This is a genomic window from Cupriavidus ulmosensis, assembly GCF_977008105.1.
Genome location: NZ_CDRMWP010000001.1, coordinates 562,879 through 619,551, shown reverse-complemented (window position 1 = coordinate 619,551; position 56,673 = coordinate 562,879). Strand labels below are relative to the sequence as shown.

The 56,673-nt window shown below is 70.0% G+C and carries 49 protein-coding genes (2 of these 49 cut by a window edge); 19 read left to right on the top strand and 30 right to left on the bottom strand.

The genetic code is table 11. From position 1 onward, the window contains the following. The 3 genes in view from ACWTPI_RS02755 to ACWTPI_RS02745 are tightly spaced (each overlapping or abutting the next) and all read right to left on the bottom strand, a layout consistent with a single transcriptional unit that may run on beyond the window. Positions 1-381 carry the 5' portion of a 3-isopropylmalate dehydratase small subunit gene (locus tag ACWTPI_RS02755; protein ID WP_020203156.1) on the bottom strand. The gene continues 147 nt to the left of window position 1, outside the view, so only the first 381 of its 528 coding nucleotides appear in the window; the start codon lies at positions 379-381; its stop codon lies off the left edge, out of view. Next, entirely contained in the window at positions 378-1,622 is a 1,245-nt protein-coding gene (locus ACWTPI_RS02750; protein ID WP_020203155.1) for an aconitase family protein, read from the bottom strand. The genes ACWTPI_RS02755 and ACWTPI_RS02750 overlap by 4 nt, the downstream gene beginning before the upstream one ends. Then, positions 1,619-2,521, bottom strand: coding sequence for an isocitrate lyase/PEP mutase family protein (locus ACWTPI_RS02745; protein WP_059410469.1), 903 nt, complete (start codon positions 2,519-2,521; stop codon positions 1,619-1,621). The genes ACWTPI_RS02750 and ACWTPI_RS02745 overlap by 4 nt, the downstream gene beginning before the upstream one ends. A 171-nt stretch (positions 2,522-2,692) precedes the next feature. On the opposite strand from ACWTPI_RS02745, the gene ACWTPI_RS02740 reads away from it, so the two are divergent. Continuing rightward, positions 2,693-3,418, top strand: coding sequence for an IclR family transcriptional regulator (locus ACWTPI_RS02740; RefSeq protein WP_020203153.1), 726 nt, complete (start codon positions 2,693-2,695; stop codon positions 3,416-3,418). Between the two features lie 13 nt (positions 3,419-3,431). Here the strand turns inward: ACWTPI_RS02740 and ACWTPI_RS02735 are convergent, their stop codons facing one another. The 18 genes from ACWTPI_RS02735 to ACWTPI_RS02650 all read right to left on the bottom strand — a co-directional run bounded on the left by ACWTPI_RS02735 (position 3,432) and on the right by ACWTPI_RS02650 (position 24,723). After that, positions 3,432-4,418 (bottom strand): Bug family tripartite tricarboxylate transporter substrate binding protein, encoded by a 987-nt coding sequence (locus ACWTPI_RS02735; RefSeq protein WP_020203152.1) that lies wholly within the window; start codon positions 4,416-4,418, stop codon positions 3,432-3,434. 27 nt (positions 4,419-4,445) lie between these two features. Then, positions 4,446-5,306 (bottom strand): HpcH/HpaI aldolase family protein, encoded by an 861-nt coding sequence (locus tag ACWTPI_RS02730; RefSeq protein ID WP_454730911.1) that lies wholly within the window; start codon positions 5,304-5,306, stop codon positions 4,446-4,448. A 13-nt stretch (positions 5,307-5,319) separates the two neighbouring features. Then, positions 5,320-6,186, bottom strand: coding sequence for a TauD/TfdA dioxygenase family protein (locus ACWTPI_RS02725; RefSeq protein ID WP_020203150.1), 867 nt, complete (start codon positions 6,184-6,186; stop codon positions 5,320-5,322). Between the two features lie 349 nt (positions 6,187-6,535). Then, the gene (aspS, locus tag ACWTPI_RS02720) at positions 6,536-8,341 is read right to left on the bottom strand and encodes an aspartate--tRNA ligase (protein ID WP_454730910.1); all 1,806 of its coding nucleotides are present in this window, start codon (positions 8,339-8,341) and stop codon (positions 6,536-6,538) included. Positions 8,342-8,384: 43 nt separating this feature from the next. Next, the gene (locus ACWTPI_RS02715; RefSeq protein ID WP_020203148.1) at positions 8,385-9,086 is read right to left on the bottom strand and encodes a DUF502 domain-containing protein; all 702 of its coding nucleotides are present in this window, start codon (positions 9,084-9,086) and stop codon (positions 8,385-8,387) included. A gap of 14 nt (positions 9,087-9,100) precedes the next feature. After that, a complete protein-coding gene (locus ACWTPI_RS02710; RefSeq protein WP_454730909.1) occupies positions 9,101-9,472 on the bottom strand; it encodes an FmdB family zinc ribbon protein in 372 nt (123 codons plus the stop codon). Positions 9,473-9,680: 208 nt separating this feature from the next. Then, the gene (locus ACWTPI_RS02705) at positions 9,681-11,117 is read right to left on the bottom strand and encodes a sodium:solute symporter family protein (RefSeq protein WP_020203146.1); all 1,437 of its coding nucleotides are present in this window, start codon (positions 11,115-11,117) and stop codon (positions 9,681-9,683) included. 286 nt (positions 11,118-11,403) lie between these two features. Beyond that, entirely contained in the window at positions 11,404-12,096 is a 693-nt protein-coding gene (locus tag ACWTPI_RS02700; protein WP_454730908.1) for a methyltransferase domain-containing protein, read from the bottom strand. 52 nt (positions 12,097-12,148) lie between these two features. Further along, positions 12,149-13,726 (bottom strand): ubiquinone biosynthesis regulatory protein kinase UbiB, encoded by a 1,578-nt coding sequence (gene ubiB, locus ACWTPI_RS02695; RefSeq protein ID WP_454730907.1) that lies wholly within the window; start codon positions 13,724-13,726, stop codon positions 12,149-12,151. Positions 13,727-13,796: 70 nt separating this feature from the next. Continuing rightward, positions 13,797-14,483, bottom strand: a complete 687-nt coding sequence (locus ACWTPI_RS02690) for a ubiquinone biosynthesis accessory factor UbiJ (protein WP_020203143.1) — start codon at positions 14,481-14,483, stop codon at positions 13,797-13,799. A 201-nt stretch (positions 14,484-14,684) separates the two neighbouring features. Beyond that, complete coding sequence (locus ACWTPI_RS02685; protein ID WP_454730906.1) at positions 14,685-15,665, bottom strand: Tim44 domain-containing protein; 981 nt, start codon at positions 15,663-15,665, stop codon at positions 14,685-14,687. A 51-nt stretch (positions 15,666-15,716) separates the two neighbouring features. Continuing rightward, positions 15,717-16,448, bottom strand: a complete 732-nt coding sequence (ubiE, locus tag ACWTPI_RS02680; protein ID WP_020205876.1) for a bifunctional demethylmenaquinone methyltransferase/2-methoxy-6-polyprenyl-1,4-benzoquinol methylase UbiE — start codon at positions 16,446-16,448, stop codon at positions 15,717-15,719. 101 nt (positions 16,449-16,549) lie between these two features. Continuing rightward, positions 16,550-16,963, bottom strand: coding sequence for a gamma-butyrobetaine hydroxylase-like domain-containing protein (locus ACWTPI_RS02675; protein ID WP_029044216.1), 414 nt, complete (start codon positions 16,961-16,963; stop codon positions 16,550-16,552). A gap of 53 nt (positions 16,964-17,016) precedes the next feature. Continuing rightward, positions 17,017-18,909 carry an ABC transporter ATP-binding protein/permease gene (locus ACWTPI_RS02670; protein WP_059410460.1) on the bottom strand — a complete coding sequence of 631 codons (1,893 nt, stop codon included), beginning with the start codon at positions 18,907-18,909 and terminating at the stop codon, positions 17,017-17,019. A 136-nt stretch (positions 18,910-19,045) separates the two neighbouring features. Beyond that, positions 19,046-19,480: an HIT family protein gene (locus ACWTPI_RS02665; protein ID WP_020205873.1), complete on the bottom strand. Its 435-nt coding sequence runs from the start codon at positions 19,478-19,480 to the stop codon at positions 19,046-19,048. Positions 19,481-19,580: 100 nt separating this feature from the next. Then, positions 19,581-23,555 (bottom strand): DUF3683 domain-containing protein, encoded by a 3,975-nt coding sequence (locus tag ACWTPI_RS02660; RefSeq protein WP_029044214.1) that lies wholly within the window; start codon positions 23,553-23,555, stop codon positions 19,581-19,583. Positions 23,556-23,723: 168 nt separating this feature from the next. After that, on the bottom strand, positions 23,724-24,302 hold the full coding sequence (locus ACWTPI_RS02655) for a YqaA family protein (protein ID WP_020205871.1): 579 nt from the start codon (positions 24,300-24,302) through the stop codon (positions 23,724-23,726). A 184-nt stretch (positions 24,303-24,486) separates the two neighbouring features. Further along, complete coding sequence (locus ACWTPI_RS02650; RefSeq protein WP_454730905.1) at positions 24,487-24,723, bottom strand: hypothetical protein; 237 nt, start codon at positions 24,721-24,723, stop codon at positions 24,487-24,489. Here ACWTPI_RS02650 and ACWTPI_RS02645 point away from each other — a divergent pair. The 8 genes from ACWTPI_RS02645 (at position 24,722) to ACWTPI_RS02610 (ending at position 33,026) form a co-directional block, all read left to right on the top strand. Beyond that, complete coding sequence (locus ACWTPI_RS02645; protein ID WP_020205869.1) at positions 24,722-25,213, top strand: (2Fe-2S)-binding protein; 492 nt, start codon at positions 24,722-24,724, stop codon at positions 25,211-25,213. The genes ACWTPI_RS02650 and ACWTPI_RS02645 overlap by 2 nt on opposite strands. Before the next feature lie 11 nt (positions 25,214-25,224). Beyond that, positions 25,225-27,618: a xanthine dehydrogenase family protein molybdopterin-binding subunit gene (locus ACWTPI_RS02640; RefSeq protein WP_454730904.1), complete on the top strand. Its 2,394-nt coding sequence runs from the start codon at positions 25,225-25,227 to the stop codon at positions 27,616-27,618. A gap of 14 nt (positions 27,619-27,632) precedes the next feature. Continuing rightward, positions 27,633-28,433, top strand: a complete 801-nt coding sequence (locus tag ACWTPI_RS02635) for an FAD binding domain-containing protein (protein ID WP_059410456.1) — start codon at positions 27,633-27,635, stop codon at positions 28,431-28,433. A gap of 213 nt (positions 28,434-28,646) precedes the next feature. Then, a complete protein-coding gene (locus ACWTPI_RS02630) occupies positions 28,647-29,540 on the top strand; it encodes an AAA family ATPase (protein WP_454730903.1) in 894 nt (297 codons plus the stop codon). Between the two features lie 3 nt (positions 29,541-29,543). Beyond that, the gene (locus ACWTPI_RS02625; RefSeq protein ID WP_454730902.1) at positions 29,544-30,833 is read left to right on the top strand and encodes a vWA domain-containing protein; all 1,290 of its coding nucleotides are present in this window, start codon (positions 29,544-29,546) and stop codon (positions 30,831-30,833) included. After that, a complete protein-coding gene (locus tag ACWTPI_RS02620) occupies positions 30,824-31,429 on the top strand; it encodes a CoxG family protein (RefSeq protein WP_059410454.1) in 606 nt (201 codons plus the stop codon). Before ACWTPI_RS02625 ends, ACWTPI_RS02620 begins: the two co-directional genes overlap by 10 nt. Further along, positions 31,402-32,430 carry an XdhC family protein gene (locus ACWTPI_RS02615; protein WP_454730901.1) on the top strand — a complete coding sequence of 343 codons (1,029 nt, stop codon included), beginning with the start codon at positions 31,402-31,404 and terminating at the stop codon, positions 32,428-32,430. The genes ACWTPI_RS02620 and ACWTPI_RS02615 overlap by 28 nt, the downstream gene beginning before the upstream one ends. After that, positions 32,427-33,026, top strand: coding sequence for a nucleotidyltransferase family protein (locus ACWTPI_RS02610; RefSeq protein WP_454730900.1), 600 nt, complete (start codon positions 32,427-32,429; stop codon positions 33,024-33,026). Before ACWTPI_RS02615 ends, ACWTPI_RS02610 begins: the two co-directional genes overlap by 4 nt. 64 nt (positions 33,027-33,090) lie before the next feature. Here the strand turns inward: ACWTPI_RS02610 and otsA are convergent, their stop codons facing one another. The 3 genes from otsA to otsB form a co-directional block, all read right to left on the bottom strand. After that, positions 33,091-34,482: an alpha,alpha-trehalose-phosphate synthase (UDP-forming) gene (gene otsA, locus ACWTPI_RS02605; protein WP_029044212.1), complete on the bottom strand. Its 1,392-nt coding sequence runs from the start codon at positions 34,480-34,482 to the stop codon at positions 33,091-33,093. Between the two features lie 40 nt (positions 34,483-34,522). Continuing rightward, on the bottom strand, positions 34,523-36,280 hold the full coding sequence (locus ACWTPI_RS02600; RefSeq protein WP_052166018.1) for a glycoside hydrolase family 15 protein: 1,758 nt from the start codon (positions 36,278-36,280) through the stop codon (positions 34,523-34,525). Positions 36,281-36,377: 97 nt separating this feature from the next. Further along, entirely contained in the window at positions 36,378-37,220 is an 843-nt protein-coding gene (otsB, locus tag ACWTPI_RS02595; RefSeq protein ID WP_454730899.1) for a trehalose-phosphatase, read from the bottom strand. A gap of 249 nt (positions 37,221-37,469) precedes the next feature. Here otsB and ilvA point away from each other — a divergent pair, with 249 nt between their 5' ends. Together ilvA and queF are read left to right on the top strand one after the other, a co-directional pair. Next, a complete protein-coding gene (gene ilvA, locus ACWTPI_RS02590) occupies positions 37,470-38,996 on the top strand; it encodes a threonine ammonia-lyase, biosynthetic (protein ID WP_454730898.1) in 1,527 nt (508 codons plus the stop codon). 105 nt (positions 38,997-39,101) lie between these two features. Continuing rightward, positions 39,102-39,935 (top strand): NADPH-dependent 7-cyano-7-deazaguanine reductase QueF, encoded by an 834-nt coding sequence (gene queF, locus ACWTPI_RS02585; protein ID WP_059410450.1) that lies wholly within the window; start codon positions 39,102-39,104, stop codon positions 39,933-39,935. Positions 39,936-40,731: 796 nt separating this feature from the next. On the opposite strand, the gene ACWTPI_RS02580 is transcribed toward queF, so the two are convergent. Continuing rightward, positions 40,732-41,900, bottom strand: a protein-coding gene (locus ACWTPI_RS02580; protein ID WP_454732439.1) for an IS3 family transposase whose coding sequence is annotated in 2 segments (ribosomal slippage) — positions 40,732-41,642 and positions 41,642-41,900 — 1,170 coding nt in all. Because the reading frame shifts where the segments join, the coding sequence is not laid out codon by codon here. A 145-nt stretch (positions 41,901-42,045) separates the two neighbouring features. Further along, on the bottom strand, positions 42,046-43,455 hold the full coding sequence (locus ACWTPI_RS02575; protein ID WP_454730897.1) for a carbohydrate porin: 1,410 nt from the start codon (positions 43,453-43,455) through the stop codon (positions 42,046-42,048). 244 nt (positions 43,456-43,699) lie between these two features. Between ACWTPI_RS02575 and ACWTPI_RS02570 the strand changes: the two genes are divergently transcribed. From ACWTPI_RS02570 to ACWTPI_RS02550, 5 genes are read left to right on the top strand one after another with little or no spacing between them, the layout of a single operon-like run. After that, complete coding sequence (locus tag ACWTPI_RS02570) at positions 43,700-44,389, top strand: TetR/AcrR family transcriptional regulator (RefSeq protein ID WP_454730896.1); 690 nt, start codon at positions 43,700-43,702, stop codon at positions 44,387-44,389. Positions 44,390-44,416: 27 nt separating this feature from the next. Beyond that, on the top strand, positions 44,417-45,409 hold the full coding sequence (locus ACWTPI_RS02565) for an HlyD family secretion protein (protein WP_454730895.1): 993 nt from the start codon (positions 44,417-44,419) through the stop codon (positions 45,407-45,409). Positions 45,410-45,420: 11 nt separating this feature from the next. Next, complete coding sequence (locus tag ACWTPI_RS02560; protein WP_454732438.1) at positions 45,421-46,398, top strand: ABC transporter ATP-binding protein; 978 nt, start codon at positions 45,421-45,423, stop codon at positions 46,396-46,398. Further along, entirely contained in the window at positions 46,395-47,552 is a 1,158-nt protein-coding gene (locus ACWTPI_RS02555; RefSeq protein ID WP_059410435.1) for an ABC transporter permease, read from the top strand. The genes ACWTPI_RS02560 and ACWTPI_RS02555 overlap by 4 nt, the downstream gene beginning before the upstream one ends. 11 nt (positions 47,553-47,563) lie before the next feature. Further along, positions 47,564-49,081 carry an efflux transporter outer membrane subunit gene (locus tag ACWTPI_RS02550; RefSeq protein ID WP_454730894.1) on the top strand — a complete coding sequence of 506 codons (1,518 nt, stop codon included), beginning with the start codon at positions 47,564-47,566 and terminating at the stop codon, positions 49,079-49,081. Here the strand turns inward: ACWTPI_RS02550 and ACWTPI_RS02545 are convergent. Next, a complete protein-coding gene (locus tag ACWTPI_RS02545; protein WP_454730893.1) occupies positions 49,058-50,239 on the bottom strand; it encodes a pyridoxal phosphate-dependent aminotransferase in 1,182 nt (393 codons plus the stop codon). The two genes, ACWTPI_RS02550 and ACWTPI_RS02545, sit on opposite strands and share 24 nt — an antisense overlap. Positions 50,240-50,663: 424 nt before the next feature. On the opposite strand from ACWTPI_RS02545, the gene ACWTPI_RS02540 reads away from it, so the two are divergent. The 3 genes from ACWTPI_RS02540 to ACWTPI_RS02530 all read left to right on the top strand — a co-directional run bounded on the left by ACWTPI_RS02540 (position 50,664) and on the right by ACWTPI_RS02530 (position 53,810). Further along, the gene (locus ACWTPI_RS02540; protein ID WP_020206799.1) at positions 50,664-52,175 is read left to right on the top strand and encodes an NCS1 family nucleobase:cation symporter-1; all 1,512 of its coding nucleotides are present in this window, start codon (positions 50,664-50,666) and stop codon (positions 52,173-52,175) included. Between the two features lie 60 nt (positions 52,176-52,235). Further along, positions 52,236-52,970 carry an aspartate/glutamate racemase family protein gene (locus ACWTPI_RS02535; RefSeq protein ID WP_454730892.1) on the top strand — a complete coding sequence of 245 codons (735 nt, stop codon included), beginning with the start codon at positions 52,236-52,238 and terminating at the stop codon, positions 52,968-52,970. Between the two features lie 84 nt (positions 52,971-53,054). Continuing rightward, positions 53,055-53,810, top strand: coding sequence for a GntR family transcriptional regulator (locus ACWTPI_RS02530; protein WP_454730891.1), 756 nt, complete (start codon positions 53,055-53,057; stop codon positions 53,808-53,810). Positions 53,811-53,823: 13 nt separating this feature from the next. Here ACWTPI_RS02530 and ACWTPI_RS02525 read toward each other — a convergent pair whose 3' ends face one another. The 3 genes from ACWTPI_RS02525 to ACWTPI_RS02515 form a co-directional block, all read right to left on the bottom strand. Further along, the gene (locus tag ACWTPI_RS02525; RefSeq protein WP_156173681.1) at positions 53,824-54,126 is read right to left on the bottom strand and encodes a hypothetical protein; all 303 of its coding nucleotides are present in this window, start codon (positions 54,124-54,126) and stop codon (positions 53,824-53,826) included. A gap of 176 nt (positions 54,127-54,302) precedes the next feature. Next, positions 54,303-55,619: an ArgE/DapE family deacylase gene (locus tag ACWTPI_RS02520; RefSeq protein WP_454730890.1), complete on the bottom strand. Its 1,317-nt coding sequence runs from the start codon at positions 55,617-55,619 to the stop codon at positions 54,303-54,305. A 93-nt stretch (positions 55,620-55,712) separates the two neighbouring features. Then, positions 55,713-56,673: the 3' portion of an MFS transporter gene (locus tag ACWTPI_RS02515; RefSeq protein ID WP_454730889.1), read on the bottom strand. The gene runs 386 nt beyond the window's last position; only the last 961 of its 1,347 coding nucleotides appear in the window; its start codon lies beyond the right edge, outside the window; the stop codon is at positions 55,713-55,715.

Here is a 56,673-nt window from a genome sequence, read left to right as displayed (position 1 = left end):
GTCGCCCTGCCCGGCGAAGGCCGTGATGCCGGCGGCGAACGGCAGCGTTTTCAGGCCCACCGACACGGCCAGCCGGAAGAACGAGCGCGCCATCGACTCGGCCAGCACCGAGACGCCGAGCGCGCCCAGCGCGAGCGGCCCCTGGATGTGCATCGGCCCCTTGCCGAAGTTGCGCCCGGCCACCACGAAATCGCCATGCCGCGCCAGCCCGGCGAAGTCCTTGTCGAGCCCGCACATGGCCAGCGGCGCCAGCCGCGCCGGGTCGTACACCACCTGGCGGGTCATCTCGATGTCCATGATCTGGCCGTCGTTGAGCACGTCGTCGCCGAAGCGCCATACGCGGCCGCGCTGCACCAGCGTGCCGCCGGATGTCGTGGTCATGCTGCCTCCCGGGTCAGTTCGGCCGGCGCCGCGATGCGGCCCATCACGGCGGATGCCGCCACCACCGCGGCGTTGGCGAGGTACACCGGCGCGCGCTCGCTGCCGAGCCGGCCGTGGTCGTTGCGCGTGGCGGTGCAGATGGAAACGTCGTTGTCGCCGAGCGGCGCGTAGGTGCCGTAGCACGGCCCGCAGATGCCGGCGGAGATCTCCGCGCCGGCCGCCGAGAGAATGGCCAGCAGCCCCTCGCGCATGGCCTGCTGGTAGATCGCCTGGGTCGCGGCGATCACGGTCAGCCGCACGCCCGCATGCACGCGCCGCCCGGCCAGCACCGCCGCCGCCGCGCGCAGGTCTTCCATCTTGCCGCCGATGCACGAGCCGATGAAGGCCGAGGTGATCGGCACGCCGGCCGCCCGCGCCAGCGGCACGGTGTGCTGCGGGTCGGGCGGCAGGCACACCTGCAGGTCCAGCCCGGAGACGTCGAAGGCGATGTCCTCGGCGAAACGCGCGCCGGGATCGCTGGCCCAGCGCACGCCGTGCGCGTCGGTGGCCGGGCACACCGCGGCCTTGACGCCGATGTCCACCATCGCGTTGCACAGCGTGTGGCGCTCGTCCTCGCCGAGCGCGTCGACGTAGCTGCCGTGGAACTCGATGCAGCGGTAGTCGCCGCGCTCCGCGCCGATGGCGGCCGCCACCCACTGGCCCACGTCGCGGCTCATCACGCCGGCGCGCACCGGCCCCGACAGGCGCACGCGGATGGTCTCGGGCACGCGCAGCCACACCTTGCCGGTGGCCAGCGCCAGCGTGACGCTCAGCCCCAGCGCCACGCCGAGCGCGCCGGCGCAGCCGAGCGCCGGCGCGCGCGTGTCGGCGGCCACCACCAGCATGCCGGGCCTGACGATGCCGAAGTCCAGCGGCGCGTTGTGGCTGATGCCGTGCCGGCCGGTGTCGAGGAACCAGCCCACGCCCTGCGCGCGCGCATCGCCGCGCATGAAGGCGTGCGCTTCCAGGTGCCCGGGCGCGGCCGAGTTGGTGGTGTGGTCGATGGTGACGAAGACCTTCCCGGGCGCGGCCAGGTTCGCGTAGCCGAGCCCGTCCAGCATCTTGCGGTGGCGGTGGTAGTTGAGGTCGTGGGCGACGATCAGGTCGGGCACCGCCCACACCACGTCGCCGGCGCGCACGGCGCCGAGGCCGGCGGCGCGCGCCAGGATCTTCTCGGCCACGGTCAGCGACGGGCGGCTCATTGCGCGGCGACTCCGTCGCGGGCCTGCGCCACGTACCGCGCGTAGTCCGCATCCACGCGGCTGGCGCGCGGCAGGTCGAGATGGCCGGCGATGTCGCCCAGCGTGACCGCCGCGGCCGCGCTCGCGGCGGTGCTGCCGTCCTCGCGCAGCGCGGCCAGCATGCGAGCCTGCGCGTGCACCTGCCCCTGCAGCAGCGACACCGGATAGACCACCAGCGGATAGCCGATCGCCTGCAGCCGCGCGGCCGGCACCAGCGGGCGCAGGTTCTCCACCATCATGACGATGGTCGGCTTCTTCAGGCTCGCGGTGATGCGCGCCATGTCGGCCTCGGCGGCCACCGACATGATGATGGTGGCGTCGGCGCCGGCCTGCTCGTAGACCTGCGCGCGCGCGATGGCCGCGTCGAGGCCTTCGACCGCGAACGCATCGGTGCGCGCGATGATCATGAAATCGGGGTCGGTGCGCGCTTCCAGCGCCACGCGGATGCGCGCCACCATCTCGGCGGCGCCGACCAGCGTCTTGCCCGGCATCGCCGCGCATTTCTTCGGGAACGGCTGGTCTTCGAGATGGAGCGCCGCCGCGCCGGCCGCCTCGAACGCGCGCGTGGCGCGGAACACGTTGTAGGCGCCGCCGTAGCCGCTGTCGGCGTCGACGATCAGCGGCAGCGAGGTGGACTGCGCGATGATCCGGGCCCGCTCGACCATCGCGTCCACGCTGATCGCGCCGACGTCCGGCTCGCCCAGCGTGGCGGCCACGCACAGGCCGGACATGTAGGCCGCCTCGAACCCGGCCTGCTCGACCAGGCGCGCGGTGAGGCCGTCGTAGCAGCCGGGCGCGACGGCGATGCTGCCGCGCTGGATCAGTGCCCGCAGCCGGGCGCCTGCGCTTGGGTTGGTCATTGCCTGCTCCTTGTTCAGAAATTCACGAAGGGAAATCGCCGTGGCCCCGCGGCGGGGCCGGCGCTGCTACCGGCAGCGGCGCGCTTTGCCAGCGCCGCCGTTGCCCACTAATATGTCCATCCTATGGACACGCCCCCGAATACGTCCCCGGACACGCCCCCCACCGAGCCGATGGAACCCGGCGCCCTGCGCCGCGGCCTGCGCATCCTCCGCGCGCTGCGCGACGCCGCGGCGCTGCGCGCGGCCGAGCTCGCCGCGCTCACCGGCATCCCGCGCCCCACCGTGTACCGCCTGCTCGAGATCCTCGAGGCCGAAGGCTTCGTGGCGCGCGAGGCGGACGGCAAGTCGTTCACGCTGGCGGCCGCCGTCGACAATCCCGACGACCGCTGGGGCGCGTTCGTGCGCCAGATGGAGCCGGTGATGCGCCGCATCGCGCAGCGCACCGGCAACGCCGTGTTCCTGGTGCGCCAGAAGGACAACGACCTGCTCTGCCTGCATCGCGAGATCGGCACCTACCCGATCCAGATCCTGTCGCTGCCGGTCGGCGGGCGCCAGCCGCTGGGCGTCGGCGCGGCCGGCGTGGCCCTGCTTTCCACGATGGGCGCGCGCCAGGTGACGGCGCTGCTCAAGGCCAACACCGAGGCCTACCTGAACTACGGCAACCTCCATGTCTCCACCGTGCGCCGCCTGGTCGAGAACTGCCGCGAGCGCGGCTACGCCGTGGTCGGCAACTACTCGCTCAAGGGCATCCTGGCCGTGGGCGTGCCGATGAAGGCCTCGGGCGGCCTCGGGCAGGCCGCCATGAGCGTGACCGCGCCGCTGGACCGGATGTCGATCCCGCGCCAGCGCGAAGCGGTCGCGATCATGCAGGCCGAGATCAAGGCCGCGGGCCACTGACGCCGCGCCGCGCTCACTCCATGCTGGCGCCGCTGTCCTTGACCAGCACCGCCCAGCGCCGGGTCTCGGCGTTGACGAAGTCGCGGAACTGGCCGCCGGCCTGCGGCGGCGCCGGCACGTAGCCGGCCGCCGCGACCTTGTCGCGGTAGTCGGCGCTGGCCAGCACCTCGCCGACCTGCTTGCGGATCGTCGCCACGATTGGCGCGGGCGTGGCGCGCGGCGCGAACAGCCCGTACCAGCCGCTGATCACCATGTCGGGAAAGCCCTGCTCCGCCACCGTGGGAATCTCCGGAAAGGACGGCACGCGGGTCTCGCTGGTCACGGCGAGCGCCTTGATCTTGCCGGCGCGGATGTACGGCCCGGCGGTGTTCAGCGTGTCGAAGATGACCTGCAGTTGCCCGGCCATCAGGTCGGTGATGACCGGCGCGCTGCCGCGGTACGGCACGTGCGCGATATGCGTGCCGTGGCGCCGGTTGAACATCTCGCCCACGAGATGCCCGCCGCTGCCGACGCCGGCCGTGCCGAAGCTCAGCTTGGTCGGATTGGCGCGCGAGTACTCGATCAGCTCCTTGAGCGAATTCACCGGCACGCTGACGTTGACCGCGATCACGAACGGATACGACGCCACCTTGGCGATCGGCTCGAGGTCGGTCGACGGGTCGTAGGGCATCGACTTGTACAGGCTCGGGTTGATCGACTGCGTGCCGACGTAGGACATCAGCAAGGTGTAGCCGTCCGGCGTGGCGCGCGCGACCTGCGCGGCGCCGATGTTGCCGTTGGCGCCGGTGACGTTGTCGACCACGAACGGCTGGCCGGATTTCTCGCCGATCTTCACGCCGATCAGGCGCGCCAGGAAGTCGGTGCCGCCGCCGGCCGGCGCCGGCGCCACCACGCGCACCGGCTTGGACGGATAGGGCTGCTGCGGCTGCGCGCGCGCCACGCCGCAGGCCAGGGCCGCGGCAATGAGCACGCGCCCCGCGATGGAGGGAATGGAATGCATGATGGTTGTCTCCCGTTTGCGCCGGCGTCAGGCCGGGACGGCAGCGCGGATGGCATCCCGCGCGGCAACGTCGCCAGTGTCCTGCGCAGCGTCTCGGATGGCGTCGTGGATGGCGCCGAAAGCATTGGAAATGGTGCGCCGGTCGCTGCCCGCGATGAGGATGCGGCAGCCGCTGTCCGCGTAGTGGCGCCGGGCCGCCTTCATGTCCGCGATGTCGGCGTCGAACAGCAGCGCCACCACTTCCACGCCGTGCTCGCGCACCATGCCGATCATGCCGTCGAGCCGCGCGGCCACGGCCGGGTGGTGGCGGTCGCCGTCATGGCCCATCGACACCGCGAGGTCGAACGCGCCCAGCACGATGGCGTCGATGCCGGGCACCTGGAGAATCTCGCCAAGGTTGTCCAGCCCTTCCACGGTCTCCACCAGCAGCCACACCATGACGTTGTCGTTGGCCCACTTGGCGTAGCCCTTCCAGTCCAGCGTCTGGTGGCCGGTGGCGCGGATCAGCGGGCAGGCGCCGCGCCGGCCCTGCGGCCACTCGGCGTTGCGGTAGCGCGCGGCCGCCACCACGGCCTCGGCCTGCGCGCGCGTGGCCACCTGCGGCACGATCACGCCCATCGCGCCGGCGTCGAGCGCCTTGGCGATGCCGGCCGGGTCGTGGCTGGGCACGCGCACCATCGGCGTCATGCCGGTGGCCTCGGCCGCGCGGATCATCTGCACCGTGGTCTCGAGCCCGAACGAGCCGTGCTCGCCGTCGATCCACACGTAGTCGTAGCCGGCGTTGCCCGCCACCTCGACGATCTCCGGGCAGGCCATCTGCACGAACGCGCCGATCGGTGCGCCGCCCGCGGCCAGCGCCGCCTTGATCCTGTTTTCCCTGAATAGCATGGTGGTCTCCCGTTCAGGCGGTGGCGGTAGCGGTGGCGGCGGCGTCGAGATACTCGCCCGCGCAATCGCCTTCGAGCGTGGTGCGGAACAGGCGGCGCAGCTGCTGGTGGTCATAGTCCATCAGCGCCAGGTGCATAGTGCAGCGGTTGTCCCACATCAGCACGTCGTGCTTGCGCCACTGGTGGCGGTAGACGGACTCGGACCGCGTGGAGTGCGCGAACAGGTACTGCAGCAGCGGCTGGCTCTCGGCCACCGTCATGCCTTCGAAATGGCTGGTCAGCATTTCGTTGACGTAGAGCGCGGGGCGCCCCGTCACCGGATGGATGCGCACCACCGGGTGGACCACCGGCGGGTTGTTCCTGGCCTTGGCGGCCAGCGTCTTCTCGTCGAGCCCGCGCAGGTGCTTCGCGGCGATCACGGTGTGCACCGCGCGCATCGGCGCGAGCAGGCGCTTCATGCCATCCGAGAGCGTGTCGTAGGCCTCGTACATGTTGGCGAACATGGTGTCGCCGCCCACCTCGGGAATCACGTGCGCGTGCAGCAGCGAGGCCATGCTCGGGCGCAGCGTCATCGAGTGGTCCGAATGCCACTGCTGGCCGAACACCTTGGAGCGCTCCTTGCCTTCGTTGGTGACGACGATCAGCTCGGGATGGTCCGGGTGGCGGTACTCGGGGATCGCGTCGTGCTGCTCGAGCGGCCCGAACTTCCGGCTGAACGCGATGTGCGTGTCGAACGAGATGTCCTGGTCGCGGAACAGCAGCACCTGGTACTGCGCGAATGCCTGCCGGATCCCGGCGAGATCGTCCGGCGCGCAGTCGGCGGTGATCCTGAAGCCGACGACTTCTGCGCCGAGGGAATTGGATAGCTTGCGGAAATGCACCTCTGTCTCCTTTCTGGTCTGTCCGCCACGCTTCTGGCCAGGGGGGCCGGCGCGGGATGGAGCCATTATCGGGACGGGTGCGGGCACCCTCAATGCAGGTTGTCCACTGGATGGACAAATCGGGGCGACTGCGGGTTTCTGCCTACGCGCACGCCGAAATGCCGCAAAGCCGCCTGTGGCGCGGCCCGGCGGGCCGCCACCGCGCGCCGCGCGCGTGCGGCAGGGCACGCAACGCGCGGGCCCCGGCCTTGCGCGGGCAAAAAAAAGCCCTGCGCGCGCCAACCGGGGTCGGCGCCACGCAGGGCTTCCTGAGCAGCATGCGGCGGGCGGCCCGCAGGCCGCCCGGCACTCAGGCGGTCTTCGGCTCGGCCGAGCGCAGGCGGATGTGCAGCTCGCGCAGTTGCTTCTCGTCGACCGTGCTCGGGGCCTGGGTCAGCAGGTCCTGGGCGCGCTGGGTCTTGGGGAAGGCGATCACGTCGCGGATCGAGTCGGCGCCGGCCATCATCGTGACGATGCGGTCCAGGCCGAAGGCCAGGCCGCCGTGCGGGGGCGCGCCGTACTGCAGCGCGTCGAGCAGGTAGCCGAACTTGGCGCGGGCTTCTTCCTCGCCGATCTTGAGCGCGCGGAACACCTTGCTCTGCACGTCCTCGCGGTAGATCCGCACCGAGCCGCCGCCCATTTCCCAGCCGTTGAGCACCATGTCGTAGGCCTTGGCGATGCACTTGCCCGGATCGGTTTCCAGGTATTGCAGGTGCTCGTCCTTGGGGCTGGTGAACGGGTGGTGCATGGCGACCCAGCGGGCGTCTTCCTCGTCGTACTCGAACATCGGGAAGTCGATCACCCACAGCGGCTTCCACACGTCCTCGAACAGGCCGTTGCTCTTGCCGAACTCGGAGTGGCCGATCTTCAGGCGCAGGCCGCCGATGGCGTCGTTGACCACCTTGGCCTTGTCCGCGCCGAAGAAGATGATGTCGCCGTCCTGGGCGCCGGTGCGCTTGAGGATCTCGGCGATGGCGGCGTCGTGCAGGTTCTTGACGATCGGCGATTGCAGGCCGTCGCGGCCCTTGGCCACTTCGTTGACCTTGATCCAGGCCAGGCCCTTGGCGCCGTAGATGCCGACGAACTGGGTGTAGGCGTCGATCTCGCCGCGCGAGATGGCGCTGCCGCCCGGCACGCGCAGGCCGACCACGCGGCCGTTGTCGCTGTTGGCGGGGCCGGAGAACACCTTGAAGTCGACGTCCTTCATGACGTCGGTCAGCTCGGTGAATTCAAGCTTGACGCGCAGGTCGGGCTTGTCCGAGCCGAAGCGGGCCATCGCCTCGCGGAACTCCATCACCGGGAACCGGGCGTCGAGGTCCACGTCGATGGCGTTCTTGAACACCGTGCGCATCATGTCCTCGAACAGGTCGCGGATCTCCTGCTCGGTCAGGAACGAGGTCTCGCAGTCGATCTGCGTGAACTCGGGCTGGCGGTCGGCGCGCAGGTCCTCGTCGCGGAAGCACTTGGTGATCTGGTAGTAGCGGTCGAAGCCCGACACCATCAGCATCTGCTTGAAGATCTGCGGCGACTGCGGCAGCGCGAAGAAGTGGCCCGGGTTGGTGCGCGACGGCACCAGGTAGTCGCGCGCGCCTTCCGGCGTGCTCTTGCCCAGCATCGGCGTCTCGATGTCGATGAAGCCCTGCGCGTCGAGGAACTTGCGTACTTCCATCGCCACCTTGTAGCGCAGGCGCAGGTTGTACTGCATCTGCGGGCGGCGCAGGTCCAGCACGCGGTGCGTCAGGCGCGTGGTTTCCGACAGGTTGTCGTCGTCGAGCTGGAACGGCGGCGTGACCGACGGGTTGAGCACGGTCAGCTCGTAGCACAGCACCTCGATCTTGCCCGAGGTCAGGTTGGCGTTCTCGGTGCCGGCCGGGCGCGCGCGCACCTTGCCGGTGATGCGGATGCAGAACTCGTTGCGGATCTCTTCGGCCGCCTTGAACATCTCGGGGCGGTCGGGGTCGCATACCACCTGAACCAGGCCTTCGCGGTCGCGCAGGTCGATGAAGATCACGCCGCCGTGATCGCGGCGGCGCTGCACCCAGCCGGTCAGGGCCACTTCCTGGCCCGTCAGTTGTTCGGTCACGAGACCGCAATAGTGAGTACGCATGGAGGACATAAGAGAATTCCCGGAATAACGCGGCCGCTGGTGCGGCCGGCGATCAATTTGAAGACGTTGTGTCGGCGGGCTCGGCGAGGGCTTCGTCCGGCGCCCCGTCGTCGCGCGCCGTGTCGCTCTTGCGCGGCAGCTCGGTCGGCGCCACCACGCCCATCGAGACGATGTACTTCAGCGCGGCGTCGACGGTCATGTCGAGTTCGATGGTATCGGCCTTGGGCATCATCAGGAAGAAGCCCGAGGTCGGGTTGGGCGTGGTCGGCACGTAGACGCTGACGTACTCGCCCTGGAGATGGTTCTGCACGTCGCCGCCGGGGCGGCCGGTGAGGAAGGCGATGGTCCACGAGCCTTCGCGCGGATACTGCACCAGCAACGCCTTGCGAAAGGCATTGCCCGAGGACGACAGCAGCGTGTCGGACACCTGCTTGACGCTGGTGTAGATCGGCCCGACCACCGGGATGTGGCCCAGCAGCGCCTCCCACCAGCGCACCAGCCTCTGGCCGATGAAGTTGTGGGCCAGCATGCCGACCAGCAGGATGAACAGCAGCGTCAGGATCGCGCCCAGGCCGGTCACGCGCTTGCCGAACATCAGCCGGTCCGGGCGCCAGGTCTCGGGCAGCAGCGCCAGGCTCTGGTCCATCGTGCCGATGACCAGGCTCAGCACCCACAGCGTGATGCCCAGCGGCACCAGGACAAGCAGCCCGGTCAGGAACCAGGTCTTGAGGGCGGAGGTCTTCTTCGCCGGCACGGTGCGTTCTGCTTTCAATGGCAGGCGCAAGCGCTGCCGCAACCGCCGGCCGGGCTTGTCGATGCGGTGGTGCCCGAGGCCGCCGAAGCGGTCGAAGAGGCAGCGGCGCCGCCGGCCGGCTCGCCCGACGCTGCCGGCGCGCCGCCGGCGCTGTCGCCGCCCGCGGCGGGCGCGGTGGCCGGCGCGGAGGTGCCGCCGTTGCCGCCGCGGAAGTCGGTGACGTACCAGCCCGAGCCCTTGAGCTGGAAGCCCGCCGCGGTCAGTTGTTTCTTGAAGGTGCCCGCCGCGCCGCAGGATGGGCAGTCGGTGAGCGGAGCATCGCTCATTTTCTGCAGCACATCGCGCCCGTGGCCGCAGGCGTCGCAACGGTAGGCATAAATCGGCATAGTGGCTCTCCGCGAGGATTCTGGAACGGAAACTGGATGGACGGATCGGAAGGCGCCGCCGTGCCGGCCGGGAAGTTGCCGTTCCCGGGCCGCCGCATGGCGGTGCAAAGCTTTGAATTATAAACCGTTCTGCGTGAGCCGGGCCGCAGGAAAAGGGGCAGAAAATGCATCCGGACGCACGCCAGGCGGGATGCGATGCCGGCGCCGCTCAGGCCAGGTGGACTTCCTTGACGCGCGGATGGTCGCCGATCCACTGCGGCAGCAGCGAGCCGAGCACCATGCCGCCGATCGAGAACATCAGCCCGACCATCTGCGGCGGCACCGCCGCGTCGGGGAAGGCGACCTCGCAGCACAGCCACGACGCCAGCCCCAGCAGGATGGCGGCGAGGCCGCCCTGGCGCGTGGCGGGCTTCCAGAACATGCCGAACGCCAGCGGCACGAAGGACGAGACCAATGTGACCTTGTAGGCGTTTTCGACCATGTGGAAGATCGACAGGTGCGAGTTCAGCGCGAACAGCGTCACCAGCACCGCGAAACACAGCACCACGGTCTGCATCACGCGCAGGAAGCGGCGGTCGTCGAGGTGGCGGAAGTACGGCCGCAGGATGTTCTCGGCGAACGTCACCGACGGCGCCAGCAGCGTGGCCGAGGCGCAGCTCTTGATGGCCGACAGCAGCGCGCCGAAGAACATCACCTGGGCGAACATCGGCGCGTGGGTCAGGATCAGCTTGGGCAGGATCAGCTGCGAGTCGGTGTTGATGTACTTCTCCACCATCTGCGGGTCGATCATGGTGGCCGAGTACGCCAGGAACATCGGGATGAAGGCGAAGCAGAAATACAGCACGCCGCCGAGCACCGAGGCGCGCCCGGCGATCTGCTCGGTGCGCGACGAGGTCACGCGCTGGAACACGTCCTGCTGCGGGATCGAGCCCAGCATCATGGTAAACAGCGCCGCCGCGAAGCCGATGATCTGCACCAGGTCCAGCGACGGCAGGAAGGTGAACTTGCCGGCCGCCGCCGCGTGCGACACCACCGCGGCCACGCCGCCGGCCTGGCCGCTGACCTCGACGCCGATGTACACCATGCCGATCACGATGATGATCATCTGGATGAAGTCGGTCACGGCCACCGACCACATGCCGCCGAACAGCGTGTAGACCAGCACGCTGGCCGCGCCGATCATCATGCCGGCCTCCTGCGACAGCGCGCCGTCCGAGACGGTGAAGAACACCAGCCCGAGCGCCTTGATCTGCGCGGCCACCCAGCCCAGGTAGGACATCACGATGCACAGCGTGGTCAGCACCTCGGCCAGCCGCCCGTAGCGGTTGTGATAGTAGTCGCCGATGGTGAGCAGGTTCATGCGGTACAGCGGACGCGCGAAGAACAGGCCGACCAGGATCAGGCACAGCGAGGAACCGAAGGGATCGGACACCACCCCGGACAGGCCCTCCTTGAGGAACACGGCGGGGATGCCGAGCACCGTCTCCGAGCCGAACCACGTGGCAAAGACGGTGGCGGTGACGATGTAGAAAGGCAGGCTGCGGCCGGCGACCGCGAAGTCCGTGGTGTTGCGCACGCGCAGCGCGGCCCACAGGCCGATGCCGACCGAGATTATCCAGTAGATGACGACGAACCAGATCAGCATGGCGCTGCCCTATCCCAAAAATGCCCTTGCGGCGAAAAACCGGTTGCCGGGTGGGCGGGATGCTGCCTGTGCCTGTGCCGCCCTGCCCCGGGTCCAATTCATCGGTCGGGGCCGCATGGGTGGCTGATCTAGCCTGCGGTCGTAGCCGAATCAAAACGCGGATTATAGCCACGCAGGCCGCCGCGGGAGAAAAAAATTCCGGGCGCCGGGCAAATCCCCGAAGCGGTGCAGCGCGGGCGCCACAGGCGGGCCCGCGCGCGCCGGCGCCCCGGGAAAACGCGGGCGCCTATGCGCGCCGGCGCCAGACTTGCCAGTGCTCTCGCCCGGCGAACACCGGCAGCGAACCGGTGGCGGGACGGTCCTCCACCAGCTCGAAGGCCGGCGCCAGCAGCGCCTCCAGCCCGGCGCGCGGGATCGAGAACGGCGGGCCGCCGCGGGTCTCGTCCAGGAAGAAATAGCCGGCCAGCAGGCCGCCCGCCGGCAGCAGTGCCGCCACGCGCGCGCCGTAGGCGGCGCGCATGGCCGGCGGCAGCGCGCACAGGAACGCGCGCTCGTAGATCAGGCGGCAGGCGGGCTCCGGTGTGAAGGCGAAGAAATCCGCCTCGCGCACCACGGCGCCGGCCGGCCCCAGCGCGTGGCGCGCGCTGGCCACGGCCTGCGGCGAAAAGTCGATCGCGGTCACGGGCCAGCCGCGCGCGTGCAGCCAGCCGGCTTCCCAGCCGTTGCCGCAGCCGGGCACCAGCGTGGGGCACGGCGCCAGCGCGGTGGCGAAGGCGGCGAACTCGGCCGGCACGCCGCCCAGGTCCCACGGCATGAAGCCCTTTCCGAAACGCTCGTCCCAGAACGCCGGGTCGGCGGCGTCGCGGGTGGCGAAGGCGGGCGCGGCGGCGCTGCCGGGGTCGCTGTCCTTGCGCTCCTTGCTGTCCTTGCTGTCCTTGCTGTCCTTGCTGTCCTTGCCGCCCTTGTTGGCTTCGGTCACGCCGTGTCTCCTTGTGATTGTCCCGCCCGATGCGGGCCGCGAACGCGGCGGGCTACAGGTAGCCGCCCAGGCTCAGCAGTTCCGTCAGCACGATGCCGGCGAGGAAGCCGCCGGCCAGCAGCAGCGCCGTGGCGATCAGGCGGTTGGTGCGGCGCTGCTCGGCGATCAGCGTGCCGAGCAGCTTCTCCTGCTGGCCGTTGTCCACCAGCGCGCGGCGCTCGAGGAACTGGTGCGCGAGGCGCGGGAAGTCCGGCAGCATCTTGGCCCATTGCGGCGCCTCGACCTGGATGCGCTCCCACGCGCCCTTCCAGCCGACCTGCTCGTGCATCCATTTTTCCAGGAAGGGCTTGGCGGTCTGCCACAGGTCGAGGTCGGGATCGAGCTGGCGGCCCAGGCCCTCGATGTTGAGCAGGGTCTTCTGCAGCAGCACCAGTTGCGGCTGGATCTCGACGTTGAAGCGGCGCGAGGTCTGGAACAGGCGCATCAGCACCATGCCCAGCGAGATCTCCTTGAGCGGCTTGTCGAAGTACGGCTCGCAGCAGGCGCGCACCGCGCTTTCGAGCTCTTCCACGCGCGTGTCGGGCGGCACCCAGCCGGACTCCACGTGCAGCAGCGCCACGCGGTGGTAGTCGCGGCGGAAGAAGGCGATGAAGTTCTGCGCCAGGTAGTTCTTGTCGAACTCGGACAGCGCGCCGACGATGCCGAAGTCCAGCGCGATGTAGCGGCCCAGCGTCTGCGGCGCCACCGACACGAGGATGTTGCCGGGGTGCATGTCGGCATGGAAGAAGCCGTCGCGGAAGACCTGGGTGAAGAAGATCTCCACGCCCTCCTCGGCCAGCTTGTGCATGTCCACGCCGGCCGCCCTGAGCGCCTCGTTGCGCGAGATGGGAACGCCGTGCATGCGCTCCATCACGAACACCTCGCTGCTGCAGAAGTCCCAGAACACCTCGGGCACCAGCAGCAGTTTGGTGTCGTTGAAGTTGCGGCGCAACTGGCTGCAGTTGGCGGCCTCGATCATCAGGTCGAGCTCGTCGTGCAGGTACTTGTCGAACTCGGCCACCACCTCGCGCGGCTTGAGGCGCTTGCCGTCGGCCCAGAAGCGCTCGAGCCAGGCGGCGAGGTCGCGCATCAGCGCGAGGTCGCTGTCGATCACCGGCAGCATGCCCGGGCGCAGCACCTTCACCGCCACCTCGCGGCCGTGGCTGGAGCCGCCCTTGAGCGTGGCGAAGTGCACCTGCGCGATCGACGCGCTGGCCACCGGCTGGTGGTCGAAGCTCTCGAACAGCGTGGCCAGCGGCCGGCCCAGCGAGCGCTCGATGATCTTGACCGCCACCACCGGGTCGAACGGCGGCACCTGGTCCTGCAGCTTGGCCAGCTCGTCGGCGATGTCGGCCGGCATCAGGTCGCGCCGGGTCGAGAGCACCTGGCCGAACTTGACGAAGATCGGCCCGAGCCGCGTCAGCGCCAGCCGCAGGCGCTCGCCGCGCGGCATGTCGAGCTTGCGCCCGATGGTGATGACGCGCACCAGGAAGCGGATGCGGCGGCTCTTGAAGCCGGACAGCACGAGTTCATCCAGCCCGTAGTAGAGGATGACGAAGACAATCTTGCAAAGGCGCAGGAAGCGGGTCATGCAGGTTTCAGTATTTGGGCGCTACGGATTGGCCGATGCGGGCACAGCCATCGGCATGGGCGGGCGGCGTTCAGCGGTGGGCGGACGGCAGGCTGCCCGCCCCCGCGGCCGCGCCGCCTTGCGGGCGGGCGCGCTGCTCCAGCTTCTCCAGCCGCTTCTCCAGCCGCGCGAGATCGTCGCCAAGCGCCCGCACCCCGGTGCCGAACGTGTCGAGCGCGGCGTGGCGCACCAGGGTGGGCTGTTCGTCGAGCAGGTATTCGGTCACGTTCTCGACCAGCGTGCGGCCCAGCCGCGCGGCCTGCGCACGGGCGTCCTGCGCGCCCTGCACCACGCGCTGCGCCACGCTGTCGCTGAGCGGGCCGCCGAGGATGCCGCGCAGCGCGCGCGACAGGTCTTCGGCGGCGTCCCAGCGCAGGTTGCGCGCCAGCGTCGACACGGTATTGGCCAGCTCGGCATCGCCCTCGATGCGCACGTGCTTCATCGCCGCCGCCTGCCCGCCGTCGGCGATGTCGGATGCCACCAGCGGCCATTGCTGCAGCGGCACGGTCAGCGTCACCGCGGGGGCCTCCTCCGCCGGCGCCGGTTCGACCAGCCCCTGGCCGGTGACGCGCAGGACCACCGTGAAGGCGGCCGCGTCGAAGCGCAGCGCGCGGCCGGCGAACGGCTGGAGCAGCGAGAGCGCCCACGGCTCCTGCTCGAGCAGGTGGTTCAGGGCGGTGATCGGAGGCGTGGTCAGGGCGGTGGGGAGGGTGGGCATAAGGGGGTCGGGCTGGGGGCGGGGCCTTTCAGTGCTTGCGGGTTGAGATCCGTGAGGGTCCGTGGGAATCCGTGAGGTCCGTGAAGTCCGGGTGGCTGGCGCCGGCACCGCGGCGCCGGACAAAAAGAAAGCCCACGTTTTCACGTGGGCCTCCATTCTAAGCCACCTGCAGGCGGGCGGCAGCCCGCCTGGCCGGCAGGCTCAGGACACCTGCTGGATCCCGGCCAGCACCCAGCCGCCGCTGCCGCTGACCGGCTTGGCCAGGTTCCAGACCTCGGCGAACGGCTGCGCCGGCTCGCCCGCCTTCTCGCGGATCATGCCGGAGAAGCGCACGCTGGCCAGATGCTGCGCCGGGCTGTCCTCGATGCCCAGCAGCTCGGCTTCCAGCGTGACCACGTCGGTCTTGTTGACCTCGGCGCCGCGCTCGGCCAGATCTATCTTGATCTCGGCGAACATTTCCGGCGTGGTGAACTCGCGGATGTCCTCGAGATTGCCGGCGTCCCACGCGGCCTGCAGGCGCACGTAGTAGACCTTGGCGTTGCGCAGGAAGGCGGCGGTGTCGAAATCGGCCGGCACGCCCCACGGCTGCGCGGCGCCCGCCATCGCCGGCGCGGCCGCGCCGGCCGCGGGCATCACGGGATTGGCCGCCCCGCCGGGCACCTGCTGGCGCAGGACCGGCTCGCTGCTGCCGACCGAGCCGCCATTCATGCCGCCCAGGCCGCCGCCGGCATAGGCCGGCTGCTGCGCGCGGCCGGCGCCGCCGCGGAACTTGCGGATCAGCCACATCACCACGAAGGCCGCCAGCGCGATCAGGATCAGGTTGGACAGGAAGCTCATCGCCGCGCCGCCCAGGCCGAAGTGCGACAGCAGCCAGCCGATGCCCAGGCCGGCGGCGATGCCGCCCAGCATGCCGCCCCAGTTGCGCTTGGGCGCGGCCGCGGCGGCTGCCCCGGCGCCAGCCGCGACACCGGCGGGCGCGGCCTGCTGGCCCGGCTGCTGGGCCGGCGTCTGGCTGGGCGCTTGCTGCGGCGGTGTCTGCTGGCGCTGCGTCACGTTCGACGACTGCTTGCCGAAGCTGCGCGAGCCGCCGCCCAGCCGCTTGGCATTGGCGTCCAGCGCCATGCCGAGAGCGAGGGTGCCGATCAGCACCGCCGCCATGAATTTTCCGCGAATTTGCGACATTTTTGCACTTCCCCTGTCAAGTTCGCTCATCTTCATTGAGCCTATATCAGTCTAGTACTTCCGCCCGACGTGAAGAGCCACGACCCCGGCCGTCAGATTGAAGTATTCGACATTTTCCAGGCCCGCATGTTCCATCAGGCGTACAAGTGAAACCTGGTCTGGATGCATTCTGATCGATTCCGCGAGGTAGCGATAGCTGTGGGCATCCTGGGCCACGCGCTCGCCCAGCCAGGGCAGCACCTTGAAGGAGTAGATATCGTAGGCTTTTTCCAGCGGCTTCCAGACCTTGGAGAACTCCAGCACCATCACCTTGCCGCCCGGCTTGACCACGCGGCGCATCTCCGCCAGCGCGGCGTCCTTGTGGGTCATGTTGCGCAGGCCGAAGGCCACCGTGACGAGGTCGAAGTGGTTGTCGGGGAACGGGATGTGCTCGGCGTCGCACAGGCAGACCGGGGTGACGACGCCCTTGTTGAGCAGGCGGTCGCGGCCCACGCGCAGCATCGACTCGTTGATGTCGGTCAGCCAGACCTCGCCGGTCGGGCCGGCCTGGCGGGCGAAGGCCTTGGCCAGGTCGCCGGTGCCGCCGGCGATGTCGAGCACCTTGAAGCCCGGCCGCACGCCGGCCTGGGCGATGGTGAACATCTTCCACAGCCGGTGCATGCCGCCCGACATCAGGTCGTTCATGACGTCGTACTTGCTCGCCACCGAATGGAACACGCCGGCCACCTTGCCGGCCTTTTCCTCTTCGCTGACTTTCTCGAACCCGAAATGGGTTTCGCTCATGGCTTGCTCCGTAATTCAGTAATCTCGTCGGTATGCGCGGCGGTGGTCGTGCCGGTCATCGTGCCGATGGCCGCGACGGCAGGCGCGCGCGGCGCCCGGGCTCAATGGTTGCCGCAGGCGTGGCCGCCGGCGGCGGGCATCGGGGCGTCGCGGTCGATCCCGGCCGCCTCCAGCCGCTTCAGGTAGGCCTGCCAGATGGCGTCCTGCTCGGCGCCGAGGCGGTACAGCAGTTCCCACGAATAGATGCCGGTGTCGTGCCCGTCGGAAAACCGGATCAGGATGGCGTAGTTGCCGACCTGCTCGACCGCCGCGATGGCGACGTCGCGCTTGCCGGTCTGCAGCACTTCCTGCCCGGGGCCGTGGCCCTGCACCTCGGCCGAGGGCGAGTTGACGCGCAGGTATTCGAAGGGCAGCCGGAAGCTGGCGCCGTTGTCGAAGCCCACCTCCAGCACGCGCGACTGGGTGTGCACGGTGAGGGCGGTGGGATGGGGAGTATCTTTTTCGAGGCCTGCCATGTGATGGGTGCGCGCGGCAGCGGGGACGCCGCAGGCCGCGGCCACACCCGCCTTCACGCTTCGTGTACGACCCGATAGCTTACCGCAGCCGCCTCTGCTTGCCCACTTTGCCCGCTTTGCGCCCCCCGCCCGTCCGGCTCCGCCTCCCAGTGCGCGCCGTCGGCGGCCACGTAGCGCAGGCGGCGGCCGTGGAAGGCCGCCACCGTGCTGCGGTGGGCGATGCTGACGATGGCCGCGCCGGGCAGCGACTCCACCATCAGGCGGTACATGGCTTCCTCGGTTTCCTCGTCGAGCGCGCTGGTGGCCTCGTCGAGGAACAGGTAGTCGGGCTTCTGCAGCAGCGCGCGCGCGAACGCCAGCCGCTGCTGCTCGCCCGGCGACAGCCGCAGCGACCAGTTGTCGAACACGTCGAGTTGCCCGGTCAGCGCGCCGAGCCGGGCCTGCACCAGCACCCGCTGCAGCGCCTCGGTGCTGTGCAGGGTGCCCGCGTCGGGATAGGCCAGCGCGTCGGCCAGCGAGCCGATCGGCAGGTAGCTGCGCTGGGGCAGGAACAGCATGCGCGCCGCGCGCGGCATCGACACCGTGCCGCTGCCGTAGGGCCAGATGCCGGCCAGCGCGCGGAACAGCACGCTCTTGCCGCAGCCGGACGGGCCGCTCACCAGCCAGCGCTCGCCCGGCGCGATCTGCAGCGAGAACGGCGCCACCAGCGGGCGCTGCCGGATCTCGCCGCGGTTGCCGGTGCGCACCGGCAGCGCCAGCGCCAGCGTGTCGATGCGGATGGCCGCGCCGTCGGCCTGGTCCACCTCGATGTCGCGCACGCCGGTGTGCTCCCGGTCCTGGCGCTCGGCCACGCGGATGGCGTCGCCGAAGTCGATCAGCCGGTTGGCCGCGGCCTTCCAGCCCACCAGCGTGGCATAGCTGTCGACGAACCACGACAGCGCGCCCTGCACCTGGCCGAACGCGGAACTCATCTGCATCAGCCCGCCCAGCGTCATCTTGCCGGCGAAGTAGCGCGGCGCCGCCACGATCAGCGGGAAGATGATGGCGAACTGGCTGTAGCCGGAATTGACGAAGGTCAGCCGCCGCGTATAGCGCATCAGCTGGTTCCAGTTGGCGCGGATGCGGTCGAAGCGCGAGCGCAGGCCGGCCTGCTCGGTCGGCTCGCCGCGGTACAGCGCCACCGGCTCGCTGTTCTCGCGCAGGCGCACCAGCGTGAAGCGGAAATCCGCCTCGTACTGCTCCTGCTGGAAGTTCAGGCCGATCAGCGGGCGCCCCACCATGTGGGCGATCAGCGAGCCGATCACCGCGTAGCCGACCGCGAACCACACCATGTAGCCGGGAATGGTGAGCGTGGTGCCGCCCAGCGCGAAGCTGATCGGCCCCGACACCGCCCACAGGATGCCGACGAAGGACAGCAGCGTGACCACTGAATTGAGCAGCCCGAGCGAGAGCGACAGCGCGCCGTCGGTAAACGAGCGCAGGTCGTCGGCCAGCCGCTGGTCGGGGTTGTCGGTGGCGTGGGTCTGCTCGATGCGGTAGTAGGCCTGGTGGCTGAGCCAGTGGTCCATGAACTGGCCGGTCATCCAGGTGCGCCAGCGCATCTGCAGCATCATGGTGTAGTACTGCCGCGAGATGGCCGCCACGATGAAGAAGCCGGCGATCCACGAAAAGCGGATCAGCAGCGCCTTGAAGGAGGTGTAGTCATGCTGCTCCAGCGCGTTGTAGAACACCCGGTTCCACTCGTTGAGCAGCACGTTGATGTAGACGATGCCGAGATTGAGCGCCACCACGAAGGCCAGCAGCCCGAGCCCGGCCTTGCGGTCCTCGGACTTCCAGTAGGGCTTGATCAGCGCCCAGGTCTCGGCCACGCGCAGGCGGCTCTGGATCTTGAGGGCACGGGCCGGCACGGCCGGGCCGGGTACGGTAACGGAAGTCGGTGTGGACATGGCACCTTTCGCGCAAGCAGGTCACGCACGGCCGTCGGCCTGCGCTCGTGGAAGATATTAGCCTCTTAGAAGCCGGCAGCGCGTGCCGGGTTCCCCAGCCACTACAACGCGGCGCGCCGGCATGGCGTGGACACGCCTAGCCCATCTCGCCGATGTGCGCCAGCGCGTCGCGCAGCACCGGCAGCCGCGACGCCAGTTCCGCCACCCGCGCCGCGTCGGCCTCGCGCTGCGGCGCGGCCCACACGGCTTCCGGGAAATGCGTGTCCCAGCGATAGCGCGGAATGACATGCCAGTGCAGGTGCGGCACCATGTTGCCGAAGGCGGCGAGGTTGACCTTGTCGGGCGTCATCACCTCGCGCACGACGCGCTCGACGCGCGCCACCAGCCGCATCAGCCAGGCCTGGTCGTCGTCGGGCAGGTCGGTCTGCTCGGCCACGTGGCCGTTCCAGACCACGCGGCAGAAGCCGGGGAAGCGCGCGTGCTCGACCAGGATGATGCGGGCGCGCTCGCCGCGCCAGACCAGCTCGCCGCCGTCGGTTTCGCAGAGGGGGCAGTCGGGGACGATGCTCATGCCGCGATGCCTCCGCGATGCCGGCGTCTTGCTCCCTTCTCCCGCCGCGGGAGAGGGGCGCGAACCGACCGCCTGCCGGCGCCCGCGGCGCTCGCCGCCATCACACCAGCACCCGCTCGATGCCGCCGGCGTTGGCGCGGGCCACGTACTCGGGCATCCAGTCCTGGCCCAGCAGGTGCCTGGCCATCTCGACCACGATGTAGTCGGCCTGCACCGTGGCGTCTTCCTTGTAGCGCGACAAGCCCTGCAGGCACGACGGGCAACTGGTCAGGATCTTGACGTCGCCGCCGAAGCCGTCGGCGCGCAGCTTGTCCGCGCCCCGGGTCATCTCCTCTTCCTTGCGGAAGCGGATCTGCGTGGACACGTCCGGGCGGCTCACCGCCAGCGTGCCCGACTCGCCGCAGCAGCGCTCGTTCTTCTCGATCTTGCCGCCGCCCTCGTTGCCGCCCATCAGCGCGTTGACGAGCTTGGTCGGGTCCATCGTCTTGATCGGCGTGTGGCACGGGTCGTGGTACATGTAGCGCGTGCCGGTCACGCCTTCGAGCTTGACGCCCTTCTCCAGCAGGTATTCGTGGATGTCGATGATGCGGCAGCCCGGGAAGATCTTGTCGAATTCATAGCCGGCCAGCTGGTCGTAGCAGGTGCCGCAGCTCACCACCACGGTCTTGATGTCGAGGTAGTTGAGCGTGTTGGCCACGCGGTGGAACAGCACGCGGTTGTCGGTGACGATCTTCTCGGCCTTGTCGAACTGGCCGTTGCCGCGCTGCGGATAACCGCAGCACAGGTAGCCCGGCGGCAGCACGGTCTGCACGCCCACGTGCCACAGCATGGCCTGCGTGGCCAGGCCGACCTGCGAGAACAGCCGCTCCGAGCCGCAGCCCGGGAAGTAGAACACCGCCTCGGTCTCGGGCGAGGTCCGCTTCGGGTCGCGGATGATCGGCACGATCTCGTTGTCCTCGATGTCGAGCAGCGCGCGCGCGGTCTTCTTGGGCAGGTTGCCCGGCATCTTCTTGTTGATGAAGTGGATCACCTGCTCCTGCACCGGCGCGCGGCCCACCGTGGCGGGCGGGTGCGCGGTCTGCTTCTTCGCCAGCTTCCTGAGCACGTCGTGGCCCAGGCGCTGCGCCTTGTAGCCCCAGCCGATCATGACCTTGCGGGTCATGTTGATGGTCTGCGGGCTGGTGGCGTTGAGGAAGAACATCGACGCCGCGGTGCCGGGGTTGAACTTCTTCTGCCCCATCTTGCGCAGCAGGTTGCGCATGTTCATCGACACGTCGCCGAAGTCGATCTTGACCGGGCACGGCGTCACGCACTTGTGGCACACCGTGCAGTGGTCGGCCACGTCGGAGAACTCGTCCCAGTGCTTGATCGAGATGCCGCGCCGGGTCTGCTCCTCGTACAGGAACGCCTCCACCAGCAGCGAGGTCGCCAGGATCTTGTTGCGCGGGCTGTACAGCAGGTTGGCGCGCGGCACGTGGGTGGCGCACACCGGCTTGCACTTGCCGCAGCGCAGGCAGTCCTTGACGCTGTCGGCGATGGCGCCGATGTCGCTCTGCTGCATGATGATGGACTCGTGCCCCATCAGCCCGAACGACGGCGTGTACGCATTGCGCAGGTCCGCGCCGGGCAGCAGCTTGCCCTTGTTGAAGCGGCCCTGCGGGTCCACGCGCTGCTTGTACTGGCGGAACTCGCCGATCTCGTCCTCCGTCAGGAACTCCAGCTTGGTGATGCCGATGCCGTGCTCGCCGGAGATCACGCCGTCGAGCGAGCGCGCCAGCGCCATGATGCGGGCCACCGCGCGGTGGGCGTCCTGCAGCATGTCGTAGTCGTCGGAGTTGACCGGGATGTTGGTGTGCACGTTGCCGTCGCCGGCGTGCATGTGCAGCGCCACGAAGACGCGCCCGCGCAGCACCTGCTTGTGGATCTTCTGCGCCTCGTCCAGGATCGGCTTGAACTCGCCGCCGTTGAAGATGTTGCGCAGCTCGGCGCGCAGCTCGTTCTTCCACGACACGCGGATGGTGCGGTCCTGCAGCAGGTGGAACACGGTGGCGTCCGGCTGCTGCGCCAGGCGCGCCTCGAAGGCCTGGCCGAGCAGGCCCAGGCCGTGGCCGATCAGCGCGGCGCGCGCGCTGGCCAGCGGCGTGTCGAGGTGGTCCTGCAGGTAGATCCAGCGCGAGCGGATCTCGCGCAGCAGCTGCAGCGCATGCTGCACGCGGTCTTCCAGCAGCTCGGCGCTGGGAATCTCGTTGGCGTCGTCGCTGCGGCCCAGCGGCAGGTTGCCGCGCGCGAAGAACGCTTCCAGCGCGTCGGTCAGCTTGAGCTTGTTCTTGATCGACAGCTCGATGTTGATGCGCTCGATGCCGTCGGTGTACTCGCCCATGCGCGGCAGCGGGATCACCACGTCTTCGTTGATCTTGAAGGCGTTGGTGTGCCTGGCGATCGCGGCGGTGCGCGAGCGGTCCAGCCAGAATTTCTTGCGCGCCTCGGGGCTGACCGCGACGAAGCCTTCGCCGCTCTTGCCGTTGGCCATGCGGATGACTTCCGAGGTGGCGCGCGCCACCGCGTCCTGGTCGTCGCCGACGATGTCGCCGATCAGGACCATCTTCGGGAAGGCGTTGCGCTTGCTCTTGGTGGCGTAGCCGACCGCGCGCAGGTAGCGCTCGTCCAGGTGCTCCAGGCCGGCCAGCACGGCGCCGCCCGGCGTGCGCGACTCCACGTCCAGGTAGTCCTTGATCTCGACGATGCTCGGAATCGCGTCGCGCGCCTGGCCGAAGAACTCCAGGCACACGGTGCGCACGTGCGCCGGCATGCGGTGCAGGATCCAGCGCGCGCTGGTGATGATGCCGTCGCAGCCTTCCTTCTGGATGCCGGGCAGGCCGGCCAGGAACTTGTCGGTGACGTCCTTGCCCAGGCCTTCCTTGCGGAACTTGCGGCCCTCGATGGCGAGCGTCTCGGTGCGCAGCACCTTCTCGCCGGGGCCGCGGCTGCCGTCCGACCACTTCAACTCGAACGAAGCCACCGGCACGTCGTGGATCTTGCCCAGGTTGTGGTCCAGCCGGGTGACTTCGAGCCAGTTGCCTTCCGGGTCCACCATGCGCCACCACGCCAGGTTGTCCAGCGCGGTGCCCCACAGCACGGCCTTCTTGCCGCCGGCGTTCATGGCCACGTTGCCGCCGATGCACGAGGCGTCGATCGAGGTCGGGTCGACCGCGAACACCAGCCCGGCGCGGTCGGCCGCGTCGGCCACGCGGCGCGTCACCACGCCGGCGCCGGAGAAGATGGTGGCGACCTTGCGCGCCACGCCCGGCAGGTCGCTCTGCTCGACCGGCCCGAGCTGCTCCAGCTTCTCGGTGTTGATGACCGCGCTCATCGGCGTGAGCGGCACGGCGCCGCCGGTGTAGCCGGTGCCGCCGCCGCGCGGGATGATGGTCAGGCCCAGCTCGAAGCAGCCCTTGACCATGCCGGCGATCTCTTCCTCGGTGTCCGGCGTGAGCACCACGAACGGGTATTCCACGCGCCAGTCGGTGGCGTCGGTCACGTGCGAGACGCGCGACAGGCCGTCGAACTTGATGTTGTCCTTCTGCGTGACGCGGCCCAGCACGCGCTGGGTGCGCTTGCGCAGCTCGTAGGCGTCGGCGAACTCCTGCTTGAAGTCCTCGATGGCCTGCTTGGCGAAGCTGACCAGCTGCTCGACGCGGTGGGAGCGGTCCTCGGCGGCCGGCTCGGCATGCTCGGCGCGGTCGGCGGCGCTGCGCTTCTCCACCTCGGACAGGCGGTGGTGCAGCGCGCTCACCAGCATCTGGCGGCGCTTGGGATTCTCGAGCAGGTCGTCCTGCAGGTAGGGATTGCGGCGCACCACCCAGATGTCGCCCAGCACCTCGTACAGCATGCGCGCCGAGCGGCCGGTGCGGCGCTCGCCGCGCAGCTCGTGCAGGATGCGCCAGGCTTCCTCGCCCAGCAGTCGGATGACGATCTCGCGGTCCGAGAAAGACGTGTAGTTATAGGGGATCTCACGCAGGCGCGGCTGGGCATCCTGCGCGGCGAGTTTGGCATCGAGCACGAGTGGGGCGTTCATGGGGAGGGACCGCTACCTGTAGCGCACGGGGACGGTGCGCCGGATCGTCTTTAAAGGGCAATTGTACTTCAACGCCTGCTTTCGCCGCACCGCAGCATGCGGGAATGGAATACCCCCCTGGAACCCCCGCCGGGCCTCGCCTGGCGGCCGCCGCCCGGCCGGCGCGCGCTAGAACAGGCTGCGCAGGCCCGCACCAATACCGTGCCAGAAGCTGTCCGGCACCGTCAGCAGCGCGACGGTCATGGCAAGGTAGCGCAGAAACTTGCCGATCGCCATGTAAACCAGGCTGGGCCCGAACGGCAGCCGCAGCCACCCCGCCAAAGTGCACAGAGGATCACCAATGGCCGGCAGCCACGACGCCAGCAGGGTCGGCGGCCCGAGCCGGCGCATCCAGCGGAAATAGCGCTGGTCCAGCGCCGGCTTGCGCGCGTGGCGCGGATGGAGCCGGTGCCCGGCGTGCTCCTGCTCGTGCGCGCGCTGCTGGCGGCGCCTGCGGTAGCGCACCAGCGCCAGCTTGGCGGCGTAGCCGAGCCACCAGTCGATGGCGCCGCCGGCGGTGTTGCCGAGCGTGGCCACGGCGATGGCCGGCCAGAACATGTGCGGGTTGAGCTTGATGTAGCCGAACACCGCCGGCTCCGAGCCAAGCGGCAGCAGCGTGGCCGACACCAGGCTGACCACGAAGATCGCCGGCAGCCCCACCTTGGGCAGCGCGATGGTGCCGAACAGCCAGTCGATGAAGCCTTCCATTGGCAAAAGTGGTCCTGTGGTTCCGCGCCGCCGCGCGGGCTGCCCCAGGGGGGGCAACCCGCATGGCAGGCGCCGGTGATTTGTGATTAACTGTTAGAGCCGGCCGCGGGCAAACGTTCGCGCGCATGCGTTGTCTGCATGGGTCGTCCGCAGCGGTCGCCAGCAGCCGTCGTCCGCACGCATCTTACCGGCGGCGCGGATTGCCGCGAATCGCGACAGGCCGCATCGGCCGGCAGCCGCGGCGGACAGCGTCAACCAGCAGCGTCAACAGGCAGCCGCAGCACCGCAGTACCAACATCACGAAATAGCCGTCAGCAGCAACATCACCAAACGGCAGTAACGCGTCGTGGCCAGTCCCGCGCAGCATGTCGGGATTCGCGGCTCTGGTCATGCACGTGTCCACCCACATGGAGACAAGCATGGCGATTCCTATCCGCCTGACCGTCAACGGCCGCGCCGTCGAGGCCCAGGTAGAACCCAACACCCTTCTCGTCCAGTTCCTGCGCGACCAGCTTCGCCTCACCGGCACCCACGTCGGCTGCGACACCGCCCAGTGCGGCGCCTGCACCGTGCACCTGGACGGCCGCGCGGTCAAGTCGTGCAACCTGCTGGCGCTGCAGGCGGACGGCGCCCGCGTCACCACCATCGAGGGGCTGGCCCCCGAAGGCCAGCTCCACCCCATGCAGGAGGCCTTCCGCAACTGCCACGGCCTGCAGTGCGGCTTCTGCACGCCCGGCATGGTGATGAGCGCCACCGCCCTGGTCCAGGCCCGGCCCGGGGCCGACGCCGCCGCCATCCGCGAGCAGCTCGACGGCAACCTGTGCCGCTGCACCGGGTACCACAACATCGTGCGCGCCGTGCAGGAAGGCCAGGCCGCCATGCTTGGCGCCGCCACCGCCAGCGCCGAGTAAGGGGACCCGCCATGAACGCACCCGAACACCAGCACCTGATCGGCGCCCCGGTCAGGCGCAAGGAAGACTATCGCTTCCTGACCGGCAACGGCCAGTACACCGACGACATCGTGCTGCCGCAGCAAAGCTACGGCTACTTCGTGCGCTCGCCGCACGCGCACGCGCGCATCCGCGCCATCGACAAGGCCGAGGCGCTGGCCTCGCCCGGCGTGATCGCCGTCTTCACCGGCGACGACATCGCCGCCGACAAGGTCGGCGGCCTGCCGTGCGGCTGGCTGATCCACAGCATCGACGGCAGCCCGATGAAGGAGCCGCCGCACCCGGTGCTGGCGCAGGGCAAGGCCCGCCACGTGGGCGACCAGGTCGCGCTGGTGGTGGCCGAGACCCTGCAGCAGGCCAGGGACGCCGCCGAGAAGATCGAGGTCGACTACGAAGAACTGCCGGCCGTGGTCAACACCGCGCAGGCCGCCTCCGCCGCCACGCTGGTGCACGACGACGTGCCGGAGAACACCAGCTACGTGTGGGGCCATGGCGACCGCGCCGCCACCGACGCCGCGTTCGCGCGCGCCGCCCACGTGACCACGCTGGAGATCGTCAACAACCGCCTGATCCCCAACGCGATCGAGCCGCGCGCGGTCAATGCCAGCTACACGAAGCAGGACGACAGCTACACCGTCTACGTCGCCAACCAGAACCCGCACGTGGAACGCCTGCTGATGGGCGCCTTCGTGCTCGGCCTGCCCGAGTCGCGGCTGCGCATCATCGCGCCGGACGTGGGCGGCGGCTTCGGCTCCAAGATATTCCTGTACGCCGAGGACGTGGCGCTGACCTGGGCCTCGAAGAAGGTCCGGCGCCCGATCAAGTGGACCGCCGAACGCTCGGAATCCTTCCTCACCGACGCGCACGGGCGCGACCACGTCACCAAGGCCGAACTGGCGCTCGACGCCGACGGCAGGTTCCTGGCGATGCGCGTGCACACGGTGGCCAACATGGGCGCCTACCTGTCCACGTTCTCCTCGAGCGTGCCCACCATCCTCTACGCCACGCTGCTGGCCGGGCAATACGCCACGCCGGCGATCTACGCCGAGGTGCGCGCGGTGTTCACCAACACCGCGCCGGTGGACGCCTACCGCGGCGCCGGCCGCCCGGAGGCCACCTACGTGGTCGAGCGGCTGGTGGAGACCGCCGCGCGCGAGCTGAAGATGGACCCCGCCGAGCTGCGCCGCAAGAACTTCATCCGCGACTTCCCCTACGCCACGCCGGTCGGCCTGACCTACGACACCGGCGACTACGAGCCGTGCCTGGCGCGCGCGCAGGAGCTCGCCGACGTGAAGGGCTTCCCGGCGCGGCGCGACGAGGCCAGGCAGCGCGGCAAGCTGCGCGGGCTGGGCTACTCGTGCTACATCGAGGCCTGCGGGCTGGCGCCGTCGAACATCGCCGGCGCGCTGGGCGCGCGCGCGGGGCTGTTCGAGGTGGGCGAGATCCGCGTCCACCCGACCGGCACCGTGACCGTGTTCACCGGCTCGCACAGCCACGGCCAGGGCCACGAGACCACCTTCGCGCAGGTGGTGGCCGACCGCCTCGGCATCGCGCTCGACGCGGTGGAGGTCGTGCACGGCGACACCGGCCGCGTGCCGTTCGGCATGGGCACCTACGGCTCGCGCTCGCTGGCGGTGGGAGGCTCGGCCATCATGAAGGCGCTCGACAAGATCGAGGCCAAGGCCAAGAAGATCGCGGCCCACCTGCTGGAAGCGTCCGACGCCGACATCGAGTTCAAGGACGGCGTGTTCAGCGTGGCCGGCACCGACCGCAGCAAGACCTTCGGCGAGATCGCGCTGACCGCCTACGTGCCGCACAACTACCCGCTCGACAAACTCGAGCCGGGCCTCAACGAGAACGCCTTCTACGATCCGACCAACTTCACCTACCCGTCCGGCGCCTACGTGTGCGAGGTGGAGGTGGACCCCGACACCGGCGAGAGCCAGGTGGTCAAGTTCACCGCCGTGGACGACTTCGGCAACATCATCAACCCGATGATCGTCGAAGGCCAGGTGCACGGCGGCATCGGCCAGGGCCTCGGGCAGGCCATGCTGGAGCAGTGCATCTACGACGACGACAGCGGCCAGTTGCTGACCGGCTCCTACATGGACTACGCCATGCCGCGCGCCGCCGACCTGCCGGACTTCACGGTGGAGACCGCCAAGGGCACGCCCTGCACGCACAACCCGCTCGGCGTGAAGGGCTGCGGCGAGGCCGGCGCGATCGGCTCGCCGCCGGCCTTCATCAACGCGCTGGTCGATGCGCTCGCGCCGCTGGGCGTGCGCGACATCCAGATGCCCGCCACCCCGCATCGCGTATGGCAGGCGATCCGGCAGGCGGACCACCACGCGCAAGGCGCCAACTGAACCGGAGGCAGACCATGTACGCATTCCATTTCGAACGCGCCGCGGATGCCAGGACCGCGGTGGCCGCGCTCAAGCGCGACCCCGACGCCAAGTTCCTCGGCGGCGGCCAGAGCCTGCTGGCCGCGATGAAGCTGCGGCTGGCGGCGCCGTCGGCGCTGATCGACGTGTCGCGCATCGCCGGCATGGCCGACATCCGCATGGACAACGGCGAGCTGGTGATCGGCGCGGCCGCGCGCCACGCCGACGTCGCCGCCAGCGCGGAAGTGGCCAGGGCGATTCCCGCGCTGGCCGCGCTGGCCGGCGGCATCGGCGACCGCCAGGTGCGCGCGATGGGCACGCTCGGCGGCTCGCTGGCCAACGACGACCCCGCCGCGTGCTACCCGGCCGCGGTGCTCGCGCTCGACGCCACGGTGGTGACCGACCGCCGCAACATCGCCGCCGACAACTTCTTCAAGGGCCTCTACGAGACGGCGCTGGAGCCCGACGAGCTGATCGCCGCCGTGCGCTTCCGCGTCCCCGGGCAGGCCGCCTACGTCAAGTTCCGCAACCCGGCCTCGCGCTTCGCGCTGGTCGGCGTGATGGTGGCGCGCTTCGGCAACGCGGTGCGCGTGGCCGTCACCGGCGCGGCCGACAGCGTGTTCCGCTGCGCGCCGCTGGAGCAGGCGCTGTCGGCCAGCTTCACGCCGGCGGCGGCGCGCGCGGTCACGGTGGACGCGGGCCGGCTGAACGCCGACCTGCATGCGTCGGCCGAGTACCGCGCGCACCTGATCCCGGTGCTGGCGGCGCGGGCGGTGGAGCAGGCCGGCGGCGGCTGACGCCGCGCGGGCGCTTTCGCACTGGCGGGCGCCCGCCCTCTCCCCCAACCCCTCTCCCACAAGTGGGAGAGGGGAGCACGCCGACAGCAATGCAGGCACCGTCGGTTTTCTCCCCTCTCCCGCACGCCGGAGAGCGGCTGGGGGAGAGGGCCAGCGCCTGCAGCACCACCAGGCCCACGCAAACCCACCGCCTCGCTCCGCGCCCCCAACACCATGCTCCCCACCTCCATCGACCACACCGCCGCCCTGCTGGAGGCGCAGCAATACTTCGCCGACCGCGAGACCGCCACCGTGCTCTACCTGGCGCTGCGCATGCAGCGCCCGCTGTTCCTCGAAGGCGAGCCCGGCGTGGGCAAGACCGCGCTGGCGCGCGCCATCGCCGGCGCGCTCGGCACGCGGCTGCTGCGCCTGCAATGCTACGAAGGGCTGGACGCGTCGAGCGCGCTCTACGAGTGGGACTACCCGCGCCAGATCATGGCGCTGCGCCTGGCCGAGGCGCGCGGCGAGCGGCCCGAGGCGCAGTCGCTCTACCACGACGATTTCCTGCTCAAGCGCCCGCTGCTCGAATCGCTGCTGCCCGACCCGGCCGCGCCCGGCATGCCGCGCGTGCTGCTGATCGACGAGATCGACCGCGCCGACGAGCCGTTCGAGGCCTTCCTGCTGGAAGTGCTGTCCGAATACCAGGTGTCGATTCCCGAGATCGGCGTGGTGCAGGCCGAACAGCCGCCGCTGATCGTGGTCACGTCCAACCGCACGCGCGAGGTGCACGATGCGCTCAAGCGGCGCTGCCTCTATCAATGGATGGGCTATCCGCAGCGCGAGCGCGAATTGCAGATCGTCGCCGCGCGCGCGCCCGAGGCCGCCGCCGCGCTGCAGCTCGCGGCCATCGGCTTCGTGCACGGGCTGCGCGGCATCGACCTGTTCAAGGCGCCCGGCGTCGCCGAGGCCATCGACTGGTGCCGCGCGCTGGCCGCGCTCGGCGTGAGCGAGCTCGACCCGCAGTCGGTGCGCGACACGCTGGGCGTGCTGCTGAAATACCAGGACGACCTCGCCCGCGTGGACGGCCCCACCGTGGCCGAGCTGCTGGCCGGCGCGCCGGGAGGCTGAGCCATGCCCAGGCTGCACCCCGACGCCACGCCCGCCGGCACGCCCGCCGCCGGCGCCCTGCCCATGCTGGCGCGCAACGTCGCGCACTTCGTGCGGCTGCTGCGCGACGCCGGTTTCGGCCTGTCGCCGGCGCACGCGGCGGATACGCTGGACGCGCTGCAATACGTCGACATCGGCCGGCGCGACGAAGTGCGCGCGGCGATGGCCGCGCTGATGGTCGGCGGCCCCGACCAGCGGCCCCTGTTCGACGCCGCCTTCGACCTGTTCTGGCGCGACCCCGACTGGGAAGGCAAGCTGCGCGCGCTGCTGCTGCCGCGCGTGGACGCGGGCACGCCGCCGCCGCGGCGCGGCAACCGCCTGGCCGACGCGCTGGCCGCGCGGCAGCCGCCCCGGGCCGCCCGGCGCGAAAAGGAGAACGAGGAAACCGGGGAACGCTTCGGCGCCCCGCTCACCTTCTCGGCGCAGGAGCGGCTCGCGCAGCGCGATTTCGAGACGCTCGGCGCCGAGGAATGGCGCGCGCTGCGGCACATGATCCGCGCGCGCCACGCGCGCCTGGCCACCGAACGCACGCGCCGCCTGCGCGCCGCCGCCAGCGGGCCGCGCGCCGACCTGCGCGCCAGCGCCAGGCTCGCGGTGCGCCAGCAGGGCGAATGGCTGCGCTGGAAATTCCGCCGCCATGCCGAGCGCCGCCCGCCGCTGGTGCTGCTGCTCGACATCTCCGGCTCGATGAGCCAGTACTCGCGCGCGGTGCTGTACTTCTGCCACGCGCTGATGCAGTCGCGCGAGCGGCTCTCGGTGTTCCTGTTCGGCACCCGCCTGACCAACATCACGCGCGCGCTGCGCGAGCGCGACCCGGACGAGGCGGTCGAAGCCATCGCCGGCCAGGTGCGCGACTGGGCCGGCGGCACCCGCATCGGCGCCGCGCTGGCCGCGTTCAACCGCCAGTGGGCGCGCCGCACGCTGTCCGGGCGCGCCACCGTGCTGCTGGTCACGGACGGCCTGGACCACGAGGACATCGGCCTGCTGGAGACCGAAATGGCGCGCCTGCGCCGCTTCGCCCACCGCATCCTGTGGCTCAACCCGCTGCTGCGCTACGCCGGCTTCACGCCGCGCGCGCGTGGCGTGCAGGCCATCCTGCCCCACGTGGACGCGCTGCGCCCGGCCCACAACCTGGACAGCCTGTTCGCGCTCGAGGCGCTGCTGGCCGAGCCGCGCCACGCGCCGCCCGCCACGCACCCGTTGCAGACAAGACCCGGCAGACAAGACAAGGAGACCGCCCCATCATGGAAATGACACAGACCAGGCAATTGCCGGTGGCGCAGCAGGCCGCCTGGGCAGCCCTCAACGACACGGCCCTGCTCAAGCAGTGCATCCCGGGATGTGAGAGCATCGAGCCTGACGGCGACCTCGGCGACGCCTACCTGCTGGCGCTGACCGCGGCGGTCGGCCCGGTCAAGGCGCGCTTCAAGGGACGCATGGCCTTGCAGGACATCCAGGCGCCCGACAGCTACACCATCCAGTTCGACGGACAGGGCGGCGCGGCCGGCTTCGGCAAGGGCCGCGCGCACGTGACGCTGGCGCCCGAAGGCGAGCACACGCTGCTGACCTACACGGTCAACGCCCAGGTCGGCGGCAAGATCGCGCAGATCGGCTCGCGGCTGGTGGATGCGGCCGCGCGCAAGATGGCCGACGCCTTCTTCGACCGCTTCACGGCGGCGCTGGGCGGCGACCCGCAGGCGCAGGCAGAAGCCCAGGCGCAGGGGGAGACAACAACGGCGGACGATACCGCCACGGATGGGGCGCCAGCCGTCGACGGCGGCGCGCCCGGTGAACAGAACGGTGAATCGAAGCGGAAACGATCATGGACAGCGTGGATCTCGAAGTCCTGAAAAGCAGCGTGCGCTGGATGGCAGAAGGCCACCGCACGCTATTGGTGACGGTGGTCAGGACCTGGGGCTCGTCGCCCCGGCCCGAAGGCGCCATGCTGGCGGTGCGCGACGACGGCCTGGTGGTCGGTTCGGTCTCGGGCGGCTGCATCGAGGATGACCTCATCGACCGCGTGCGACGCGAGGGCATCGCCGGCGCGCGCCCCGAGTCCGTCAAGTACGGCATCAGCGCCGAGGAAGCGCACCGCTTCGGCCTGCCCTGCGGCGGCACCATCGAACTGGTGACGGAGCCGCTCGGCCCCGCCAGCGGGCTGGCCGAGCTGCTGGCCGCGGTGGAGGAAGGCCGGCTGGTGGCGCGCTCGCTGGACATGGCCAGCGGCCGCGCCACGCTCGGCCACGCCGAGGCCACCGACGGCCTGGCCTTCGACGGCCGCACGCTGCTCACCATCCACGGCCCGCGCTACCGCATGCTGGTGATCGGCGCCGGGCAGTTGTCGAAGTACCTGTGCCAGATCGCGGTCGGGCTGGGCTTCCAGGTCACGGTGTGCGACCCGCGCGAGGAATACACCGAGACCTGGGACATCCCCGGCGTGACGATGGTGCGCACCATGCCGGACGACACCGTGACGGAGATGAAGCTCGACGAGCGCAGCGCCGTGATCGCCCTCACCCACGACCCCAAGCTCGACGACCTCGCGCTGATGGAAGCGCTGCGCACGCGCGCGTTCTACGTGGGCGCGCTCGGCTCGCGCCGCAACAACCAGGCGCGCCGCGAGCGGCTCAAGGAATTCGACCTCAACGACCTGCAGCTCGCGCGCCTGCACGGCCCGGTCGGCATCTATATCGGCAGCCGCACGCCGCCGGAGATCGCCATCTCGATCCTGGCCGAGGTGGTGGCCGCCAAGAACCACGTCTCGCTGCCCGACATCCTCCAGGTCGAAGGCGCCAAGGCCGCGCGCGAACTGGCCGCCGACCCGGCCAGCTCCTGCGGCGTCGACTCGTGAGCGGGGCGGCGCCCGATGCCGCCGGGCCGCCCACCGGCATCCTGCTGGCGGCCGGCTACGGCCGCCGCTTCGACGCCAGCGGCCGGCAGAACAAGCTGCTCGCCCGGCTGCCCGACGGCCACACCGTGGCCGGGCGCAGCGCGCGCACGCTGGCCGCCACGCTGCCCGGCGCGCTGGCCGTGATCCGCCCGGGCCACCCGGCGCTGGCGCACGAGCTGCGCGCGGCCGGCTGCCGCGTGCTCGAGGCCCCGGCCGCCGAGGCCGGCATGGGCGCCGCGCTGGCCGCGGCCATCGCCGCCACGCCGGCCGCGCGCGGCTGGGTGGTGGCGCTGGCCGACATGCCGTGGCTGTCCGCGGAGCTGATCCGCGCGGTGGCGCTGGCCGTCACCACGCCCGGGGCCATCGCCGCGCCGTGGCGCAACGGCCGGCGCGGGCATCCGGTGGGGTTCGGCGCGGCCTGGCGCGAGGCGCTGCTCGCGCTCGACGGCGACGAAGGCGCGCGCGCGCTGCTGAAAAGCCAGCCGGTGATCCGCATCCCGACCGAAGACGAAGGCGCCTTCCGCGACGTGGACGTGGCCGGCGACCTGGCGGGCTGAACGCCCGGCTGGCAGCCGCTGCGCCGGCGCCGCCCGGCCATCTCGTCGTCTCGTCGTCCCGCCGTCAGTTGCCGTCCGACTCCGAGAGCGTCCGCAGGTACTCGCGCCGCCACCAGTGCACGTCCTGCGCGCGGATGCGCTCGAGCAGCTTCTGGTGGCGCGACTGGCGCTCGGCCAGCGGCATGTGCAGCGCCTGCTGGATCGCCTGCGCGGTGGCGTTGATGTCGTAGGGATTGACCAGCAGCGCCTCGCGCAGCTGCTCGGCCGCGCCGGCGAAGCGCGACAGCACCAGCACGCCGGGGTCGTCCGGGTCCTGCGCGGCGACGAACTCCTTGGCCACCAGGTTCATGCCGTCGCGCAGCGGCGTCACCAGCGCCACGCGGCACGCGCGGCACAGCCCCGGCAGGCGGCGGCGCGCGGTGGTGCGGTGGATGTAGCGCACCGGCATCCAGTCCAGCTCGCCGTACTCGCCGTTGATCGCGCCCGACAGCCCCTCCATCTCGCGCCGCAGGTCGGCATAGGCGTCCACGGTCTCGCGCGAGGGCGCGGCGATCTGGATCAGCGTGGCGCTGCGGCGGTTCTCCGGGTACTGCGCCATCAGTTGCCGCACCGCCTTCAGGCGCTGCGGCAGGCCCTTGGAATAATCGAGGCGGTCGATGCCCAGCAGCAGCCGGCGCGTGGCGTACTGGCCGCGCATCATCTCGTAGGTCTCGCGCGATTCGTCGCCCCGGCCCAGCGCGGCGAACTCGTCCACGTCGATGCCGATCGGGAAGGCCTGCGCGCGCACGGTGCGGTGGAACGCCCGGAAGCGGTTGTCGCCCATCGGCTCGGCCTGCGCCTCGCGCTGCACGTAGCGCGAGAAATGCTCGAGATCGAGCTGGCTCTGGAAGCCAATCAGGTCATAGGCGAACAGCGCGCGCATCAGCCACTCGTGCTGCGGGATCGCGGCCAGGATCAGCGGCGGCGGCAGCGGGATGTGCAGGAAGAAGCCGATGCGCTGGCCGCAGCCCATCGCGCGCAGCTCCGACGCCAGCGGGATCAGGTGGTAGTCGTGGATCCAGATCACGTCGTCGGGGCGCAGCAGCGGCGCGAGCTTGCGCGCGAACAGCTGGTTGACGCGGCGGTACACGTTGAGGTGGGCCGAATCGAAATCCGCCAGGTCGATGCGGTAGTGGAACACCGGCCACAGCACGCCGTTGCTGTAGCCCTGGTAATACGCGTCGTGGTCCTCGCGGCACAGGTCCACCGTGGCCAGCGTGACGTTGCCGGCCTGCTGGATGTGCAGCTCGCCCTCGCCCGGCGTGCCGCCCTGCGCGGTCTCCACGATCTTGCCGCTCCAGCCGAACCAGACGCCGCCGGTGGCCTTGAGCGCCTCGCCCAGCGCCACCGCCAGCCCGCCCGCGGCGATGTTGCGGGGGTCGGCCACGCGGTTGGATACCGCAACTAGTCTGCCCATGTCTTCCTTTGTGGTGCGGCGCCGCGGCCCGCCCGCCGGCTCAGATCACCGCGTCCCACGGTGCCGACAAGCGCGTGGCGCCATTGATCAGGCCCACCATCGAATACGTCTGCGGGAAATTGCCCCACATCTCGCCGGTGACGGGATGGGTGTCCTCGGACAGCAGGCCGAGCGGATTGCGCGCCGCCAGCATGGCCTCGAAGATCTCGCGCGCCTCCTCGCGGCGCCCCACGCGGGCGAGCGCGTCGATGCGCCAGAAGGTGCAGATGTTGAACGCCGTCTCGGGCTTGCCGAAATCGTCGGGCGCCTCGTAGCGGCGCATGTAGGGCCCGTCGCACAGCGAGGCTTCCATCGCCCGGAGCGTGGACATGAAGCGCTCGTCCTGCGGCGCGATGAAGCCGACCTCGGCCATCAGCAGCACGCTGGCGTCCAGCTCGCGCCCGCCGAAGCTCTCGGCGAACGCCTGGCGCTCCTCGCTCCACGACTCGCGCACGATGCGCTCCTTCATCACGTCCGCGTGCCGGCGCCAGTACGCCGCACGGCCCGCCAGCTGCAGCGCGTCGCCGATCTTGGCCAGGCGGTCGCACGCGGCCCAGCTCATCAGCGCCGACGAGGTGTGCACGCGCGCGCGCGTGCGCAGCTCCCACATGCCGGCGTCGGGCGTGCCGAACACGCGCACCGCCTGCTCGCCCACGGTCTCCAGCACGCGGAACTCGGCCGCGCCGCCCCGGTGCAGCAGGCGGTGGTCGTGGAACGCCTGCGCCGCGCCCAGCACCACGTTGCCGTACACGTCGTGCTGGAAGTGCTCCTGCGCCTGGTTGCCCACGCGCACCGGCCCCATGCCGCGGTAGCCGGAGAGGTGATCGAGCACGCTCTCGGGCAGCTCCAGCTCCAGGCCGATGCCGTACAGCGGCTGGATGTGGCCGTCCTTGGACTGCATCACCACGTTGGACAGCCAGCGCAGGTAGTCCTCCATCGTGCCCACCTCGGACAGGCTGTTGAGCGCGCGGATCACGAAGAAGGCGTCGCGCAGCCAGCAGAAGCGGTAGTCCCAGTTGCGGCCGCTGCCGGGCGCCTCCGGGATGCTGGTGGTCATGGCCGCGACGATGGCGCCGGTCTCCTCGAACAGCGACATCTTGAGCGTGATGGCGGCGCGGATCACCGCGTCCTGCCATTCGCGCGGCACCGCCAGGCGGCGGCTCCACAGGCGCCAGTAGGCGGTGGTCTCCTGCTCGAAGTCGCGCGCGATCTCCTCCACCCCGCCCTGCAGCGTCTCGTCGGGGCCGAGGATGAAGTCGAGGCTGCGCGTGAGCAGGAAGGGCGTGCGCGACAGCACATAGGTCAGCGGCGCGTTGGTGGTCATGCGCAGCGTCATGCCGTCGCCGATGTAACGCACGTGGCTGCTGCCGCGCGTGATCTCGGGCGCCACGCGGCCCCAGTCGAAGCGCGGCGCCACCGTCACCCGCACGCGCGGCGCGCCGCGCACCGGGCGGATGCGCCGGATCAGCGTGGTCGGCCGGAAATAGCGGCCCAGGCGGAAGAAGCGCGGCGCGAAATCGGTGATCTCCATGCAGTTGTTGTGGCGGTCCGTCAGCCGCGTGCGCAGCACCGCGGTGTTCGGCTCGTACCACTGCTGCGCTTCCTGGAAATCCTCGATCTCGATGGCGAAGTGGCCGGCGTTCTCGCCCGGGTCGAGCAGCGCGTTGAAGACCGGATCGCCGTCGAAGCGCGGCAGGCAGCACCAGACGTAGCGGCCGCGCCCGTCGACCAGCGCGGAGATCGCGCAGTTGCCGATCATGCCCAGCGAGAGCGAGGGATCGGCATAGTGGCGGGTGGCGCCGGCGGCACGCGGCTGGCTGTCCTCGGTGGATGATTGGCTCACAGCAATTTCTCCCTCAAGGCGTCGTCGTGGATGTGGGGGCGGACTCGGCGGGTGGCGCGGACGGCGTAGGCGAAGCGTGCGAAGCGGGCGCTGTAGGCGCCGTGGGCATGTTGCCGGCCGCCGCCATGACTTCCAGCGCCTTGGCCGAGCGGTGCAGCCAGCAGCGCAGCGCCGCCGGCCCGGCCACGCTGACGGTGGCCGCGCTGGGCCGCTCGCCGACCAGCACGCCCAGGCCGCCGAGGCGGCGCACCACCGCGAAGCCGGCTTCGTCGGTGATGTCGTCGCCGGCGAACAGCGGCCGGCGCCGCGCGAACGGCGGGCCGCGCATGAAGGTGTCGATGGCGCCGCCCTTGTCGATGCCGGCCGGCTTGAGCTCCACCACCATCTTGCCGTGCAGGACCTCGATGCCGGGCGCGCCGGCGGCCAGGCGCGCGGCGAAGTCGCGCACCAGCCCCTCCAGCTCGGGCGCGGCGCGGTAATGGACCGCGACCGCGACGGACTTGCGCTCGAGCTGCAGCCCCGCGTGCGCCGCCACCAGCGCCTGCAGCGGCGGCAGCAGCAGCGGCACGCCCGGATCGGGCTCGCGCAGGCGGCGGCCGCCGGCGTCGCGCAGTTCCGCGCCATGCACGCCGGCCGCGGGCAGTTGCAGGGGCTTGAGGAAGTCGTCCAGTTCGGCGATGGGCCGCCCGGACACCAGCGCCACGGCGCCGTCCAGGTGGCGGTGCAGGGCGCGCAGGGTCCCCACCAGTTCCGGTTCGACCCGTACCAGGTCAGGGCGGGGCGCGAGGTCCGCCAGCGTACCGTCGAAATCCAGGAACAGCGCCGTGTCGGGTTCGATGAGAGGCAAGGGAGGCATTGCGCTACACCGTATCAGAGTGTTTTGACAGCGTCCACCGGGCGCCGTCCTACATGGTGCGCGGCCGCGCGGGCTGCACCACGCCGGCGCCTGCACCGCCGCGGTGCGGGCGCCGGGCACGTGCGCCAGCCTGCTCCCGGCGCGCTGCGCGGCCCGCGCTGCGCGCGCGCCGGGTGCCGGCGCAGGCATCGGGCGGCGCGCCATCCTTTATCATTGACGGTTTCGCCATCCCTGCCCTGGCTGTCCACGATGACCCGCAAAACCGATTACCTGAGAAAAATCCTGACCACCAAAGTGTATGACGTGGCGCAGGAAACCGATCTCACCTTTGCCCAGCAGTTGTCCGCGCGCACCGGCAACTCGGTGTGGTTCAAGCGCGAGGACACCCAGCCGGTGTTCTCGTTCAAGCTGCGCGGCGCCTACAACAAGATGGCCTCGCTCACGCCCGAGGAACTGCGGCGCGGCGTGATCGCCGCCTCGGCCGGCAACCATGCGCAGGGCGTGGCGCTGTCGGCGGCGCGCCTGCAATGCAAGGCGATCATCGCGATGCCCGTCACCACCCCGCAGGTGAAGATCGACGCGGTGCGCGAGCGCGGCGGCGAATGGGTGCAGATCGTGCTGCACGGCGACTCCTACAGCGATGCCTACAACCGCGCGGTGGAACTGGAGAAGAAGCACAAGCTGACCTTCATCCACCCGTTCGACGACCCCGACGTGATCGCCGGCCAGGGCACCATCGCGATGGAAATCCTGCGCCAGCACCCGGGCCCGCTGCACGCGGTGTTCGTGGCCATCGGCGGCGGCGGGCTGATCTCCGGCATCGCCTCCTACATCAAGGCGGTGCGCCCGGAGATCAAGGTGATCGGCGTGCAGACCGTGGATTCCGACGCGATGAAGCGCTCGGTGGACGCCGGCAAGCGCGTGGAACTCAAGGAAGTGGGCCTGTTCTCCGACGGCACCGCGGTCAAGCTGGTCGGCAAGGAAACCTTCCGCATCACGCGCGAGCTGGTCGACGAGATCGTGCTGGTGGACACCGACGCGATCTGCGCCGGCCTCAAGGACGTGTTCCAGGACACCCGCAGCATCCTCGAGCCGGCCGGCGCGCTGGCCGTGGCCGGCCTCAAGCTCTACGCCGAGCGCGAGAAGCTCAAGGGCCAGCACCTGGTGGCCATCGCCTGCGGCGCCAACATGAACTTCGACCGCCTGCGCTTCGTCGCCGAGCGCGCCGAGGTGGGCGAGGCGCGCGAAGCCGTGTTCGCGGTCAGCATCCCCGAGGAGCGCGGCAGCTTCCGCCGCTTCTGCGAACAGGTCGGCACGCGCAACGTGACCGAGTTCAACTACCGCATCGCCGACAACAGCACCGCGCACATCTTCGTCGGCGTGCAGATCAGCAGCCGCGCGGAAAACGAGAAGATCACCGCGGGCTTCCGCCGCCACGGCTTCGAGACGGTGGACCTGTCCAACAACGAACTGGCCAAGCAGCACATCCGCTACATGGTCGGCGGCCATTCGCCGCTCGCGCACGACGAACTGCTGTACCGCTTCGAGTTCCCCGAGCGCCCGGGCGCGCTGATGCGCTTCCTCTCCAGCATGAGCCCGAACTGGAACATCAGCCTGTTCCACTACCGCAACCAGGGCGGCGACACGTCCAACATCCTGGTCGGCATCCAGGTGCCCAAGAACGAGAAACGCGCGTTCCGCGCCTTCCTCGCCACGCTGGGCTACGTACACTGGGAAGAGACGGAGAATCCGGTGTACAAGCTGTTCCTGTCCTGATTTGCCGAAACGCCGGACCGCCCGGCCACCTGACCGATAGCCGAGGTCTTCCTCCCCCTCCCGCGCCCGCGGGAGAGGGAGAAGACCCACCGCCCCGGAGCCCCCATGAGCCTCCCCGAACACTCGCCGCTGGGCAAGCCCTCGGCCTACAAGACCGAATACGATCCCACGCTGCTGTTCCCGATCCCGCGCCAGCCCAAGCGCACCGAGATCGGCCTGGCCGAAGGCCGCGCCCTGCCCTTCTTCGGCGTGGACATCTGGAACGCCTACGAATTGTCGTGGCTGAACCTGAAAGGCAAGCCGCAGGTCGCGCTGGCCAGCTTCATCATTCCCGCCGACACGCCGAACATCGTCGAGTCCAAGTCGTTCAAGCTCTACCTGAACTCGTTCAACCAGAGCAAGATCGCCTCGCCCGAGGCCGTGCAGCAACTGCTGCACCACGACCTCTCCGAAGCCACCGGCGGCACCGTGCAGGTCCGCCTGGTGAACGAGGCCGACCTCGGCAGCCAGAAGATGGGCGAACTCGACGGCATCCAGCTCGACCGCCTCGACATCGAGACCGACATCTACGAACCCGCGCCGCACCTGCTGCGCGCGAACCAGGACGAGCCGCCGGTCGAGGAAACGCTGGTGTCGCACCTGCTCAAGTCGAACTGCCTCGTCACCGGCCAGCCCGACTGGGGCAGCGTGCAGATCCGATACGTTGGCGCGCCGATCAACCAGGAAGGGCTGCTCAAGTATCTGATCTCGTTTCGCAACCATAACGAGTTTCATGAGCAGTGCGTGGAGAGGATTTTTGTTGACGTGATGCGGGAGTGCAGGCCGGTGAAGCTGGCGGTTTATGCGCGGTATACGCGGCGGGGGGGGCTTGATATTAATCCGTTTCGGACTAATTACAATACTCCGTGGCCGGATAATCGGCGGAATGGTCGGCAGTAGATTTTTTTGATTGGGGGAGTTTTGGATTTCTTGGCAGTTTATATTCAGAGGCTTTGAATTTAATTATTTAGCTTCGAAGTCAACTGCTTAACGTCCACTTCTGAACGTCAAAGTCAAAGTCAAAGGCTTTCGCTCCCCCGGAGCGACCTACTTTCTTTTCCCCGAAAAGAAAGTAGGCAAAGAAAGCGGGCTGCCTGGCCGGCAGGGGCAGAAACGTTGGGATTTCTCTTGTTGGTGGTTTCGTGGTGGGGCCTGTGGTTCTGCTGGCATCCTGCCGTTACCGGTTCGGCTGGCCGCGATCTGGCTGGCGGTATGGGTTGCGGGGTCAGACCTATGATGGCGGGCGCACTGCTGGTTCGGACATCTGCCGTTACCGGTTTTGGCGATCACGGCGTAGCACCGGCACTGGTTTCGTGGTGGGCGTGGTGGACCCAGCGCGGGTGTGTTGGGTTGCTGGAACCGGGATTGCTTTTCAACTGTTCGGCACCGCGCTCGAACAGGGGCCACCGCGCCCACCACGAAACCAGCACCGTCCCTATACCGTGGGCATCCGCCCCGGTCGCGGCAGCAGCCTGAAGGGCCTGGGCCATCGCCATCATGCAGCGCCACCACGAATCCAATTTCGTTTGCGACGCCGCAGGCGGGCAAACCGGTAGCGTCAGCAGTCCCATCGAAGCCAACGCCCGCACCACGAAACCAGCACCAGTTATAAAGTCTGAGCGCCCAGCCCCCCTGCAAGGGGTCTGCTTTCTTTGGTTACTTTCTTTTCAGACAAAAGAAAGTGACTGTGTGGTGGTCAAGTAATCTTGGACACTTTTCTGGCCACTTCTATCTTTAAATTCTCGTACTCGGCAGGCGGCATGTTCATCGCGGCCGAGTGCAATCTCTGTTGGTTGTAGAAGAACAGCACGTAGTTCGTGATGTCCGCCTGTGCCTCCGCGCGGTCGCAGTAGATCCGGTCGCGGATGCGCTCGCCCTTCAGGCTGCAGAAGAAACGCTCGACGACCGCGTTGTCCCAGCAGTTGCCCGCCCGACTCATGCTCGGTGTGATCCCTTCTTCGCGCAACAATTCCTGGAACGCATGGCTGGCATACGGGCTGCCCTGATCCGAGTGAAACATCAGGCCCTCGGCCGGCTGCCGGCTCGACAGCGCGATTCTCAGTGCCCTCACCACTAGCCGCGTGTCGGCCGAATTCGAGTAAGCCCAACCCACCACCCGCCGCGAGAATAGGTCCATCACCACGGCCAGGTACAGCCAGCCTTGCTGCGTCCAGATGAAGGTCACATCTCCAGCCCACACCCGGTTCGGTTGCGCGACGACAAACTGCCGGTTCAATCGGTTCGGCGCTATGGCCGAGGACTTCCCGCCCTTCGAGTAATAATGCTTGCGAGCCTTCCGGACCGCGACCTGGGCTTCCCGCATCAATCCTCTGGCTCGATGGCGTCCGACAGCATGGCCTCGTCTGCGCAGCTCCTGCGACATGCGGCGGCTGCCGTAGCTTTGCCCACTCGTCTCATGAATCGCCTGGACCTGACCCATCAGCGCCTCACGTTGGGCACGCGGCTTGGCTTGCCGGGCCTTCCACGCGTAGTAGGTGCTGCGCGGCATGCCCAGGGTCTCGCACACCACCGCCACCGGCCAGACCTTCTCCGCCTGTTCGATCACTTCGTATTGCGATCGAGTTCCTTGACGAAGAAGGCCGTGGACTTTTTTAGGATGTCGCGCTCACGCTCCAGCCGGGCCACTTGCCGCTCCAGATCCCGGATGCGGCGCTGGTCGGGCGTCAAGCCCGTCGGGTCACTTGTGGTCGGTACCGGCTTCGCCTGGCGATTGCCAATCCAACGACGAAGCGCTGTCTCACCAATGTCCAGTGCCTTGGCGGCATTGGTCACTGAATATCCCTGCTCTAGCACCAAGTTCACTGCGTCGGCCTTGAACTCGTCGGAGAAATCTCTGCGTCCCATCATCACCTCTCTAGTTGACCGGAAGTCTACCTTTTGAAGTGTCCAGGATCATTAGACCACCACACTGGCAGCCCCGCGCAGCGGGGATGTCATACAGCCTTTGGGTTCAAGTACCCAAACCGCCCAAACAAGAACTCAAAAAAACTCAAAACTCCCCATGCAACCTGACCCCATAAAACTTGGCCGGCCCCCGATCCCGATTATATCCAGGATTCCGAATATACTGAAAATCCGGACTAATACTCAAATACTTGACCGGCTGAAAACTGTAATACAACTCCATCACCTGTTCCGGCCCATACCGTAGCGCGCCGTCCCCGAGAAACGCCCCGAGGCCGCCGGCCTCCAGATACGCCCGGTGCCGCGGTCCCAGCATGTTGACCGCCACGGCCAGCCCCACCGCGTCGCGCGGGCGGCCCCAGGCGTTGCCGTTGAGCACGCCGCCGGCCGATACCTGGCGGCCGATTTCCGTGAAGGCGTAGGTCTCGGTCTTGTCGTCGGACATATTGGCGCGCGCGAACACGCCCAGCGATTCGTTGATCCGTTGCAGCAGGGTCAGCCCCACGCCGATCTTGGCGTGTTCCTCGCGCACGTTGGCCACGTCCGGCGTGGTGCCGGTGGCGGCGCCGAACTGCAGCGCGTCGCTGAACGCGCCCATGCGCGCCTTGTTGCGGAAGAACAGCAGCCGCGCGGTGCCGGGCTGGCCGGCGATGCTGTAGCGCTTTTCCAGTTCGAGGATGTCGCCGTAGTGCTGGAACATGCGCGTGTCCAGCTCCAGCCCGTTGGATTCGAGCGGCTGCAGGAAGCGGCCGATGCGCGCCGACCACGCGTCGCCGATGTATTCCAGCGCCACGCCCCAGTCGTAGCCGCGCGCGTCGGCCGGGTAGTCGAACGCGCCGTGCGTGAGGAATGACCAGTTCATGAACTGGGTGCGCGGGTCGGAGCCGAATTCGTTCTGGTCGAACACGTCGAGCGCGCCGAAATTGCCGGCGGTCAGCACCACGCGGCGCTTGTCGACGCTGCCGGCGAACTGGTTGAAATCGGCCTCGACGTCCTCGCTGCCGCCGCCCAGGCCCCAGGTCTGGCGCACGAAGGCGCGCGCGCGGTAGAACACCGGGTTGGTGCTCGACACCTTGGCCAGCTCGCCGTTGGGCAGGCCGCCCAGGCCGTGCAGCTCGGAGAACGGCACGCCCTGCGTCACCTCCGGGTTGAAGTGGAATTCGGCGCCGCGCCACAGGCGGATCCCCAGATCGAGCGTGGTGCTGAACGAATAGCTCTTGGCGCGCTGCGCGGCCAGGCTGTTGTCGCCCGAGTAGGCCGCGCCGAAGGCCGGCTTGCGCTGCCAGATATAGGTGGTCTGGCCGTGGAACGAGAACGGCGCGTCGGCCTCGTTCACCAGGCTGCCCGAGGCCGGCATCGGGTCCGGCGCCGGGCCTGCGTCCTGCGCCCGCGCCATGCCGGCGCAGGCCAGCAGCGACAGGGCGACGGCCGGCAAGCGGCAGGCAACGGACAAGCGGAACCGCGCCGGGGCGGCGGTGAGACGGCGAAGCAGCATGAAAAATCCGGGGAGAAACCTGACCGGCGGGGCGGCCGGCGGCAGCAACGGTGCTGCCTGGCGAATTGGCGGGACGAAGCATAGCCAAGGCTTTATGACATGTCTACCTTGCATTGCTGCATTGCAACATTCCGCTTCCCGCGCGGGTGCGCCGCGGTCCCAGGCCATCGTCATTTTTGTAACCGGCCTTGAATTAATTAACCCAACAATTAATATTTCTATGTTCCCGCACAGCGCTTGCCCCATGCCCACGCCGCCGCCCGCCCGCTCGCCTTCCCCGCCCCGCCGCCCGGGCCGGCCAGCCGCCGGCAAGGCGGCCACGGCCGGCCAGCGCGGGCAACTGCTCGACGCCGCCACCACCCTGTTCGCGCGGCACGGCGTGGCCGCCACGCCGATCAGGACCATTGCCGCGCATGCCGGCGTCACGCCGGCGCTGGTGCACTACTACTTCCGCGACCGCGACCAGCTGCTCGACGCGGTGGTCGACGAGCGCCTGCAGCCGCTGGTGGAGCAGGTCTTCGCGCCCGCGCTGGCGGACCAGGAAGATCCCACCGCGATGCTGGTCGGCATCGCCACGCGGCTGATCCGCGCCGCCGCCGCCACGCCGTGGTTCCCCGGGCTGTGGATCCGCGAGATCGTCAACGCGGAAGGCCAGCTGCACGAGCGCGTGCTGCAGAAGATCGCGCTGCAGCGCGCCGGCATCGTCACCGCCCACCTGGGCGCCGCGCGCGCGGCCGGCAAGCTCAACCCGGGCGTGGAGCCGGCGCTGCTGATGGTGTCTCTGATCGGGCTGGCGCTGCTGCCGCTGGCCACCACGCATATCTGGCAGCGCCTGCCCGGCGCGCAGGGCATCGACCCCGAGGCGCTGGCGCGCCACGTCGGCGCGCTGCTCGCGCACGGGATGTCGCCGCTGCCTCCCAGCCCCTCCGCCTGAGACCCAGCCATGCGCACGGAGCCTGCCATGCACCGCCACCGCCTTCGCCACCTTCTCCACCTCTCCCGCCGGACCGCCGCCCTGGCGTTGCCGGCCGCGGCCGCCGCGCTGCTCGGCGCGTGCGGCAACGACGCGCCGCCCGCCTGGCAAGGCTACGTGGAGGGCGAGTTCGTCAGCGTGGCCTCGCCGTTCGCCGGGCGGCTCGACCAGCTCGCCGTGCAGCGCGGCCAGCAGGTCGCCGGCGGCGCGCCGCTGTTCGCGCTCGAAGCCGACGACGAAAGCGCCGCGCGGCAGCAGGCCGCCGCGCAGGTGCGCGCGGCCGAGTCGCAGGCGGCCGACCTGCAGACCGGCAAGCGCCCGCCCGAGGTGGACGCCACCCGCGCGCAGCTCGCGCAGGCGCAGGCCGGCGCGCTGCGCAGCGCGGCGCAATACCGGCGCGACCAGGCGCAGTTCGCCATCGGCGGCGTGTCCCAGGCGCAGCTCGAGGAAAGCCGCGCCACGGCCGCCGCCGACGCCGCCCGCGTGCGCGAACTGCAGCGCGACGTGGAAGTGGCGCGCCTGCCCGGGCGCAGCGCCCAGCGCGCCGCGCAGGAGGCCCAGGTGGCCGCGGCGCGCGCCGCGCTGGCGCAGGCCGAGTGGAAGCTCTCGCGCAAGACCGTGAGCGCGACCCAGGCCGGCCTGGTCTACGACACGCCGTTCCGCCGCGGCGACTGGGTGCCGGCCGGCAGCCCGGTGGTCAGGCTGCTGCCGCCGGGCAACGTCAAGGTGCGCTTCTACGTGCCGGAAACCGTGGTCGGCGCGTTCAGGACCGGCGAGCCGGTGCGCGTGCGCTGCGACGGCTGCGCCGCGCCGGTCGACGCCACCGTCAGCTACATCTCCAGCCAGGCCGAGTTCACGCCGCCGGTGATCTACAGCAACGAGACGCGCGCCAAGCTGGTGTTCCTGGTGGAAGCGCGCCCGGCCGCGGCCGACGCGCCGAAGCTGCACCCGGGCCAGCCGGTCGAGGTGGCGCGGCCATGAGCGCATCCGCCATGCCTGCGGCAGCGCCCGGTCCGCGCGGCAACGGCCACGCCGGATGGGTCATCGACGTGCGCGACCTCACCAAGCGCTACGGCGACAAGGTGGTGGTCGACAAGCTCGCCATGCAGGTCGGGCGCGGCGAGATCTTCGGCTTCCTCGGCCCCAACGGCAGCGGCAAGACCACCTCGATCCGCATGATGTGCGGCCTGCTCACGCCTGACGGCGGCAGCGGCACCTGCCTGGGCTACGACATCCTGCGCGAGAGCGCGCAGATCAAGCGCCGCGTGGGTTACATGACGCAGAAATTTTCCTACTGGGACGATCTCTCCATCCGCGAGAACCTCGATTTCGTCGCGCGCGTGTACGGCATGCCGAAGCGGCGCGAGGCCGTGGACCGCGCGCTCGAGGAACTCGGCCTGGCCAGCCGCGCGCAGCAGCTGGCCGGCTCGCTCTCGGGCGGCTGGAAGCAGCGCCTGGCGCTGGCCGCCTGCCTGCTGCACGAGCCGCAGTTGCTGCTGCTCGACGAGCCCACCGCCGGCGTGGACCCGAAGGCGCGGCGCGATTTCTGGGCGCAGTTGCATCAGCTCGCCGCGCGCGGCATCTCGGTGCTGGTCAGCACGCACTATATGGACGAGGCCGAGCGCTGCCACAAGCTCGCCTACATCGCCTACGGCAAGCTGCTGGCGCAGGGCACCGCGGGCGAGGTGGTGGCCAGCCAGAAGCTGGTCACGTGGAGCGTGCTGGGCGAGCAGCTTTCCGCGCTGTCCGACCAATTGCGCGGCGCGCCCGGGGTCGAGCAGACCGTGGTGTTCGGCAGCGCGCTGCACGTCACCGGGCACGACGAAGCCGCGCTCGAAGCCACGCTGCGCCGCGTGGCCGGCGCGCGGCACCGGCTGGAGCGGATCGACACCAGCCTCGAAGACGTCTTCATCCACATGATGAGCCGCGCCGACGACAACATGCGCGCCGGCAAGGAGGCCGGGCGATGAGCGGCAACGGCAATGGCGGGCGCTTCGCGTTCTCGCCGCAGCGCTGGTGGAGCATCGTCATCAAGGAGTTCCTGCAGCTGCGCCGCGACCGCATCACCTTCGGCATGATCGTGGGCCTGCCGATCATCCAGCTGATGCTGTTCGGCTTCGCCATCAACACCGACCCGCGCCAGCTGCCCACCGCGGTGATCGCGGCGGACCACAGCGAATTCACGCGCTCGTTCGTGGCCGGCATGCAGGCTTCCACGTATTTCCGCGTGACCCGCACCCTGCCCGACGAAGCGGCCGGGCGCGCCGCGCTGCGCCGCGGCGACGTGCAGTTCGTGCTCACCATCCCGCCCGACTTCACCGCGCGGCTGCTGCGCGGCGAGCGCCCGGCGCTGCTGGTCGAGGCCGACGCCACCGACCCGTCCGCCACCGGCCAGGCCATCGCCGCGCTGCCGCAGCTGGCCTACTCGGTGGCCGACAAGGACCTGCGGGGCGCGCTCGCGCATCTCGCGGGCGGCAAGGCGCCGTTCGAGGTGCAGGTGCAGCGCCTCTACAACCCGGAGGGCCTCACGCCGTACAACATCATCCCCGGCCTGATGGGCGTGATCCTGACCATGACGATGGTGATGATGACCGGCCTGGCGATGACGCGCGAGCGCGAGCGCGGCACGATGGAGAACCTGCTCGCCACGCCGGTCCGGCCGCTCGAAGTCATCACCGGCAAGATCGTGCCCTACGTGTTCATCGGCCTGATCCAGTCCACCATCATCCTGCTGGCGGCGCGCTGGGTCTTCCACGTGCCGTTCGTCGGCTCGGTGCTGGCGGTCTACCTGGCCGCGCTGCTGTTCATCGCCGCCAACCTGACGGTCGGCATCACGCTGTCGTCGCTGGCGCAGAACCAGCTGCAGGCGGTGCAGCTGACCTTCTTCTATTTCCTGCCGGGCATCCTGCTGTCGGGCTTCATGTTCCCGTTCCAGGGCATGCCGCGCTGGGCGCAGGGCATCGGCAGCGTGCTGCCGCTGACCTACTTCAACCGCATGATCCGCGGCATCCTGCTCAAGGGCAACGGCTGGGCCGAGCTGTGGCCCGACGTGTGGCCGCTGCTGCTGTTTACCGCCGTGGTGATGGCCATCGCGGTGCGTTTCTACCGCCGCACACTCGACTAAGGGAGCCGGCCATGCCAGCCTCGCCGCGCGTTCTCGTCTCCATGCTGCCCGCCGCGCTCGCGCTCGCGTTCGGCGGCTGCGCCGTCGGCCCCGATTTCGCGGTGCCGCCCGCGCCCGCCGGCGACACCTACACCGCCGGCGCGCAGCCGCAGCGCACCGGCGCGGCCGACGCGCCGGACGGCCACGCGCAGGCGCTGCTGGCCGGTGCCGACGTGCCGGCGCAATGGTGGACGCTGTTCCAAAGCCCGGCGCTGGACCGCGCCATCCGCGCCGCGCTGGACGCCAGCCCCACGCTGGCGCAGGCGCGCGCGCGGCTGGAGCAGGCGCGCCAGGACCTCTCCGCCAGCACCGGCGCGCTGCTGGCGCCGCGCGTGGACGCCAAGCTCAACACCACGCGCGAGCAGGTCGACCTTGCCTCGGTCGGCATCACCGCGTTTCCCAGCCCGGGCCCGTTCACGCTGTACGGCGCCAGCGTGACGGTCTCCTACACGCTCGACCTGTTCGGCGGCGCGCGGCGTGAGCTCGAAGGCCTGCGCGCGGCGGTGGACTACCAGCGCTTCGAGCTGGAGGCGGCGCGCCTGGCGCTGGCCGGCAACGTGGCCACCGCGGCGATCCGCGAGGCCAGCCTGCGCGCGCAGATCGCCGACACCGAGGCCATCGTGCGGGCCCAGCAGCAGCAGCTCGCCATCACGGAGCAGCGCCACCAGGCCGGCGGCGTGGCCGCGCTCGACGTGCGGCGCCAGCGCGGCGAGCTGGCGCAGAGCCAGGCGCTGCTGCCGGGGCTGGTCCAGCAGCTTGCCGCCACGCGCCACCAGCTCGCGGTGTACGCGGGCCAGGAACCGGCAAGCGCCGGCCTGCCCGAATTCCGCCTCGAAGACCTGACGCTGCCCGACACGCTGCCGCTGACCCTGCCGTCCGCGCTGGCGCGGCGCCGGCCCGACATCCGCGCGGCCGAGGCGCTGCTGCACCAGGCCTCGGCCAATATCGGCGTCGCCGCCGCGCAGCGCTATCCGCAGCTCACGCTGAGCGGCAGCGCCGGCACCCAGGCCATGTCCACGCGCAACCTGTTCGACAGCTTCAACGTGTGGTCGCTGGCGGCGGGCATCGTGCAGCCGGTGTTCCGCGGCGGCGAGCTGGTGGCGCGCAAGCGCTCGGCCGAGGCGGCCTACGAGCAATCGCTGGCCGCCTACCGGCAGGCGGTGCTGAGCGGCCTGCGCGAAGTGGCCGACACGCTGCGCGCGCTCGAGGCCGACGCCGACGCGCTGCGCGCGCGCGCCGACAGCGCGCGCGAGGCCGCCGCCACGCTGGCCGTGGTCAGGGAACAGTACCGCCTCGGCGGCGTCAGCCAGCTGGCGGTGCTCGATGCCGAGCGGCAGGACCGGCAGGCGCGGCTGACGCTGGCGCAGGCGCGCGCGAGCCGCTTCTCCGACTCGGCCGCGCTGCTGCAGGCGCTGGGCGGCGGCTGGTGGCAGGAGCAGGCCGCCGCCACTGGCAAGGCGTTGGCGTCAGCGCCCCAGGAACGCCCGTAGCCGGCGCGCGCCTTCGTCGAGGCGGGCGGTGTCGCAGGCGTAGCACCAGCGCACGAAGCCTTCGCCTTCGTCGCCGAACGCGCTGCCGGGCGCCAGGCCCAGATGCGCCTCGCGCACCAGCTGCTTGCACAGCGCCAGGCTGTCGCGCGCGCCCTCGAGCCGGAAGAACACGTACATCGCGCCCTCCGGCGCATGCACGTCCACGCCGGGCACTTCGGACAGCGCACTCACGAGGTGGTCGCGCGCCGCGCGCAGCTTGCCGACCAGCTCGCGCGTGAAGGCCTCGCCCTCGCGCACGGCCACGATGCCCGCCTCCTGCACGAACGACGGCGCGCACGAGGTGTTGTACTCGATCAGCTTGCCGAGATCGCCGGTAAGCGCCGCCGGCAGCACCATCCAGCCCAGCCGCCAGCCCGTCATCAGCCACGCCTTCGAGAACGAGTTCACGCAGATCACGCGCTCGTCGCGGCTGGCGATGTCGAGGAAGGACGGCGCCACGGCGTGTTCGCCGCCGCCGTAGTAGAGCCGCTCGTAGACCTCGTCCGCGATGATCCAGATGCCGTGCCGGCGGCAGTGGTCGAGCACGGCCTGCTGGTCCGCGCGCGACATCACCCAGCCGGTCGGGTTGTTGGGCGAGTTGATCATCAGCAGGCGCGTGCCGGGCGTGAGCGCGGCCAGCAGCTTGTCCAGGTCGAGCGTCCAGCCGTGCGCGCCGTAGTCGAGCGAGACCGTCTCCACCTCGGCGCCGAGGATCTTGGGAATCTCCACCAGGTTGGGCCACAGCGGCGTGACCGCCACGGCGCGGTCGCCGGGGCCGGCCACCAGCTGCGCGGCCAGCATCAGCGCGTTGACGCCGGCGCTGGTGACGGCCACGTTGTCCGCCGCGGTGGCGCCGTGCAGCGCGCTCACGTAGCCGGCCAGCGCCTCGCGCAGCGGCGCGATGCCGAGGTTGTGCGTGTAGAACGTGGCGCCGCCGGCCAGCGCGCGGCTGGCGGCGTCGCGGATGAAGGCGGGCGTGACCTGGTCGGACTCGCCGAACCAGAACGGCAGCACGTCGGGCAGGCCGATGCCGGCGTTGGCCACCTCGCGGATGCGCGAGGCGCGCAGGTGATGGACGGCGGCGCGGGCGGCGGCCGGGCCGGGCTGGCTGGTGGACATCTGCACTCCTTGGTGTCGGGTGGCCCCGCGCCGGCGGGCGCGCGGCGAGGCGGGGGGAAGCGGGGAGAAGCGGCGCATCCGCGCAAGCGTAGCGCAAAGCCGGTGGCCGCGGTATCGGCGCCGGCCCGGGCACGGAGCAATTCCCGCGCCATCTTGCGCGGCGCCGGGCGCCAGCCCCGGCCCGGCCGCGCGCGGCCGCCGCCTAGGGATTGTCCCGATCCCCGCCGCATTGACTCTCTCGCCTTTATCGCCTACAAATCTGTCCACAACATCAGTTAGTTTTGTAGACAATTTTGTTCTCAATAAAAATGCGGGCCGCGCACAGGAACGCGGCCGGCGCCTCGCCACGCACGGCCCGGGCGCGGCCCGTCCAGCGGGACCGCCTTGCCGCCCGGCCGGCATCCGCCACCAGGAGAGATCCACGATGCAAGCGACTGCCACCCCCACCGCGTCGCCCGACGCCGCCCAGGCCGCCGGCCACGCGCACGGCAACGCCCTCGTCAAGCCCGGCTACGACGAGCGCCTGACCAACGAGGACCTCGCCCCGCTGCGCCGGCAGACCTGGGGCACCTACAACATCTTCGCGTTCTGGATGTCCGACGTGCACAGCGTGGGCGGCTACATCACCGCCGGCAGCCTGTTCGCGCTGGGCCTGTCGAGCTGGCAGGTGCTGGTGTCGCTGCTGGTGGGCATCGTGATCGTGCAGTTCTTCTGCAACCTCGTGGCCAGGCCCAGCCAGGCCACCGGCACGCCCTACCCGGTGATCTGCCGCGCCTCGTTCGGCGTGCTCGGCGCCAACATCCCGGCGGTGATCCGCGGGCTGATCGCGGTGGCGTGGTACGGCATCCAGACCTATCTCGCGTCGAGCGCGTTCCTGGTGCTGGCGCTGCATTTCTTCCCGGCGCTGGCACCGTATGCGGATGCGAAGCTGCACGGCTTCGCCGGACTGTCCGCGCTGGGCTGGTGCGCGTTCATGACGCTGTGGGTGCTGCAGGCGCTGGTGTTCTGGAACGGCATGGAGACCATCCGCAAATTCATCGACTGGGCCGGCCCGGCGGTCTACGTGGTGATGATCGCGCTGGCGATCTGGCTGGTGCAGAAGGCCGGCTGGCAGAACGTCAACTTCACGCTGAGCTTCCTCAAGTACACCGGCTGGGACGCGGTGCCGGTGATGCTCACGGCGATCGCGCTGGTGGTGTCGTACTTCTCCGGCCCGATGCTCAACTTCGGCGACTTCTCGCGCTATGCGAAGGACTTCCGCGCGGTGCGGCGCGGCAACTTCTGGGGCCTGCCGGTCAACTTCCTCGGCTTCTCGCTGCTCACGGTGATCACCACCTCGGCCACGCTGCCGGTGTTCGGCAAGCTCATCACCGACCCGGTGGAGACCGTCAGCCACATCGACAGCACCTTCGCCATGCTGCTGGGCGCGTTCACCTTCATGACCGCCACCATCGGCATCAATATCGTGGCCAACTTCGTCTCGCCGGCGTTCGACTTCTCCAACGTCTCGCCGAAGCACATCAGCTGGCGCACCGGCGGCATGATCGCGGCGGTGGCGTCGATCTTCATCACGCCGTGGAATCTCTACAACAACCCGCAGGTCATCCACTACACGCTGGACATCCTGGGCGCGTTCATCGGCCCGCTGTTCGGCATCCTGATCGCCGACTACTACCTGGTGCGCCGGCAGCGCGTGGCGGTGGACGACCTCTACACCATGAGCGCGCAAGGCCGCTACTGGTACCGCAACGGCTACAACCCGGCGGCCGTGCTCACCCTGCTGCCGTCGGCGCTGGTGCCCATCCTGTGCGTGGTGGTGCCGGCGTGGCAGGGGCTGGCGAACTACAGCTGGTTCATCGGCATGGGCATGGCCCTGCTGCTGTACCGCCTGCTGGCGCCGCGCCTGATGGCGGCGCACCTTGCCGACCGCGGCTGAATTCCCTAGACATCTGACCCCGGACATCTGACCCCGGACACCCGACCCCGAAGACCCGCCATGAAGCTCAAGATCATCAACCCCAACACCACCCAGAGCATGACCGACAAGATCGGGCAGTGCGCCGCCGCCGTGGCCGCGCCCGGCACGCGCATCGTCGCGGTCAGCCCGCGCATGGGGCCGGCCTCGATCGAGAGCCACTACGACGAGGCGCTCTCGGTGCCCGGCATCCTCGACGAGATCCTGGCCGGCGAGCAGGACGGCACCGACGGCTACGTGATCGCCTGCTTCGGCGATCCCGGCCTGTACGCGGCGCGCGAGCTCGCGCGCGGCCCGGTGATCGGCGTGGCCGAGGCGGCCATGCACATGGCCAGCATGGTCGGCACCAGCTTCAGCGTGGTGACGACGCTGGCGCGCACCTGCAACATCGCCTGGCACCTGGCCGAGCGCTACGGCATGAAGCGCTTCTGCCGCGCGGTGCACGCCTGCGACCTGCCGGTGCTGGAGCTGGAGCGGCCCGGCTCGGACGCGCGCCGCATCGTCGCCGAGGCCTGCCGCGGCGCGCTCGCGCGCGACGGCAGCGACTGCATCGTGCTCGGCTGCGCCGGCATGGCCGACCTGTGCGAGGAGATCGCCGAGGCCATCGGCGCGCCGGTGATCGACGGCGTGAGCGCGGCGGTGAAGATGGCCGAGGGAATGGTCTCGATCCGGCTCGGCACCAGCAAGCGCGGCGACTGGGCGCGCCCGCTGCCCAAGGCCTACGCCGGCATGCTGGCGCCGTTCGCGCTCAACTGAGCGCGCGGCCTGCCAGCCGACTTGTGTACGATATGCGGGAATTTCGTCGCCAATCTCGGCGGCAAGCCGACCATGCGTACCCAGATGGCAACCAGCAGAAGCAAAGCGAAACCGAAGGACAAGGACAAGGACAACGCCGCGGAGGCGACCGAGGCGGCCGAGGCCGGCGAGGGCTCGCCCGCCGAGACGATCTACCTCCACCTGCTCACCGCGATCATGGAGCACCGCCTGCTGGCGGGCACCAAGCTGGTGGAGGAGCGCCTGTGCGAAGTCACCGGAGCGAGCCGCGCGCGCATCCGCCAGGTGTTCGCGCGGCTCGCGCACGAGAAGCTGGTGACGCTGGTGCCCAACCGCGGCGCCTTCATCGCCAGCCCCACGGTGGACGAGGCACGCCAGGTGTTCCAGGCGCGCCGCGTGGTGGAGCCGGAGCTGGCCGGCGTGCTGGCGCGGCAGGCCACGCCGGCCCGCATCCGCAGCCTGCGCCGCCACGCGCAGGAGGAAGACAGCGCGCGCGGCCGCGGCGACCGCGCCGCCATGATCCGCCTGTCCGGCGAGTTCCACATCCTGCTGGCGGAGATCGCCGGCAACGCGATCCTGGAAAAGCTGATCCGCGAGATGGTCTCGCTGACCTGCCTGATCATCACGCTCTACGACCGCCCGGGCGCGCCCGCCTGCCCCGAGCACGAGCACCGCGAGCTGATCGACGCCATCGAGAAGCGCGACGCCGCGCGCGCCGGCGCGCTGATGACCGAGCACCTGGAACACATCGAGGCCTCGCTCGACCTCACCGCGCAGGCCAGCGGCACGCCCGACTTCCACAGCATCTTCGCGCGCGGCTGAGGCGCGGCGGGCGCTAGCGCCCGTCGTCGTCGACGCCGCCCTGCGATACCCAGCCGGGCTTCATGCGCAGGCCGAAGCTGCTCTGCGGCTGCGCCTCGCGCTCCGGGCGCAGCGCGTACTGGTCGCGGTTGCCCGGCGAGAGCGGCGGCGCGGCCGGCCGGAGCGCCGGCGCGGGCGGCGCCTTGCCGGCCGCGCGCGGCGCGGCCTTGCCGGGCGCGGCGCCGGCGCCGGGCTGGTCGGCGGGCGGCGCGGCCGGGGCTGCCTGGGCCGCCAGGCAGGCGCACAGGGTTGCGAGGATGGGAAGGAGGGGTTTCAAGATCACACTGTCTCGCCGCGGCGAGACCGGGAATCGCCCGCCGCCGCTCGTTGCCGAAGGAAGCATTGTCGCAGCTAGTGGCGCTCCCGGGCCAGTATCCTGAATCGCGGACCCGCCGGCCCCCTTTCCGCGATGCCCTCTTCGACCCTCTCCGGCAGTCCCTCCGGCCGGCGGCGCTAGGCCGCCAGCGCCTCGACGCCGCACCAGCTGGCGATGAAAAGCGCCAGCGTCTTGGTCACCATGCGCACGGACTGCAGGTTGACCGCCTCGTCGTAGCCATGCGGCATGCGGCATTCCGGGCCGTAGACGATGGCCGGCGTGTCGGCGTACAGGCCGAAGAACCGGGCGTCGGTGGCGGCCGAGGTCGAATACTCCTGCAGCGCCTCGCCGAACACGCGCTCGTGGCTGGCGCGCAGCGCGGCTTCCACGTCCTCGCCGTTCTCCAGCACGTAACCCTCGGCCATGAAGCCGTGGTAGATCACGCGCGGCGGATGCTTGGCCAGGAAAGGATCGCGGGCCGCGGCCGCGGCGATGAAGGCCTCGATCTCCGCCCTGGCGGACGCCAGGCTCTGGCCCGGATACACCGCCACGCGCATGTCGAAGTGGCACCACGCGGGCACGCTCGAAGCCCAGTCGCCGCCGGCGATCTTGCCGAGGTTGAAGTTGATGGGATGCGGGTGGCAGCAATAGTGCCGGTAGTCCTTCTTGCGCGCGTTCCAGGTGACTTCCAGCGCCTTCAGCTCGCCGATCAGGAAGATCGCCTTCTCGATCGCGTTGGCGCCGGCGCCCGAGAACGCCGCCGAGGCGTGCTGCGGGTCGCCGTCGACCTGCACCTGGAACCACATCGGCCCGACCTGGGCCCGCATGAGCTTGGGCAGCAGCGGCTCGGGAATGAAGGCGGCGTCCGCCCGGTAGCCACGCTGCAGGCAGGCCAGCGCGCCGTTGCCGGTGCATTCCTCTTCCACCACCGATTGCAGGTACACGTTGGCCGCGGGCTGCAGGCCCACCGCGCGCAGCGCGTCCAGCGCCGACATGCAGGCCACCAGCCCCGCCTTCATGTCCCCGGCGCCGCGCCCGTGCATCCAGCCGTCGACGATCTCGGCGCTGTACGGGTCGCGCGTCCATTGCGCCAGCGGCCCGACGGGCACGACGTCGATGTGCCCGTTCAGGATCAGCGAGCGCCCGGCCTGCGTGCGCGCGCGATGCGCGCCGACCACGTTGAAGGCGTTGTCATACGAGACCGCCACCGGCGAGAAGCCCGGCAGGTGCCGGATCTTCTCGACGTCGATCTGCCACTGGTCCACGGCATAACCGCGCGCGCGGTATTGCCGCGCCATGAAATCCTGGGCCGTCGCTTCCTCGCCGCGCTGCGAGGGAATCCTGACCAGCTGCCGGAGCAGCTCGGTCTGCGTGTCGAAGCCGCTGTCTACCGCGTCGAGAATGCGCGCGGCGAGAGAGTCCGCCAGCGGCGTGGCGAGTTCGTTCTGGTTCATGCGTTTGCCTTTGAGATCATTGCCGGCGGCAGCACCCTGGCGCCGGTTTCCGGATGTTCCGATGCGGCCGCCGAAGCCGCCCCCGCGCGCGCCTCAGCCCCGCTCCACGGCCATGCCGGGATAGTCGCCGGCCGCTTCCTGGCGGTCCTCCGCGGACGCGCCCTCGCCATTGGGGATGAGCAGCGCGGCCAGGAACGTGCTGCCGGCGATCAGCGCGAACAGCAGCGCCAGCGGCCCCCATTGCAGGCCGTACTGCTGCGCGATCCACAGTCCCACCAGCGGCGTGGTCCCGCCGAAGACGGCGCCGCAGATCTGGAAGCTCAGCGAGATGCCGGTGTAGCGCACGTTGACCGGGAACGCCTTGGGCAGGAACGGCGCCAGCACCGCGTAGTAGGCGCCGATGAAGGCCGTGGCCACCAGGATGCCGATGGCGATGTTGGTCAGGTCGCGGGTCAGGATGAGCATCATCATGGGCGCCGCCCACAGCACCGCCGCGCCCGACACGATGGCGATGAACCTGCGCTCGCCGAGGCGATGGGCGAGATAGGAGGCCAGCGGGAAGCTCAGGAACTCGACCAGGCCGGTGTAGGTGACGATCTTGAGGATGTCGGGCTTGGCGACGTGCAGGTAGTTGGTGGTGTAGGTGATCATCAGCGTGGTGATGAAGTAGAACCCGGAGATGCCGAGCATGGACAGCCCGATCCCCGCCACCAGCCGGCCCTTGAAGCGCGCGAAGATCGTGCGCAGCGGCGCGACCTCGACCGCGTGCGCGCTCCGCGCGCGCGCCTCGCGGTGCGCCTCCAGCTCCGGGCTCTCGTTGACGCCGCGCCGGATCAGGAACGCCACCAGCACCAGCACCGCGCTCACCAGGAACGGGATGCGCCAGCCCCAGCTCCTGAAATCGTTCTCGGGCAGCGCCGACACCACCTGGAAGATCGAGGTCGCCATGATCAGGCCGACCGGGCTGCCGTATTGCGGCGCGGCGGCCAGGAAGGTGCGCCAGCGCCACGGCGCGTGCTCGGCGGCGATCAGCACCGCGCCGCCCCACTCGCCG

What these genes read in the sequence shown, in the direction of transcription:
- ACWTPI_RS02570 (WP_454730896.1), top strand. Translation starts at nt 43,700, where the DNA reads ATGCCCACGCCGCCGCCCGCCCGCTCGCCTTCCCCGCCCCGCCGCCCG.
- otsB (WP_454730899.1), bottom strand. Translation starts at nt 37,220, where the DNA reads ATGCCTCCCTTGCCTCTCATCGAACCCGACACGGCGCTGTTCCTGGAT.
- ACWTPI_RS02550 (WP_454730894.1), top strand. Translation starts at nt 47,564, where the DNA reads ATGCCAGCCTCGCCGCGCGTTCTCGTCTCCATGCTGCCCGCCGCGCTC.
- otsA (WP_029044212.1), bottom strand. Translation starts at nt 34,482, where the DNA reads ATGGGCAGACTAGTTGCGGTATCCAACCGCGTGGCCGACCCCCGCAAC.
- ACWTPI_RS02665 (WP_020205873.1), bottom strand. Translation starts at nt 19,480, where the DNA reads ATGAGCATCGTCCCCGACTGCCCCCTCTGCGAAACCGACGGCGGCGAG.
- ACWTPI_RS02600 (WP_052166018.1), bottom strand. Translation starts at nt 36,280, where the DNA reads ATGATCGGCAACTGCGCGATCTCCGCGCTGGTCGACGGGCGCGGCCGC.
- ACWTPI_RS02530 (WP_454730891.1), top strand. Translation starts at nt 53,055, where the DNA reads ATGGCAACCAGCAGAAGCAAAGCGAAACCGAAGGACAAGGACAAGGAC.
- ACWTPI_RS02645 (WP_020205869.1), top strand. Translation starts at nt 24,722, where the DNA reads ATGGCGATTCCTATCCGCCTGACCGTCAACGGCCGCGCCGTCGAGGCC.
- ilvA (WP_454730898.1), top strand. Translation starts at nt 37,470, where the DNA reads ATGACCCGCAAAACCGATTACCTGAGAAAAATCCTGACCACCAAAGTG.
- aspS (WP_454730910.1), bottom strand. Translation starts at nt 8,341, where the DNA reads ATGTCCTCCATGCGTACTCACTATTGCGGTCTCGTGACCGAACAACTG.
- ACWTPI_RS02615 (WP_454730901.1), top strand. Translation starts at nt 31,402, where the DNA reads ATGGACAGCGTGGATCTCGAAGTCCTGAAAAGCAGCGTGCGCTGGATG.
- ACWTPI_RS02705 (WP_020203146.1), bottom strand. Translation starts at nt 11,117, where the DNA reads ATGCTGATCTGGTTCGTCGTCATCTACTGGATAATCTCGGTCGGCATC.
- ACWTPI_RS02745 (WP_059410469.1), bottom strand. Translation starts at nt 2,521, where the DNA reads ATGACCAACCCAAGCGCAGGCGCCCGGCTGCGGGCACTGATCCAGCGC.
- ACWTPI_RS02625 (WP_454730902.1), top strand. Translation starts at nt 29,544, where the DNA reads ATGCCCAGGCTGCACCCCGACGCCACGCCCGCCGGCACGCCCGCCGCC.
- ACWTPI_RS02520 (WP_454730890.1), bottom strand. Translation starts at nt 55,619, where the DNA reads ATGAACCAGAACGAACTCGCCACGCCGCTGGCGGACTCTCTCGCCGCG.
- ACWTPI_RS02655 (WP_020205871.1), bottom strand. Translation starts at nt 24,302, where the DNA reads ATGGAAGGCTTCATCGACTGGCTGTTCGGCACCATCGCGCTGCCCAAG.
- ubiB (WP_454730907.1), bottom strand. Translation starts at nt 13,726, where the DNA reads ATGACCCGCTTCCTGCGCCTTTGCAAGATTGTCTTCGTCATCCTCTAC.
- ACWTPI_RS02620 (WP_059410454.1), top strand. Translation starts at nt 30,824, where the DNA reads ATGGAAATGACACAGACCAGGCAATTGCCGGTGGCGCAGCAGGCCGCC.
- ACWTPI_RS02660 (WP_029044214.1), bottom strand. Translation starts at nt 23,555, where the DNA reads ATGAACGCCCCACTCGTGCTCGATGCCAAACTCGCCGCGCAGGATGCC.
- ACWTPI_RS02740 (WP_020203153.1), top strand. Translation starts at nt 2,693, where the DNA reads ATGGAACCCGGCGCCCTGCGCCGCGGCCTGCGCATCCTCCGCGCGCTG.
- ACWTPI_RS02535 (WP_454730892.1), top strand. Translation starts at nt 52,236, where the DNA reads ATGAAGCTCAAGATCATCAACCCCAACACCACCCAGAGCATGACCGAC.
- queF (WP_059410450.1), top strand. Translation starts at nt 39,102, where the DNA reads ATGAGCCTCCCCGAACACTCGCCGCTGGGCAAGCCCTCGGCCTACAAG.
- ACWTPI_RS02540 (WP_020206799.1), top strand. Translation starts at nt 50,664, where the DNA reads ATGCAAGCGACTGCCACCCCCACCGCGTCGCCCGACGCCGCCCAGGCC.
- ACWTPI_RS02560 (WP_454732438.1), top strand. Translation starts at nt 45,421, where the DNA reads ATGCCTGCGGCAGCGCCCGGTCCGCGCGGCAACGGCCACGCCGGATGG.
- ACWTPI_RS02670 (WP_059410460.1), bottom strand. Translation starts at nt 18,909, where the DNA reads ATGTCCACACCGACTTCCGTTACCGTACCCGGCCCGGCCGTGCCGGCC.
- ACWTPI_RS02545 (WP_454730893.1), bottom strand. Translation starts at nt 50,239, where the DNA reads ATGTCCACCAGCCAGCCCGGCCCGGCCGCCGCCCGCGCCGCCGTCCAT.
- ubiE (WP_020205876.1), bottom strand. Translation starts at nt 16,448, where the DNA reads ATGAGCGAAACCCATTTCGGGTTCGAGAAAGTCAGCGAAGAGGAAAAG.
- ACWTPI_RS02685 (WP_454730906.1), bottom strand. Translation starts at nt 15,665, where the DNA reads ATGTCGCAAATTCGCGGAAAATTCATGGCGGCGGTGCTGATCGGCACC.
- ACWTPI_RS02630 (WP_454730903.1), top strand. Translation starts at nt 28,647, where the DNA reads ATGCTCCCCACCTCCATCGACCACACCGCCGCCCTGCTGGAGGCGCAG.
- ACWTPI_RS02565 (WP_454730895.1), top strand. Translation starts at nt 44,417, where the DNA reads ATGCACCGCCACCGCCTTCGCCACCTTCTCCACCTCTCCCGCCGGACC.
- ACWTPI_RS02575 (WP_454730897.1), bottom strand. Translation starts at nt 43,455, where the DNA reads ATGCTGCTTCGCCGTCTCACCGCCGCCCCGGCGCGGTTCCGCTTGTCC.
- ACWTPI_RS02730 (WP_454730911.1), bottom strand. Translation starts at nt 5,306, where the DNA reads ATGCTATTCAGGGAAAACAGGATCAAGGCGGCGCTGGCCGCGGGCGGC.
- ACWTPI_RS02710 (WP_454730909.1), bottom strand. Translation starts at nt 9,472, where the DNA reads ATGCCGATTTATGCCTACCGTTGCGACGCCTGCGGCCACGGGCGCGAT.
- ACWTPI_RS02635 (WP_059410456.1), top strand. Translation starts at nt 27,633, where the DNA reads ATGTACGCATTCCATTTCGAACGCGCCGCGGATGCCAGGACCGCGGTG.
- ACWTPI_RS02735 (WP_020203152.1), bottom strand. Translation starts at nt 4,418, where the DNA reads ATGCATTCCATTCCCTCCATCGCGGGGCGCGTGCTCATTGCCGCGGCC.
- ACWTPI_RS02750 (WP_020203155.1), bottom strand. Translation starts at nt 1,622, where the DNA reads ATGAGCCGCCCGTCGCTGACCGTGGCCGAGAAGATCCTGGCGCGCGCC.
- ACWTPI_RS02555 (WP_059410435.1), top strand. Translation starts at nt 46,395, where the DNA reads ATGAGCGGCAACGGCAATGGCGGGCGCTTCGCGTTCTCGCCGCAGCGC.
- ACWTPI_RS02640 (WP_454730904.1), top strand. Translation starts at nt 25,225, where the DNA reads ATGAACGCACCCGAACACCAGCACCTGATCGGCGCCCCGGTCAGGCGC.
- ACWTPI_RS02650 (WP_454730905.1), bottom strand. Translation starts at nt 24,723, where the DNA reads ATGCTTGTCTCCATGTGGGTGGACACGTGCATGACCAGAGCCGCGAAT.
- ACWTPI_RS02675 (WP_029044216.1), bottom strand. Translation starts at nt 16,963, where the DNA reads ATGGCAGGCCTCGAAAAAGATACTCCCCATCCCACCGCCCTCACCGTG.
- ACWTPI_RS02690 (WP_020203143.1), bottom strand. Translation starts at nt 14,483, where the DNA reads ATGCCCACCCTCCCCACCGCCCTGACCACGCCTCCGATCACCGCCCTG.